Annotated in this window: 45 protein-coding genes and 1 tRNA gene (1 of these 46 running past the window's edge); 24 read left to right on the plus strand and 22 right to left on the minus strand. The window is 64.3% G+C overall.

Annotated features, from left to right (window positions below):
• Positions 1 to 463: 463 nt before the first annotated feature.
• From QZY44_RS07005 to QZY44_RS07020, 4 genes are all read right to left on the minus strand, one after another.
• Positions 464 to 539: transfer RNA gene (locus QZY44_RS07005), tRNA-Thr, on the minus strand.
• A 91-nt stretch (positions 540 to 630) separates the two neighbouring features.
• Positions 631 to 2,082, minus strand: coding sequence for a hypothetical protein (locus tag QZY44_RS07010; RefSeq protein ID WP_295444179.1), 1,452 nt, complete (start codon positions 2,080 to 2,082; stop codon positions 631 to 633).
• The gene (locus tag QZY44_RS07015; protein WP_295444182.1) at positions 2,072 to 2,242 is read right to left on the minus strand and encodes a symporter small accessory protein; all 171 of its coding nucleotides are present in this window, start codon (positions 2,240 to 2,242) and stop codon (positions 2,072 to 2,074) included. The genes QZY44_RS07010 and QZY44_RS07015 overlap by 11 nt, the downstream gene beginning before the upstream one ends.
• 81 nt (positions 2,243 to 2,323) lie before the next feature.
• Positions 2,324 to 4,162 carry a sodium:solute symporter family protein gene (locus tag QZY44_RS07020; protein WP_295444185.1) on the minus strand — a complete coding sequence of 613 codons (1,839 nt, stop codon included), beginning with the start codon at positions 4,160 to 4,162 and terminating at the stop codon, positions 2,324 to 2,326.
• A 157-nt stretch (positions 4,163 to 4,319) separates the two neighbouring features.
• On the opposite strand from QZY44_RS07020, the gene QZY44_RS07025 reads away from it, so the two are divergent.
• Positions 4,320 to 4,679 (plus strand): acyl-CoA thioesterase, encoded by a 360-nt coding sequence (locus QZY44_RS07025; RefSeq protein ID WP_295444187.1) that lies wholly within the window; start codon positions 4,320 to 4,322, stop codon positions 4,677 to 4,679.
• A gap of 168 nt (positions 4,680 to 4,847) precedes the next feature.
• Here the strand turns inward: QZY44_RS07025 and QZY44_RS07030 are convergent, their stop codons facing one another.
• Both QZY44_RS07030 and paaI read right to left on the minus strand, forming a co-directional pair.
• Complete coding sequence (locus QZY44_RS07030) at positions 4,848 to 6,686, minus strand: sodium:solute symporter family protein (protein WP_295444190.1); 1,839 nt, start codon at positions 6,684 to 6,686, stop codon at positions 4,848 to 4,850.
• 212 nt (positions 6,687 to 6,898) lie between these two features.
• Positions 6,899 to 7,261: a hydroxyphenylacetyl-CoA thioesterase PaaI gene (gene paaI / locus QZY44_RS07035; RefSeq protein ID WP_295444193.1), complete on the minus strand. Its 363-nt coding sequence runs from the start codon at positions 7,259 to 7,261 to the stop codon at positions 6,899 to 6,901.
• A 152-nt stretch (positions 7,262 to 7,413) separates the two neighbouring features.
• Here paaI and QZY44_RS07040 point away from each other — a divergent pair, with 152 nt between their 5' ends.
• The 3 genes from QZY44_RS07040 to QZY44_RS07050 all read left to right on the plus strand — a co-directional run bounded on the left by QZY44_RS07040 (position 7,414) and on the right by QZY44_RS07050 (position 9,504).
• A complete protein-coding gene (locus tag QZY44_RS07040) occupies positions 7,414 to 7,683 on the plus strand; it encodes a JAB domain-containing protein (RefSeq protein WP_295444196.1) in 270 nt (89 codons plus the stop codon).
• A gap of 302 nt (positions 7,684 to 7,985) precedes the next feature.
• Positions 7,986 to 8,822, plus strand: a complete 837-nt coding sequence (locus tag QZY44_RS07045) for a serine hydrolase (protein WP_295444198.1) — start codon at positions 7,986 to 7,988, stop codon at positions 8,820 to 8,822.
• Positions 8,823 to 8,889: 67 nt separating this feature from the next.
• Complete coding sequence (locus QZY44_RS07050) at positions 8,890 to 9,504, plus strand: hemolysin III family protein (protein ID WP_295444201.1); 615 nt, start codon at positions 8,890 to 8,892, stop codon at positions 9,502 to 9,504.
• A 112-nt stretch (positions 9,505 to 9,616) separates the two neighbouring features.
• Here the strand turns inward: QZY44_RS07050 and QZY44_RS07055 are convergent, their stop codons facing one another.
• Both QZY44_RS07055 and QZY44_RS07060 read right to left on the minus strand, forming a co-directional pair.
• Positions 9,617 to 10,189, minus strand: a complete 573-nt coding sequence (locus QZY44_RS07055) for an N-acetylmuramidase family protein (RefSeq protein ID WP_295444204.1) — start codon at positions 10,187 to 10,189, stop codon at positions 9,617 to 9,619.
• A 330-nt stretch (positions 10,190 to 10,519) separates the two neighbouring features.
• Positions 10,520 to 12,262: a BamA/TamA family outer membrane protein gene (locus QZY44_RS07060; protein ID WP_295444207.1), complete on the minus strand. Its 1,743-nt coding sequence runs from the start codon at positions 12,260 to 12,262 to the stop codon at positions 10,520 to 10,522.
• Between the two features lie 312 nt (positions 12,263 to 12,574).
• Here QZY44_RS07060 and QZY44_RS07065 point away from each other — a divergent pair, with 312 nt between their 5' ends.
• Positions 12,575 to 15,727 (plus strand): hypothetical protein, encoded by a 3,153-nt coding sequence (locus QZY44_RS07065; RefSeq protein ID WP_295444210.1) that lies wholly within the window; start codon positions 12,575 to 12,577, stop codon positions 15,725 to 15,727.
• Positions 15,724 to 16,569 carry a hypothetical protein gene (locus QZY44_RS07070; protein WP_295444213.1) on the plus strand — a complete coding sequence of 282 codons (846 nt, stop codon included), beginning with the start codon at positions 15,724 to 15,726 and terminating at the stop codon, positions 16,567 to 16,569. The genes QZY44_RS07065 and QZY44_RS07070 overlap by 4 nt, the downstream gene beginning before the upstream one ends.
• A gap of 4 nt (positions 16,570 to 16,573) precedes the next feature.
• Here the strand turns inward: QZY44_RS07070 and QZY44_RS07075 are convergent, their stop codons facing one another.
• The gene (locus tag QZY44_RS07075) at positions 16,574 to 17,860 is read right to left on the minus strand and encodes a DUF4147 domain-containing protein (RefSeq protein ID WP_295444216.1); all 1,287 of its coding nucleotides are present in this window, start codon (positions 17,858 to 17,860) and stop codon (positions 16,574 to 16,576) included.
• 202 nt (positions 17,861 to 18,062) lie between these two features.
• On the opposite strand from QZY44_RS07075, the gene QZY44_RS07080 reads away from it, so the two are divergent.
• Positions 18,063 to 18,329 carry a hypothetical protein gene (locus tag QZY44_RS07080; RefSeq protein WP_295444218.1) on the plus strand — a complete coding sequence of 89 codons (267 nt, stop codon included), beginning with the start codon at positions 18,063 to 18,065 and terminating at the stop codon, positions 18,327 to 18,329.
• A gap of 33 nt (positions 18,330 to 18,362) precedes the next feature.
• On the opposite strand, the gene tsaB is transcribed toward QZY44_RS07080, so the two are convergent.
• Together tsaB and QZY44_RS07090 are read right to left on the minus strand one after the other, a co-directional pair.
• A complete protein-coding gene (tsaB, locus tag QZY44_RS07085) occupies positions 18,363 to 19,046 on the minus strand; it encodes a tRNA (adenosine(37)-N6)-threonylcarbamoyltransferase complex dimerization subunit type 1 TsaB (protein WP_295444221.1) in 684 nt (227 codons plus the stop codon).
• Positions 19,047 to 19,228: 182 nt separating this feature from the next.
• A complete protein-coding gene (locus QZY44_RS07090; protein ID WP_295444224.1) occupies positions 19,229 to 21,286 on the minus strand; it encodes an EAL domain-containing protein in 2,058 nt (685 codons plus the stop codon).
• A 202-nt stretch (positions 21,287 to 21,488) separates the two neighbouring features.
• Here QZY44_RS07090 and QZY44_RS07095 point away from each other — a divergent pair, with 202 nt between their 5' ends.
• A complete protein-coding gene (locus QZY44_RS07095) occupies positions 21,489 to 22,097 on the plus strand; it encodes a hypothetical protein (protein WP_295444226.1) in 609 nt (202 codons plus the stop codon).
• Here QZY44_RS07095 and epmA read toward each other — a convergent pair.
• A complete protein-coding gene (gene epmA / locus QZY44_RS07100; protein WP_295444227.1) occupies positions 22,094 to 23,092 on the minus strand; it encodes an EF-P lysine aminoacylase EpmA in 999 nt (332 codons plus the stop codon). The genes QZY44_RS07095 and epmA overlap by 4 nt on opposite strands.
• Positions 23,089 to 23,658, minus strand: coding sequence for an elongation factor P (efp, locus tag QZY44_RS07105; RefSeq protein ID WP_295444230.1), 570 nt, complete (start codon positions 23,656 to 23,658; stop codon positions 23,089 to 23,091). Before efp ends, epmA begins: the two co-directional genes overlap by 4 nt.
• 34 nt (positions 23,659 to 23,692) lie before the next feature.
• Between efp and epmB the strand changes: the two genes are divergently transcribed.
• Both epmB and QZY44_RS07115 read left to right on the plus strand, forming a co-directional pair.
• The gene (epmB, locus tag QZY44_RS07110; RefSeq protein WP_295444233.1) at positions 23,693 to 24,715 is read left to right on the plus strand and encodes an EF-P beta-lysylation protein EpmB; all 1,023 of its coding nucleotides are present in this window, start codon (positions 23,693 to 23,695) and stop codon (positions 24,713 to 24,715) included.
• Between the two features lie 132 nt (positions 24,716 to 24,847).
• Positions 24,848 to 26,950, plus strand: a complete 2,103-nt coding sequence (locus tag QZY44_RS07115; RefSeq protein ID WP_295444236.1) for an EAL domain-containing protein — start codon at positions 24,848 to 24,850, stop codon at positions 26,948 to 26,950.
• A gap of 33 nt (positions 26,951 to 26,983) precedes the next feature.
• Here the strand turns inward: QZY44_RS07115 and QZY44_RS07120 are convergent, their stop codons facing one another.
• The 6 genes from QZY44_RS07120 to QZY44_RS07145 all read right to left on the minus strand — a co-directional run bounded on the left by QZY44_RS07120 (position 26,984) and on the right by QZY44_RS07145 (position 34,964).
• Positions 26,984 to 27,460, minus strand: a complete 477-nt coding sequence (locus QZY44_RS07120; protein WP_295444239.1) for a type IV pilin protein — start codon at positions 27,458 to 27,460, stop codon at positions 26,984 to 26,986.
• Positions 27,461 to 27,491: 31 nt separating this feature from the next.
• A complete protein-coding gene (locus QZY44_RS07125; RefSeq protein WP_295444242.1) occupies positions 27,492 to 32,315 on the minus strand; it encodes a PilC/PilY family type IV pilus protein in 4,824 nt (1,607 codons plus the stop codon).
• 135 nt (positions 32,316 to 32,450) lie between these two features.
• Positions 32,451 to 32,987, minus strand: coding sequence for a PilX N-terminal domain-containing pilus assembly protein (locus tag QZY44_RS07130; protein WP_295444245.1), 537 nt, complete (start codon positions 32,985 to 32,987; stop codon positions 32,451 to 32,453).
• 11 nt (positions 32,988 to 32,998) lie between these two features.
• Positions 32,999 to 33,910, minus strand: coding sequence for a PilW family protein (locus tag QZY44_RS07135; protein WP_295444248.1), 912 nt, complete (start codon positions 33,908 to 33,910; stop codon positions 32,999 to 33,001).
• A complete protein-coding gene (pilV, locus tag QZY44_RS07140; protein ID WP_295444251.1) occupies positions 33,907 to 34,452 on the minus strand; it encodes a type IV pilus modification protein PilV in 546 nt (181 codons plus the stop codon). The genes QZY44_RS07135 and pilV overlap by 4 nt, the downstream gene beginning before the upstream one ends.
• On the minus strand, positions 34,443 to 34,964 hold the full coding sequence (locus tag QZY44_RS07145; protein WP_295444254.1) for a GspH/FimT family pseudopilin: 522 nt from the start codon (positions 34,962 to 34,964) through the stop codon (positions 34,443 to 34,445). Before QZY44_RS07145 ends, pilV begins: the two co-directional genes overlap by 10 nt.
• 1,298 nt (positions 34,965 to 36,262) lie before the next feature.
• On the opposite strand from QZY44_RS07145, the gene QZY44_RS07150 reads away from it, so the two are divergent.
• The 10 genes from QZY44_RS07150 to QZY44_RS07195 all read left to right on the plus strand — a co-directional run bounded on the left by QZY44_RS07150 (position 36,263) and on the right by QZY44_RS07195 (position 49,750).
• Complete coding sequence (locus QZY44_RS07150) at positions 36,263 to 36,667, plus strand: type IV pilin protein (protein ID WP_295444258.1); 405 nt, start codon at positions 36,263 to 36,265, stop codon at positions 36,665 to 36,667.
• Positions 36,668 to 36,708: 41 nt separating this feature from the next.
• On the plus strand, positions 36,709 to 37,278 hold the full coding sequence (locus QZY44_RS07155; protein ID WP_295444261.1) for a prepilin-type N-terminal cleavage/methylation domain-containing protein: 570 nt from the start codon (positions 36,709 to 36,711) through the stop codon (positions 37,276 to 37,278).
• A gap of 9 nt (positions 37,279 to 37,287) precedes the next feature.
• Entirely contained in the window at positions 37,288 to 38,622 is a 1,335-nt protein-coding gene (locus QZY44_RS07160; protein WP_295444264.1) for a PilW family protein, read from the plus strand.
• Positions 38,619 to 39,110, plus strand: coding sequence for a PilX N-terminal domain-containing pilus assembly protein (locus QZY44_RS07165; protein ID WP_295444267.1), 492 nt, complete (start codon positions 38,619 to 38,621; stop codon positions 39,108 to 39,110). Before QZY44_RS07160 ends, QZY44_RS07165 begins: the two co-directional genes overlap by 4 nt.
• A gap of 24 nt (positions 39,111 to 39,134) precedes the next feature.
• Positions 39,135 to 42,329 carry a PilC/PilY family type IV pilus protein gene (locus tag QZY44_RS07170; RefSeq protein ID WP_295444270.1) on the plus strand — a complete coding sequence of 1,065 codons (3,195 nt, stop codon included), beginning with the start codon at positions 39,135 to 39,137 and terminating at the stop codon, positions 42,327 to 42,329.
• An 11-nt stretch (positions 42,330 to 42,340) separates the two neighbouring features.
• Complete coding sequence (locus QZY44_RS07175; RefSeq protein WP_295444273.1) at positions 42,341 to 42,913, plus strand: GspH/FimT family protein; 573 nt, start codon at positions 42,341 to 42,343, stop codon at positions 42,911 to 42,913.
• 719 nt (positions 42,914 to 43,632) lie between these two features.
• The gene (locus QZY44_RS07180; RefSeq protein WP_295444276.1) at positions 43,633 to 46,215 is read left to right on the plus strand and encodes a circularly permuted type 2 ATP-grasp protein; all 2,583 of its coding nucleotides are present in this window, start codon (positions 43,633 to 43,635) and stop codon (positions 46,213 to 46,215) included.
• Entirely contained in the window at positions 46,215 to 47,093 is an 879-nt protein-coding gene (locus tag QZY44_RS07185; RefSeq protein WP_295444317.1) for a transglutaminase family protein, read from the plus strand. The genes QZY44_RS07180 and QZY44_RS07185 overlap by 1 nt, the downstream gene beginning before the upstream one ends.
• A gap of 222 nt (positions 47,094 to 47,315) precedes the next feature.
• Entirely contained in the window at positions 47,316 to 48,605 is a 1,290-nt protein-coding gene (locus tag QZY44_RS07190) for a hypothetical protein (RefSeq protein ID WP_295444279.1), read from the plus strand.
• A gap of 176 nt (positions 48,606 to 48,781) precedes the next feature.
• Complete coding sequence (locus QZY44_RS07195; protein WP_295444282.1) at positions 48,782 to 49,750, plus strand: hypothetical protein; 969 nt, start codon at positions 48,782 to 48,784, stop codon at positions 49,748 to 49,750.
• A 97-nt stretch (positions 49,751 to 49,847) separates the two neighbouring features.
• On the opposite strand, the gene QZY44_RS07200 is transcribed toward QZY44_RS07195, so the two are convergent.
• Genes QZY44_RS07200 through QZY44_RS07210 form a run of 3 tightly spaced genes read right to left on the minus strand, consistent with a single transcriptional unit; the run spans position 49,848 to position 53,651 of the window.
• Positions 49,848 to 51,968 (minus strand): ATP-binding protein, encoded by a 2,121-nt coding sequence (locus tag QZY44_RS07200; protein WP_295444284.1) that lies wholly within the window; start codon positions 51,966 to 51,968, stop codon positions 49,848 to 49,850.
• Complete coding sequence (locus QZY44_RS07205; RefSeq protein ID WP_295444287.1) at positions 51,965 to 52,681, minus strand: response regulator transcription factor; 717 nt, start codon at positions 52,679 to 52,681, stop codon at positions 51,965 to 51,967. Before QZY44_RS07205 ends, QZY44_RS07200 begins: the two co-directional genes overlap by 4 nt.
• A 40-nt stretch (positions 52,682 to 52,721) precedes the next feature.
• Positions 52,722 to 53,651: an Rpn family recombination-promoting nuclease/putative transposase gene (locus QZY44_RS07210; RefSeq protein ID WP_295444290.1), complete on the minus strand. Its 930-nt coding sequence runs from the start codon at positions 53,649 to 53,651 to the stop codon at positions 52,722 to 52,724.
• Between the two features lie 715 nt (positions 53,652 to 54,366).
• Here QZY44_RS07210 and QZY44_RS07215 point away from each other — a divergent pair.
• From QZY44_RS07215 to QZY44_RS07230, 4 genes are all read left to right on the plus strand, one after another.
• Positions 54,367 to 54,915, plus strand: a complete 549-nt coding sequence (locus QZY44_RS07215; protein WP_295444293.1) for a PspA/IM30 family protein — start codon at positions 54,367 to 54,369, stop codon at positions 54,913 to 54,915.
• A gap of 2 nt (positions 54,916 to 54,917) precedes the next feature.
• Positions 54,918 to 55,487: a hypothetical protein gene (locus QZY44_RS07220; protein ID WP_295444296.1), complete on the plus strand. Its 570-nt coding sequence runs from the start codon at positions 54,918 to 54,920 to the stop codon at positions 55,485 to 55,487.
• 23 nt (positions 55,488 to 55,510) lie between these two features.
• Entirely contained in the window at positions 55,511 to 56,734 is a 1,224-nt protein-coding gene (locus tag QZY44_RS07225; protein WP_295444299.1) for a vWA domain-containing protein, read from the plus strand.
• Between the two features lie 229 nt (positions 56,735 to 56,963).
• Positions 56,964 to 57,671: the 5' portion of a diguanylate cyclase gene (locus QZY44_RS07230; protein WP_295444302.1), read on the plus strand. It continues 558 nt past the right edge of the window; only the first 708 of its 1,266 coding nucleotides appear in the window; it begins with the start codon at positions 56,964 to 56,966; its stop codon lies off the right edge, out of view.

The following is a 57,671-nucleotide window of genomic DNA, read 5'->3' on the forward strand; positions in this document are numbered from 1 at the left end:
CCAGTCAAGCCCGGCCGGTGCCGATCCTGCAACCGTGACCACCTGGTGAAGGTCCCAGGGCACCGGGCACCTTGCCCAGTCGAGGCCCTGCCGGCGCCGATCCTGCAACCGTGACCACCTGGTGAAGGTCCCAGGGCACCGGGCACCTTGCCCAGTCGAGGCCCTGCCGGCGCCGATCCCGCAACCGTGGCCACCTGGTGAAGGTCCCAGGGCACCGGGCACCCTGCCCAGTCGAGGCCCCGCGGGTGCCGATCCTGCAACCGTGGCCACCTGGTGAAGATCCCAGGGCACCGGGCACCTTGCCCAGTCGAGGCCCGGCCGGTGCCGTTCTGCGGGTTACTGACTCCCGACTTAGAAGCGACCCGAGGAACGGCAAACGGTGCCGACTTTGCGTCGCGTGGTTGCTCATTGGTTGCTCAAAAGAAAACGGCCTAGACCATGAGAGTCTAAGCCGTTGTTTTCTTGGAGCCGGCGAGAGGAGTCGAACCCCCGACCCGCTGATTACAAATCAGCCGCTCTACCAACTGAGCTACACCGGCGAAAGGGACCAGCGCCTGCGGTGGCGCTGATCGGGAACAGAGTGTACAGGGATCGACCCGCCTTGCGAAAGGGGGGGCGGGTCGATTCTCGTCAGAACGCCAGCACCACCTCCGCCCGCATGAAGTAGGAACCATCCCGGCGATTGACGGCATAGAAGTCGCCCGGGGCCAGGTATTCGGCGACCAAGTGCCCGGAGACGTACTTGTTGAACTTGGTCTTGACCCAGCCGGTGAAGAGGTGGCCGCGGAAGTTCCCGTTGTGGCTGATGTTGAAGGCTTGGCTGGTGTTGCGCACGCTCTGCTGGTCGGCCCACATGGCATGGTAGTCGACCAGGACCTCGGTGGTCGGATGGACCTTGGCGATCCAACCCAGGTTGGCACGAATCAGATTGGTGGCCTGACCGACCCGGCTATCCAGCGGCCACTGGTAGATCATCAGTTCGCTCCACTGGGGCCAGCGCCCCCAGAGGGGATCGAAGGCCTCGTTGTTCTTGGTACTCGGGTTATCGCCGGAGAGGTACTCAAAGTCCAGGTGCAGGCGGTTGGTCAGCTTGTCGTTGAAGGCGTAGGTCAGACGGCCGTTGAAGCCAAAGGCGGAGATGTTCTGACTGGGGACGTTGAAATTGACCCGATTCGTACCCCATTCGCCCGCCGCCTCAGCCCGCAGATTCCAGTGGGGCGTAAACTTGGAATCGATGCGGGTACCCACGGCATAGACACGTCCATCGTCCGGGGTGGAGGCGAAGGGGTAGCCGTTGTTGACGCGTATATTTCCAGTGGTGTAATTCGGCCGGTTGCCCTTGTAGATGGCATAGAGGTCGAGATCCGTATCCTTCATCAGGGACTTGTTGCGGGCATAGAGGATGGCGCCCTGCTCGAACTGCTCGGTCTGATCCTCAATGGCGCCGTTCAATGGCTTGGGGAAGCGGTCCGTGTTGGGGGCATTGTTGATGTAGATCAGGTCGAAAGTGGTCTTGATGGCGTCGAACACATAGGTGGCGCGGGCGGCGTCCATGTAGATGGTGCGCGAGCCGTCGATCGGGGTGCCGTCCAGCACCAGCCAGCCGTTACCCAGAATGATGTCCTGGCGACCGGCCTTGAGCGACAGGTTGGTGTCGGCGATCTTCTTGAAGTCCAGACTCAGGCCATCGAACAGAACACCGCCGTCGTACCAGGTCTGAAAGCCGGGTATCAGCGGCCACGCGCTTTTTGGGGGCAGGGTGTAATGACGACCCTCCCACATCAGGCGGGTATTCAGGGCAAAGTGCTCGCTCGGCGCCCACTGAGCCCAGCCGCGCAGACGGTAGCGCTGAAAGACGCGGTTCGCGGTGGGGCTCTCCAGACCCGTGTTGGCACCCGTGGCCGTCAGGGTATTCTGGGAGAGTCCGATGTTGCCGATGTACTCCTCGCGCAGGCGCGTATCCGCACCGAGGGTGAATTTGCCGAACGTTTGATCGGCCGCGGCGGGCAGGGTCGTCAGGGCGCAGAGTGCGGCCCCAGCGAGTACACGGGCGACGGCGGCCCGCCTGATGTTAGAGTTCATCTTCCACCTTCTTCTCTTCAATGGCCCAGGCGCGATCCTCGCGGGTCACCTCGTCGACCGCGGCATTACGCCGCACCACGCCATAGATCACGCTGATCGCGGTGACCGCGATGCAGCCCAGAAAGGCGGCCAGGACCATGGGGTCTGGAATGCCGAGCATGATTCTCTCCAATGGATTCGGATGGATTGACTGCGCGCAACGCACCGCCGGCGCGGTGCGGGCGGCGTGTGCATTCAGGGTCTAGCGACCGCTGGTTTCGGGAAAGCACAGCTCCAGGTGCCGAGCGTCAACCGCTTTGGTAACGGCGCTGACCAGGATCAGCGTCAAGAACGCCAGCGGCAGGGCCACCACCACCGGGTCGACCATCGGCCAATTGGGAAAGCCGGCCAGGATACTGGTCTTGCCTCCGGTGACCTGCTGCACCAGACCGATGGCCGCGGCCTCCTTGGACTTGACCAGCAACAGCCAGAAGAGCGAAACGCCCAGGCCGACGAACATGGAGGCCAAGGCGCCGACCCGGGTCACCCGCCGCGAATAGAGCCCGCCGACAAAGGCAGGCAGGAAGGTCGCAGCACAGAGCCCGAAGAAGATCGCCGTAAAACGGGCGATCACATACTCCTCGCGCACGTTGTAGCTGATGGTGACGGACATCAGGAGCCCAAGCATGATGGCGATACGCATCACCAGCACGCTCGGCTCGGTGCCGTGCCGGCCGGTGATGCGCTCATAGAGGTCGCGCCCGGCGGCGGTCCCGATGGTATGGAACTGGCTCGACAGGGTACTCATGGCCGCCGCCAGCAGGCAGAGGAAGAAGACCAGCCCGAACCAGCGGGGCAAGGCGGTGGTGATGAAGGCCGGGATGATCTGGTCGACATCGCCCTTGGCATAGACCACCGAGGGCGCGCGGCCGCTGACCAGATTCAGGGGCTTGTCGGTAGAATCCAGCGCCGTCTCGTGGCCGGAGAGCACCATTGGCGCCAGCGTCGGCTGATTGGTCTTGGCGTTGATCACCGGCGCCCAGTGGCCGGGTCTGACCTCTTTCATCAAACCCACCAGGGCATAGCCCTTGGCGGCGTCGATCTCTTTGACCAGCTGCCCCTTGAGCAACGGCCCATGCTGGGCGAACCAGGCGTTGGACAGGCTGCCGACCACGAAGGGGGTGCCGGTCATCAGCATGATGAAGAGAGCCCCGATCGGCACCGCCCGATCCAACTCACGACGGCTGCGCACGGTCATGAAGCGCACCACCAACTGCGGCTGGGCCAGGACGCCGATACCGACACCCAGGATGATGGCGGTGATCACGGTCCACCACAGGTCGTAGGTCGGCGCGCCCCAACCGAACGTGGGCATGACCGTCCAGCCCTGATGGCCCATGGCCTGCAGCGGCGCCGGGACCAGGTCCGCCATGCCGGTCAGGTATTGATGCGCCTCGCTCACCCCGCCGAGACTGTCGTAGGTGAACCAGAGCAAGAAGATCATGGCGACGATCATCACGATCCCCTGGAAGGTATCGGTATACATCACCGCCTTGAGCCCGCCGGGGATCACATAGGCCGCGGTCAGCAGGGCGAAGACCAGGAGCGCCATCTCAAAATCCACGCCAAACTCGCTGGCGGCAAAGACCGCACCGCCGGTCATCACCGCCGCCGCGTAGAGCGGCATGAAGATGAAGATCAGGAGCCCGGCGAAGACCTGGATCCCCTTGCTCTGGTAGCGTGCCCCGAGCAGTTCCGGGAAGGTGTGGGCGCCCAAGTGGTGGCCCAGGCGCCGGGTCGGCTCCCCCAACACGGTGAAGGCGAGCAGGATACCCACGCCGATATTGAGAAAGGTGAGCCACAGCAGACTCATGCCGAAGAGCCCGGCGACCCCGCCGAAGCCGACGATGGCCGCGGTGGAGATGAAGGTGGCCCCGTAGGAGATGGCCATGATCACCGGGTGGGCGCTACGCCCGCCGACCAAAAAGTCCGCCGCCGTGCGCGTGCCCCGGTAACCCAGCCAGCCCAGATAGCCAGTGGTCAGCAGATAGCCGACAATGACGACGATATCGACCCACCCCACCGAGGGATTAGTGGTCATGCAAGCCCCCTGTTGCGTTTTTGTACCCAAATGTCGCGTTCGCCCGACAGGGGCGACGGGGCGGGAGAATACCCCAACGCCGGTTGCTTTTCCCGCGACAAAACGCAATTAAATGCATGTTGTTAAGCGTTTCAAGACACCGCAGGGGAAATATTTCGTGGAAAGCTACAAAGTGGTGCGACCCGAGCACTTGAATCACTTCGGGTATCTGTTCGGCGGCTTCACGCTCATGTGGGTCGACGAGATCTCCTGGATCGCCGCCAGCCGGGACTATCCCGGGTGCAGTTTCGTGACCGTGTCGATGGACAAGGTGGAGTTCCGCCGCGGCGTGCATCAGGGCACCGTGCTGCGTTTCGTCGCGCGGGAGAGTAGCCAGGGGAACACCTCGGTGGAGTATGAGGTTCAGGTCTTCGCCGACGACTTGGAGACCGGCGCCGAGGAGGCCATCTTCCAGACCCACATCCGTTTTGTGTGTCTGGATGCGGCGGGGAAGAAGACGCCGCTGCCGCGGGGGTAGAAAATCAGGCGCCGTTTTGCCACGGAAAGACAAGGAAACATTCTTCTTTTTCCTTGCTTTCTTTGCTTTCCGTGTGCTTCCGTGGCAAGAGATCCCCGCAACCTAACATCGACGGCCGGGAGTATGACCAAGGCCGGTCGCCCTTCAGGAGAGCCTATGCCGGAGGGCCTAGCGCCCGCTGGTCTCGGGAAAGCACAGCCCCAGGTGCCGCGCGTCCACCGGTTTGGTGAAGGCACTCACGAGCAGCAGGGTGAGGATCGCCAGCGGCAGGGCGACGATGATCGGGTCCACCATCGGCCAGTTGGGATAGCCCGCGAGCACGCTCGTCTTGCCGCCGGTGAGCCATTGCACCAGGCCGATGGCGCTGGCCTCCTTGCTCTTGATCAGCAACAGCCAGAAGAGCGAGACACCCAGGCCGACCGCCATTGAGGCAAGCGCTCCGGCACGGGTCGCCCGCCGCCAGAAGAGCCCGCCGATATACGCGGGCAGGAAGGTCGCCGCGCACAGCCCGAAGAAGATGGCGGTGAAGCGGGCGATGACATACTCCTCGCGCACGTTGTAACTGATGGTCACGGACATCAGCAGGCCGATCATGATCGCGACACGCATCACCAATACGCTCGGCTCCCGCCCCGACTTGCCGGTGAGGCGCTCGTAGAGGTCGCGTCCAACGGCGGTACCGATGGTGTGGAACTGGCTCGAGAGCGTACTCATGGCCGCCGCCAGCAGGCAGAGGAAGAAGACCAGTCCGAACCAGCGGGGCACGGCGGCATTGATGAAGGTCGGAATGATCTGGTCCGGGTCCCCCTTGGCATAGACCACGGAGGGCGAGCGGCCACTGACGAGCGCCAGTGGCTGACCGGCCGTATCCAGCCCCGCCTCGCGGCCGGTGAGGACCATCGGCGCTACCGTCGGCTGATTGGTCTTCGGGTTGATGACCGGTGCCCAGCGCCCGGGGCTGGCCTCTTTCATGAGGCCCACCAGTGCATGGCCTTTCGCGGTGTCGAGTTCCTTGACCACCTGGCCCTTGAGCAGCGGCCCATGCTGGGCGAACCAGGCGTTGGACAGACTACCCACCAGATAGGGCGTGCCAACCATCAGCAGGATGAAGACGGCACCGATGGGCACGGCACGGTCCAGTTCCCGGCGACTGCGCACGGTCATGAAGCGCACCACCAGCTGGGGCTGCGCCAGCACCCCGATGCCCACCCCCAGGATGATGGCCGTGACCACCGTCCACCACAGGTCATAGCCGGACGCCCCCCAGCCGAAGGCCGGCATGGCCGTCCAGCCCTGATGCCCGATAGCCTGCAGCGACGGCGGGACCAGGTCGGCCATGTCAGTCAGATAACGATGCGCCGGCTCGACCCCGCCCAGGCTCGAGTAGGTGAACCACAGCAGGTAGACCATGGCCACGATCATCACCAGGCCCTGGAAGGTGTCGGTGTACATCACCGCCTTGAGCCCCCCGGGGATCACATAGGCCGCGGTGATCAGGGCAAAAACCAGCAGCGCCACCTCGAAGTCCACCCCGAACTGGGTGACGACAAAGACGGTGCCGCCGGTCATCACCGCCGCCGAGTAGAGCGGCATGAAAAGTGCGATCAGCGCCCCGGCAAACACCTGGACCCCCTTGCTCTGGTAACGGGCACCGAGCAGTTCGGGGAAGGTGTGGGTCCCCAGGTGGTGCCCCAGACGCCGGGTCGGCTCGCCCAAGACCGTGAACGCCAGCAAGATGCCGAACAGGATGTTGACGAAGGTGAGCCACATCAGGCTCATGCCGAACATGCCGGCGACCCCGCCGAAACCGACGATGGCCGCGGTCGAGATAAAGGTCGCCCCGTACGAGACCGCCATGACGACCGGATGGGCACTGCGCCCCCCGACCAGAAAATCGGCCGCCGTGCGCGTGCCGCGGTAGCCGAGCCACCCGAGGTAGCCGGTGGTCAGCAGATAGCCGAGGATGACGACGATATCGACCCAACCCACCGTGGGATTGCTGGTCATGGGAACCCCCCTGTTGCGTTTGCACATACATTACCGCGTGCGCCCGACGTGGACGAACGGGCGCGAGAATACCCTAAGGTTCGTTGCTTTTCCTTGCAACAAACGCAATGAAATGTATGTCTAAATTCCTTGGGGGAGAAAACGCGGCTGCCGCGGGGGCTAGCTGTACGGGGGGCGTGCAAGCGCCGCCCCTTTCGGTGAAGAGCGGCGAATCAGGTCTTGCGGTAGACCGTGCCGGTGAAGAGTCCGACCAACTCGCCCTGGCAGGACACCTCTACCTGGTAGACCCCGGTGCGCCGGGTCAGACTGACCTCGCGCGCGACCGCCTCCACGGTATCGCCGACGCGGGTCGGCCTGAAATACTCCATGTGTGCGCTCAACGACACGGCCAGGGTCCCGTGTGAGTTGGAGGCCAGCGCAAAGGCCGAGTCGGCCAAGGTAAACAGGAATCCACCGTGGGCGGAACCCCAGTTGTTCAGGTGCTCGGGGCGCAGTTGCACCCGCATCCGCGCCTCCCCCGGAGCGGTGGTCTCACCCTCGAAACCGAGCGAGATCATGAAAGGGTCCAGGTGCATAGCGGGTCTCCGGGGGGCGGTCAGGGTTGGGGCAGAGCGGCGGCGGTCTCGGGAATGCCGGCTCAAGGTGACCCTATTGTCCGCGAACGGACACGCCGACGCACCTGGAGAAACTGCTCGCCCGGGGCGCGGCCGCCCTGAGCGATCAGGAGTTGCTGAGTGTGCGGGTCATCTCCATCGGGCTCATCGACCGCAGCCCGATCCCTCCGCGGGAGGTCTTTGCCGATGCGGTGGCGGAGCGCGCCTCCGGGCTCATCCTTGCCCACAACCACCCGGAGGGCGGCTTGCAGCCCTCAGCAGCGGATCTGGCGGCGACACGGCAATTGTGGACGGCGGGGGTGGTGCTCGGGATCGAACTCCTGGACCACATCATCTTCAACCGCAGCGGCTATTTCGACTTCCTGGAAGCGGGCATCGAGTAAGATGCCGGGCCTTGCCGGCCAGCTCGGTTTGGCCGGCAAGGCCAGCGCCACCAATCAATGCGCTTCGGGAATTCCCCCCTTAACGCCAGCCGCAACCCGGGCTACCATGTAAACTGGTCGCGGTGCTGCCCGTGCCAGACTCAACCCTGAGGTCCGCTCGGCGACCTTCCCTCTCATTCAAGGACCTCCCAGTGAGATCGACTCTTCGCACCCCACTGTTTTTTTTGGCAATTGCACTGGTTGTGCCGCGGGCGGCCCAGGTCGAGGCGCAATTCACCGCGCAAGCGCCAACGGCGCCTCCCGTGACGACCACTGTGGCCATGGCGACGCCGGTGCCGGAACCCCGCCCCCTGATACCCGAAATCGTGCTGCCGCGCCTAGGGCTGAGCTCCGCCTCGATCCTGGTGATCGACGAAGCCGGGCACCCGATCTATGCCAAGCGCACGCGCGACCAGCGGCCGATCGCCTCCATCACCAAGCTGATGACGGCCATGGTGGTGTTGGACGCCGCGGTGTCCCTGGATGAACCGGTGACGATCCTGGAGGAGGACCGCGATCAAATGCGCCATAGCCGTTCGCGGCTGCGCATCGACCGGGCCGCCACCCTACAACGCCGGCAGGTGCTGGCCGTCGCCCTGATGTCGTCGGATAACCGTGCCGCCTCGGCCCTGGGACGCACGACCTTCCCCGGCGGTAAACCCGCCTTCGTGGATGCCATGAACCGCAAGGCGGCGGCGTTGGGGATGACCGAATCCCGCTTCGCCGACCCCACGGGTCTGGACGGGAACAACATATCCACCGCCGAAGACCTGGTGAAAATGGCGCGGGCGGCCTCCAGTTATGCGCTGATCCGCGAGATCACCACCACGGGGGAGATGGAGGTCCAGCCCTATGGAGACGGGGGTACCCTACATTACCGCAACACCAACCCGCTGGTGAGAAACCCGGACTGGCACCTAGAACTGAGCAAGACCGGTTTCGTCAACGAGGCGGGGCACTGTCTGGTGATGCGGGCGGTGATCGGCGGGCGCCTGCTCTCGATCGTGCTGCTGGACTCACCGGGTAAGCGCAGCCCGGTGGGTGACTCGACCCGACTGCGCAAGTGGCTGGAATCACAGAGATCAGGGTTGTCTGGCTGAGACTCGCAGCCCGTTTGTGACCGGCCTATCCCATCCACCGACCCAGTGCTAGGGAGTCGAACCCAGGATGTACCCAGGCGAGCGCTTCAACAGTATCACCCACTTGGTCGGGGCCGTCCTGGCCCTGATCGGGGTCACCGTGATGGTGACCCTGGCCGGTGTCGCCGGCGAGACCACGCGGATCATCAGCTTCACTGTCTACGGGGTGACGCTATTCCTGCTGTACCTCTCATCCACCCTCTACCACAGCCTGCGCGGCCGGGCGAAGGCGATCTTCCAGGTCTTCGACCACCACGCGATCTATCTGCTGATCGCCGGCACCTACACCCCATTCACCCTTGTCGCCCTCAAGGGTGAAATCGGCTGGTGGCTGTTCGGTGCGGTCTGGGGCTTGGCCCTCTTGGGCATGGTGATTGACACCCTGCGCGGTAAGGGCGGGCGCGGGCTTTCGGTTGCCATCTATCTTTTAATGGGCTGGCTCATCGTCTTTGCCCTACGCGACATCATTGCCGCCCTACCAGCGGCCGGCTTCGGGTGGCTGCTGGCGGGCGGACTGTTCTACACCATCGGGGTGATTTTCTACGCGCTCGACGGCCGCTGGCCCTGGTGCCACGGCGTCTGGCACCTGTTCGTGCTGGCCGGCAGCGTCAGTCACTATCTTGCGATACTGCTTTACCTGTGACAGCAGATCGGCCGGGGCCCGTGCACAGCATGTACTGACGCTGCCAGCCGTCAGTGAAATGCCCAAGAGGCCACTTAACGCTTGAAGAACAGGCGTTTAGCCATGGTGATCGCTACTGTTGCTTTGCGTGCTTCTTGTAGGCATCTGCCATTTTTTTGTCGTAATTGTTTTTCCAATACTCAGGGCCGTTATAGCCTTTTGCGAAGTCGGCCCACTTATGAGTCCGCAGCGCTTTATCCAGCCCCACATGTTTCACATACTCGATAAACGCGGTCAGTTGCAAACCCTCATCGGTTTGCATTGCCGTAAAAAAACCATCCACTGACGTGTATCCACAGAGGGAAAAATTAAACCCCATTATCTGGAATTTGCCATAGCTTGCGGACATCCGCGCGGCAGTCTTGTTAAGGGCTTCTGCTTTCTCCAGACGGGAATATTCTTTTACCCCGCCAAGGTAAAACTTAGTGGTCCAGGAGCGATAGCAAATATCGGGATGAGAGGTCTGGTACTTGCCCTTCGTGTATTTGTAGAAAATATGCCCCTCAAAAAGAATCTTTGCTCTTCCGTCTTCCAAAAACCCGCTACCTGAACTTTCTACCTCCGCTACGGCTTTGATTGCAGCGACATCGCAGTTAATCAAGTGCGCCGCAGCTTCAAAATCGTGTTCTTCAAGCAGTTTACTCATGGCTTTCCTCGGCTTGGTTAACATTGATGCACGCTCGCGCCGCGACTTTAAAGGTAAGGCTGGCGATCAGGACGATCAAGGCCTCGGCCGCCCGCGCCCCTTGTGTCTGACTGAGGCTAGTACATGCCCCACAGCTAGTCAAGGTAGAGCGAAAAATCTGTTTCCGCTGGGGCCACTGTATTGGGACAACTTTAAGCATTAGGCGCTCGCCCCGTGCGGCCGCTGGATAATGCCCTGTTGCGAGCAGTCTAGCGCGGCCCGGCGGGATCAGCGCCTGGCCGGGCAACGCCCCACGGAGGTCAGTGTTATAGGGCTGCCATCAAAGCGACCTCACAAATCTGGCCCGATGATGAAGTGCAGCCGGGCCGGCGGCAGCCCCCAGGTGCTTGGACCTTGGCCCGTGGTCAGGGCAAAGGCCAGGTCCAGGCGGATCTGACCGATGGGGGAGCGCCAGCGCACGCCCAACCCCACACTCTGGTTGAAAACCTCTTGATAGGCCGGATCGAAGGCGTTGCCGAAATCGGTAAAGACGGCACCACTCCAGTTGCCCTTGATCTTGCGCTCCAATTCCAGGCTGCCCACGGCGAGGTAGCGCCCGCCGATGGTCTGGTCGTTGAGCGGACTGTTGGGGCCCAGTGCGTCGTAACCCCAACCGCGAATCGAGCTGTCGCCGCCGGCATAGAAGCGGCGGCTGGCCGGCAGGTCGTTCACGTTGGCGGCCCAAGTGGCGCCCAGGTCGGCGCGAGTAAGGAATCGATAGTTTGGTGATAGGCTCGTGATCCACTTGAAGTCGACGCGTCCCGTCAAATAGGATGTCGGTGAGATCACCCCCGCCAGGGACCCCAGCACGGCGACTTTGATCCGGTACCCCTTGGTGGTGTAAACCGGATCGTCGGACACTGTCTTGGCCCAGGAAACGTTAGGGACCAGCTCATTGACCGCGGGTTGTACCACGCCGTTGATCTCATAGTTCTCGTAGCGGTAGTCGATCCCCAGATCGCGCCGCCAGCCGCCCGGTGTCACGATGGATTGACCAAAATGGATCGACGCAATCGAGCCCTTTTGGGTGCTGTTATCGTAATGGGAGATGTCCGGATTGATCCGAAAATAGTCGCGGCGGGGATCGCCAATGGGTAGACGATAGTCAAAGTTGAACCGTGACAGCCCCGGGGACAGGCTCAGGAAGGTACGGAAATTATCCCCCATGGGGGTCAGATAGCGGCGTTGCCAGTCCAGGCTGAGGCGTGGGCCGATATCGGTCGCGAAGCCCCCGCCCACCCGAAATTTATTGGCCTTGTTGCGGCTCGCGAACACCTCAATGGGCACCACCTGGCTCTGGCCCGTGGGGTCCTTATGGGGCAGGATTTCCACCCGACTGTAATACTCGGTGCCGAGCAGGCGCGATTGCAGGCTCACCAGCCGGTCCGGATTGTAGACGTCACCCGGTTTGAAGCGCACGAAGCGCCGCAGCAGGCCCTCGTTCAGCAGGTTCTGGGTGAAACTGACCGGACCGAAGAAATAAAGCGGCCCGGTCTCGAGCACGAAGTTGACCACCGCGCTGGCGTGCACGGGATCGACCAGGACCTGATGTTCCACCAGTCGGTAGTCCAGGTAGCCATGGGAGGAGGCGGCGTAGCGCAGATCGGACTTGGCCTGCTCGTAGCGGCTGTCCAGCAGTACATCCCCCACCTTTAGGGGGAACTCCTTAGGAAAGGCCGGGTTTTCGGCCCCGGGGCCGCTCACCCGATAATTGACCGCGGTGATTTTCACCGGCTGACCGGGATCGACCCCATAGGTGGCGACCCAGGCCCCGCGCTGCTCGGTGGGCGCCGTCAGACTGTCCTTGACGGCGACACGATAGAGTCCGAAGGGGGTCAATGCCGTGCGGATCTGCTCGGGGGTGAGCCGATGCAGCACCTGCATCCGCGCCCCGGTCAGGGTGGGATCGTTGCGCTCCTGATAGATGGCCAGCAGGGCCAGTACGTTGGCCTTTTGCTCGCCTTCCAACCCCTTAACCTCAACCTCGAGCTTGAGGGCCGTCGCCGGCGGCGTCAATAGCAGACCGATCAGCAACAGCGGCCACCAGCGCCGGTGTTGATCAAGTCGGCACGCACCAGAGCGCAAGCGGGACGCCGCGGTCCCCGGCCCTGGGTCGCTTCCGATCCCACAGTGTTTCGCCATCGGTCTCATCAGCGCACGCTACTGTTTCGCGTCTAAACGTCCTATCGTAGCAGAAACAACCTCGAGTTCTGCGGGTAAGGCGGCCCGTCAGCCGTTGCGATGGTGGTGATCTGCCGTAACGGCAACTGGCCGGGACACCGCGCCCGCCAGCAGGCGCGGTGCTCGGGTAGAATCGGCGGACCTCCCCGATCCACCGGAGTATCCGTGATCCCACCCAGCTACTCAGTCTGCCGCGGCCAGGCCGATCAGGGCATCGGCGAGGCGGGGACGCCGATCAAACGCGGCGAACAGTACCTTGCGGCCGATGCGCCCTTGCAGAGCAACCCGGAGCTGTTGCGCGGCATCCGCCAGTGGCTGACCCTGGATGCCAGCCCCGGCGACCATGGCCGACTGCCGCAGCGGCTGATCGGCTGGTCCTGCTTCCCCGCCGGCCCCTATTATTTCGTGGTACGCCTCACCGCCGCCGGAAAGTATGACCGCCGGGACGCCTATTTCGCCCATGCCCGCGCCTGGCTACTCTCCGCCTGCACCGGGGGCTTCGATCCCGGTCTCTACCTGGGCCAGGACGCCGCCTTTCTGACCCAGGCACCGACGCCAGGTGCTACACCGGTGAGCGCTGACCTGCCGCCCCCAACTGTCGCCCCGCTGGATCCCATCCTGGCGGGCAAGGCCCTCGCGATCAGCCTCATCGCCCACCTGTTCCACGGCATGATGACCGGCTGGCCGGTCATCCTGGGCGTGCCGCTCACGCAGTTCACCGCCGAGTCACCGCTGGCGCGGATCGTTGCCTTCGCCCGCGGGGCGCTCCCGCAGCGGCTGCGGCAGCGCTGCCGGGTGCGGGTCTTCAGCCGCATCCCCGAGTCCTTTCTGGGGATCGGGTCCGACCCCAACCGGACCGCGGTCGGAGCAGCCGACCTCCTGGTCATCCCCGAGGAACTGGCCGGACCGGCCCTGAGTACGGTGAGGCGCCGCGCCCTGCTGCTCGACGCCCGCGGCGAGCGGCACGACGGTCCCGCACCGGCGGATGGCTTGTTCGATTATGCCCAGGCCGTCATCGAGAGCGCGCAGCGCTTCCCGGCCCACCTAACCGGGTTCAGCGAACGCTTCGATCGACTCTGGACCGACACCGGCGCCCCCCCGGGACCGGACCTGACCGGCTGGGTCACACTGACCTATAACCTGGCCGTCGCCCTGGCCGGCACTGCGGCCCACTGCGGTAGCCTGTTCGCCAATTTTCTGCTCGTGCAGGCGCGGACCAACCCGCTGGTCCCCTGGCCGACCCTGATCCGGGCGCAGGACTGGGCACGCTTCCCGCCGGACCACCTGATCCGCTTCATCCTGCGCGCCGACGACGGCCTTACGGTGGGCGAGCGGCGCCTCCAGGACACCCTGGTCGACGCCTTCCAGCAACGTAGCGCGACGCTCGACGCGGGGCTCACCGCCTGGTGGAACCCTGCCGAAGGGGCCAAACGCCGCCGCCTGCTGGAACTGTGTGACCTGGCGCCGCCGCTGATCACCGCCCGACGCTCGGCCGCCCTGACCGGCCCCCTGAGCATCGCGGACCTGGCGGCCAGCGGCGGGCCACTGGCCGGCGCACTGAGGGCCGAGTATCAGGCCGGAATGCTCGGGGCACGCCAAGCGGAGTCAGCCGGCTTGCTCGCCTGGCTGGACCAGTCGGGCCTGTTCGAGCTGATGTTGGAGGCGGGCAAGGCCGGTGTGCTGGCGCCGCCCTGGGAGTCCGGCGACCTGGCCACCCTGCCCTTACCCCAGGCCACGGCTCTGGCGCGGCAGTTGCTGAGCCACCCGCAGTCCCTGACCGCGCTTGGGGACCTCGCCTCCCGGCTGTTCCTGCGACTACGGGCCCAACCAGGGGGGGTGGAGGCCATCGCCGCGGATCTGCAAGGGGCGATCGGGCGGCTCGATCCCGCGACCGACCCGCTGGCCTATCTCGACCTCGCGACACCCCTGGCGCAGACGCGGCCGGCCCAAACGCAGATGTTGCGGCAGCGTTTCTGGACGGCGACCGCAGGACTCGCGAAGGTCCTTGACCCCGCAGGAATCTTGGCGCAATTGGTCGCCGGGCGCTGGGACTTCCTGAGTAGCGACACGCTCTTCGACGGCGACGGGTACCTGCACCTCAGGCCAACGCCGCAGGTCGCCACCCTGTTGCTGGGACAGGAATCGCTCTGCCAGCGGCTGCGCTGCCGGGATCTGATCCCACTCGCCGCTCTGCTACCCGCTAGCGCGGAGTCGGCCATCGCCGCCTACCAGCGGCGTCTCCAGTCCCTGATGGTGCAGGAACCGGAACCCACCACGGCGCGGCTGATTGAGGCCGGCGCCTGGCTGGCCTGGCGCCGGCACGCCGATCGGACCCTGGACGCCCCGATCCGGCGCCGCCTCGCCATCCTCTGGATGACCAGCCCGGCACTCGCGGCCCTGCGCGACGACGCCGCCCGCGTGCGCCCGCCGCAGTGGCGGATGGATCGGCCAGCCAATCGGAGCGAGGCCCCGCATGAGCCCTTGGTGGATGTTACCCGGGAGACCTGGGCCCAGGTCCTGGAAGACCTGGGCACCCTCACGCCGCAGGACCTGCGCCGACTCACCCAACCGGGCACCCACTGGCCCTGGGTCCATCCATTCCAAACCGAGCAGACGCAGGAACTGGCCGGGCGGGGCGGCGATCCGGACGGCATGGCGGGGCTCTGCGCCGCCCCTGCCCACCGGGGGGCGCCGCCCGCTGCGGTGGCGCCGGACTGGGCCGCCGCGGTCATCGCCGCCCTAGCCGACGGCTCGGCGCTGAGCCCGGTGCTGGCACGGCTGTGCCAGCAGGTCCAGGACGGTGAGCGCCGCGCCGACTCACACCCACTGATCGCGCTCTTGCGGGCGATCCGCGACCTGCCCGCCTGCCAGCGCAGTCGCACCAGCCCGCTCATCAAATACGGCTGGAACACGCTCTCGCAGATGCTCACCATGGATCGCGCCTGCTATGACTGGGCGGGGCTCGACGATGCCCGGGCCATCCTGCCATTGCTGCATGTCGCCGCCATCCTCCAGCCCGACCGCCAGGCCGGGACCCTCGCACAGTGGCTGATGTATCACCCGGCCTGCGCGACGCTGCGACGCGACCCGCGTTGGTGGGAGGCGCTGCTCGACAGCGTCCTGGAGGAAACGGCGGCGCCGGGTGCGCGCGGCGGCGGCGCCCGACTCGCCGAGGCGACCCGTCAGGCGGCCCTCGCCCTGATCGACGCCGAGGCAGATGCCCTGCCCGCGGCCGAGTCACTGGCCCTCACGGTGGCCTGGCGCGCCCGGGCGATCGACCGAATCTGGACCGACCCTTGCGGAGGCTGTGCCCAATGAACGAACGGCTCGCTTTTTTCTGCAACCGCGATACCGCGCCTTGCCATCTCTACACCTGGGCGCGCCCGCACGCCGACGGCGACACCCTTTACCAGGTCTATTGCCGGGGCGCACTGACCGATCCCTGGCCACCGGCGGACGGGCCCGCCATTGATCTGGAGACCATTCGCGCCCGCGTCACCGCGGCCGCGGGGGGGCTCATCGCCGCGACCCGCCTGGCCGGTGCCGGCACGCAACTGCGCCTGGCGACGATTCCCGCCACGGGTTACGACCCGGCCTCGCAACTGCTCCTCTTGCGCCCCGGCCTGGAGCCCGAGTGGCAGCCAATCGGCCCCGACGCCATCGATTTGGGCCCCGGCGCCTTCGTCCTGCTCCCCGCCATCCGCGCCGACCAGTCCAATCTCCAGGCCTTACTGGAGCATCTAGAGCGACTGCCGAGCGACTACCGCGCGCTTCTGCTCAACGTCCTGCGCCGCCCCGGCATCGAAGGCGCCCTGTGGCGGCTGGAGCGTCGGCTCGCTCATCTCACCGGCCAGCAGGATCAGGCGCCGCCGGTCGGCGGCAACCTGGGCTGGCCCTGGGTGTTGGCGCCGCTATTGGTGCTGAACCTGCTCGCCACCCTCGGCTCCGTCTGCTGGACCAAACCGTCACCGGGCATCGCGACAGCCCCGCCCACCTATTCCTTCGAGCGGGTGCGCTACCCGCTGCCGGTGCCGAACTGGGCTGGATGCGGACCACCGTGGTTCTGCCAAGCACCGCTGGCCCCGGGACGGCTCAAACCCGGGGGCGGTGCACTCCCGGCGGCGCTTGAGATCGGTGCAGAGAAGCCAAAGTTGAACTAAATGATCAAGACCGCGGTGTTTTCAGCCCCACCACCAGGTCCATAACGTTAGTCCCAGTCGGCCCGGTATAGATCAGGTCGGCGCTGGCGGCCAGCAGGCGGCCGCTGTCGGCGCGCGCCAGGCAGTCCTCGGGAGTGAGGCCCGCAATGGCGGCACGCTCCAGGGTCCAGCCGTCGACCAAGGCTCCGGCGTCCTCGCCGGGGCCATCGCTGCCGTCGGTGCCGGCGGCGAGTAGCCAGCAATCGCGATGACCGGCCAGTTCGAGTGCGGCGGCCAGGGCCAGGTGTTGATTGCGCCCGCCACGTCCGGGCACTGGGGGAAGCCGCACTGTAGTCTCGCCGCCCCAGACCTGGACTCCGGGGGCCCCGTCCCGGACCTGGCGGGCCAGTTCACGCCCCCGCTGGGCGGCCTCGCCGTCGAGGAACGCCGGATGGACAAGCACCGGGAGTCCGGCCGCCCGCGCGGCGGCGGCGGCGGCTGACTTGGCCAGCTCCAACGTCGCGACCAACTCGATGGGCGGCCCCGGACGTGACGCCGCCCCGCGTTGGGTGAGCCCCCGATCGACCCAGGTACGCAGCCAGGGCGGCAACTGGAGCCCGGCCAGTGCCACGGCCAGCCCCACCGCGGGTACCAGAAGACCCGAACCGATCACGCCCGGGTCATCCCCGGGTACGTCCGAGATCGCCAGGACCCGCGGGGGTCCCGACGGCAGGGCGGCCAGGAGTCCGCCGCCCTTGATGCGTGAGACCGCCGTGCGGACACGGTTCATGGGGCCGATCGGCAGCCCGCTGGCCAGTAGCCAGCGGTTGAGCCGCTCCAGTTCCGCCAATCCCAGCCCGGCCACCGGGACCTCGACCAGGCTTGAGGCGCCGCCGGACATCAGGACCAGGAGCCTCGCCCCCGGGGGTGTGTGCGCCAGGGCGATCAACAGTTGCTCGCCGGCAACGAGACTGGACTGCGTGGGCAGTGGATGACCGCCGGTCAGGCAGGCGATGCCGTGGGCCGTGAAGCGACGCAAATCCGGCGGCAGGGTTTTCTCGATCACCAGACCGCCCAGACACTCCGACCCCAAGCAGTCCAGTGCGCCCAAGGTCATGGCAGCGGCGGCCTTACCGATGGCGATCAGCCACCAGGGGCCGGCCGCGCCGGCTGCGCCGAGCGCCCGGCTTACCGCCGCCCGACCGTCCGCCGCCTGGAGGGCCGCAGCAAAGATCCGCCCCAACGCCCGGCGCGGCTCCTGCGGGACATCGGCGAACGGACTTGGCGGGTCGGACTGAGGACGTGTGGTCATGGATTGATGATCAGCAATGCACTATTTCCCATTTCCGCTATGCTCGCGCTGGGCCAATAATTGATCAGCAACCTGTAGCCTGAATGCGACATTGCGGTTTTTCTGCACTGAGCTCACAAAGAAACTATAATGACAATGGTCAGCATTGTCTTGCGCCCTAGGCCGAGGGCTGGGCCAACCATCCGCAACGACCGAGTCGACCATGAAACTGTGTTCCAAGTGCGATAACTCCCCACTGCCCTTCATCATGATTTTCGTGATCGCGACGATCAGCGCGTTCATGACCTGGCTCACCCTGGAACTCTCGATTCCGGAGGTTGGCCCACGGGCGGGGGCCAGCGCCGTGGTCTTCGCGGTGGTTGGCGGCCTGCTACTGGCGTATGTCCTGAACTGCCTCAAGCACCATTGTCGCCATCAGGACGAGCATGCCCATGACGGCGCGGACCACCGGGCGCCCGTTCGACCCTGAGCGGGCGAGGGGCTCCGAGCCTTGAGTTCAAGGTTACACGCGGGGGCGGGCTGCCGGGTGGGTCACCTGTTCGCGTAGATAGACCGGCCGCGCCAGCTCCGCCGCCACCAGGCGCCCCGCCCTTGCCGCGATCAGGGCGACGTCACGGGCCTCGCAAAGGGGCTGTGGGGACACCGCCAGCAGCCCCGCACCGATGCGTTGCGCCAGCGTCTCCCGATGGGCCGCCCAGCCGGGCCCCACCCCGCACCAGCCATCGCCCGCCGGGACCGGGACTGCGCCGGGAGCGGCGACCAACTCCTCGCCGTCGCGCCACATGATGGCGTGCGCACCGATCTCATAAGCGCCCCAGTAGACTTCCCCCATCCGCGCATCCAGGGCGACGAGCGCCCGGCGGCAGCCGGTCCGGCGGAACTCACCCTGGGCCAGGGCGGCCAGGGTGGAGACCGGAGCCGTCGGGCGCCCCGCCCCGAAGGCGGCCCCTTGGGCCACCGCCACCGCGATCCGCACGCCGGTAAAGGACCCGGGCCCGCAGCCAAAGGCAATCGCATCCAGTGCCCCGAGCGCGATCCCAGCGGACGTGAGGAGTGACTGCATCATTGGCAGGATCAACTCCGCATGTCGACGCGGGGCAAGTTCCAGGCGTTGCTCGATGACGCCATCAAGGTACAGGGCGGCCGAGCAGGCATCACCGGAGGTGTCGATGGCAAGTACTTTCATAGGCTAGCGAGCCGTGCTCCGTACTGTTGATTGGTCGCATACGGCGTCGACCATGGTGAGGGCCAGGGAAGCGGTCCCGCGGGTGTGGGGCGGCGGTGAAGGCCTACGACCTCGCGGATCGCCCGGTTCACGGGCGGAGTCGAGGCCGGCCGGGCCGGGATACCCGGCGGCTGGCGCCCCATCTAGCCGACCGCCACCGCCTCTTGATGAAATTGGAAGTTCAGGCTTTCCTCGGGGAACTGGATGAAGTTGCCCTGGATGAAGTCGACGCCACTGGACCAGACGCGGCCGATGGCTTCCGGATCTTCGATCCCCGCCGCAATTACCTGCGGCCCGTACTTATGCACGCGCCCGACCAGACCATTGAGGCGCGCCCCCGACTCCCGGTCGACCAGTTCCCGCGCCAGTTTGGCAAAGGCGATGCGCAGGCGGGTGAGCAGGTCGAGGTCGGCCTTGCTGTCCGTGACGCCGGCCAGACAAATGTCGATGCCCAGCCGGGCCAGTTCCGGAAACAGGAGTCGGGCGTGACCCTCGTCGGCCAAGATGTCCCGGGCGTTGAATTCCAGCACTGGGCGCTGACGGATCAGGTTGAGCCGCAGAATCTCGTCGCGTAACCACTTGAGCCAGCCAGGTTCAGCCAAGCTGACGACCGTCTGGTGGATCATCAGTCGGGTCCGGCGGCCGGTGGCGCGCTCTGCGTGCAGGGTCGCCAGTGCGCCCGCGAGCACCCAGCGATCCAGGGCGGGGAGCAGGCCATGGTCTGCGGCGACCGGCAGGAAGGTCGAGGGCGGCATAATCTCGCCGTGGGGCGTGCGCAACCGCAGCAGCACTTCATAGCGTTCGTGAATGCTGGTGCGCAGCGAGACGATGGGCTGATAGACCAACTGAAACCCTGATCCATTCAGTGCCTGCTGCAAAAGCCCCAGGACGCGGGCGTTGGCGACCACCCCCGGCCGCCGCGGTTCACGATGTCGGTAGACCCGATTGCCCCCGGCATTATGCGCCTGTTCGGCGGCAGCCTCGGCACGTGAAATCAGGGTCAACGCGTTATCCAGCGGGGGCGCGAAGAACCCGACCCCAATGCTGAAGGAGAGCCGGCCCAGCCTCGCGGGCAGCGCCAGTGACGCGGCGCCCATCCGGATGGCATCCGCCAATTCAATGATTTCTGCATCGCTGCCACAGTGGACCCACGCATAGCACCCATCCTCGCACAGGGCGGCCGCGTGCAAGCGGGTGGCCGCCTGGCGACAGACCAGTTCGAAGACTAACCGCAGCAGCTGATCCAGCCCCACGGCATCCAGTGTCGCGACGAGCACCGAGTCGTCGGGCCGGATGAACAAGACGGCCTGACCGATCGCAGGCGCCGGATCATTAATGACGGCGTGGTCGAGGCGCTTGACCAGTTGGGTTTGGCTCAGCAGCGGGGACGCCGCAGCACTGGCGGCAGCCGGGGGGCCAGCGGTCGGGGCAACCGCCCCACTCTCAGCGAACCGCCCGCGGACCGCGGCTAGCAGTTGCTCTGCTGACACCGGTCGCGCCAGATACTTGTCACCGCCCAGGTCCAAGACCTCGCCTTGGTGTTCCGGGGAGGTTTCTGCGGAGAGAAAAAGAATCGGCAGGTTGTAGAGTATCGCGTGACGGCGGATCGCGTCCGTGACTCTGCGGCTGGCACCCCCGGGAAGGTTGAGATCCAACAGTACCAGGTCTGTCGCGGATTGCTCCAAGACCCGTATGACCCGCTGCGGGTCCGCCATTTGGTCTGCCGACAGGCCGGCACCCCGCAGGATTGCCTGGAATTCATCCCCTTCCTGGGGCAGGCCATCCACGATCAGGACGCGCCGCAGCCGCACGGTCCGGGCGGCCACCGAATCGAGGACCCGCGCGACGATACGCGACGCATCGAATGGCGCCTGGAAGGTCGCGACCGCCTCGGGGCAGGTCTCACCGCGGTGTTCAATCGCCTGACCCACCAGGCAGACCAACTCTGGACGGCTACCGGTGTCGCGTTCCAGCCGATCCAGGATGCTCGCCGCCGTGCTTCCGGGCGGTAGGCTGTCGAGTTCCATGATCAGGACGGTCGCCCCCCGGGCGCCCACCGCGGCCATCAGACCTGACATACTGTCGGTGTTTCGCAGCTTGATCAGATGCTCGGCCAAGCGGTCGTGTAGCCGGTCCCAGAGCCTGAGGTCGGACCCGAAAAAACAGACCAGCGGATCGCTGGGGCGACTGGCGTCAGGCATTTTGATCCATCTCCTGTTTTCGACCTTGGCTGGTACCCGATGGTGCTGGACCCCTGGCCGCGCAGCATTGAAAATTATATGGGAGGGCGGGGCGCTACGCCAGCAATGCGCGCGGCAGACCGTCGTCGAGGATTCGGGCAGGCGCGCCGGGGCCGCGCCATAATAGCCCAGGCCCGCTCTTGAACCCAACCGGAAGCCCCCGATGAGATACCGCACGCCGCTCAACACGGCCCTCGCCGCCGTCCTGACCCTCGCCACCGCGGCACGGGCCGACGAGGTGACTGACCAACTGGACGCCGCCCGCAAGGCGTATGACGCGGGTGATCTGCGCACCGCCGCGGACACACTGAACTTCGCAATCGCCGCGATCAAGGAGCGGCAGACGGCGGGGCTGTTGAAATTGCTACCGGAGCCGTTCGCCGGTTGGCAGGCCGATCCCGGGCAATCGCAGTCCGGCGGACTCGCCGGCATGATCACCGGCATCAATCTGACACGGCGCTATTTTCGCGCGGACGGCGCCGAGCTGACCCTCAGCGTGACGGCCGACTCCCCGCTGCTCCCGCTGCTGACCATGTTCCTCTCCTCGCCCTTCATGATGCAGGCAGACCCGGGCTCCAAGCCTTACTCATTCAAAGGACAGCGCGGCCTCACCAAGCACGCGCCGGACTCCGACGAGTATGAGGTCTCCCTGATGATCGGCACCCGCATCCTGATCCAGGCCAAGGGCCGCGGTCTGAAGGACAGTACCGCGGTGCAACAGTACGTTGAGGCGATGGATGTGGGGGCGATCCAGAAGGGGTTCGGGGACTAGGCCCGCTCCACCGGGAAGGCCAGCACGGCGTCGATGTGACACTCGTGCAGGTGCGCCATCAGCAGCCGGTCCAGCCCCAGGGCGACGCCGGCGGACTCTGGCATCCCGGCGGCCAAGGCGGCGAGGAAGCACTCGTCCAGCGGCAGCGTGACGCGACCCTGGCGGCGGCGGGTATCCTGGTCGGCGTGGAAACGCGCCGCCTGGGCGGTGGCATCGGTCAATTCCTGGAAGCCGTTCGCCAGTTCCACCCCGTCGAGATAGAGCTCGAAACGCTCCGCCACCGGCACCTCATCGACCCGCAGCCGGGCCAGGGCCGCCTGGCTCGGCGGGTAATCCGTGAGGAAGGTCAGGCGCCCCACCCCCAAGCCGGGTTCCAGGCAGTGAGTCAGCAACAGGTCGAGCCAGCCGTCGCGATCCATCTCGGTGGACTCGATCCCCGTGATCCCGGCGGCCAGCGCCCGCTCGCGCAACGCCGACACCCCGGCCGCCCAAGGATCGAGCCCCAACCGCTCGCGAAAGAGCCCGCGATAGGTGATGCATTCGCTGCGCAGGTCGGGACGCTCAAGCACGCAGCGCACCAGCGCGGCCACCTCGTCCATCAGTGCCTGGTAACCGAAGCCCGGCCGGTACCACTCCAGCAGGCTGAACTCAGGGTGGTGGAGTCGACCCCGCTCGCCGTCACGAAAGACTTTGCAAATCTGATAGATAGGGCCGAGTCCGGCGGCCAGCAAACGCTTCATGGGGAATTCGGGCGAGGTCTGCAGATACAGCGGCAGTCCCCGCGGGTAGCCCGGTCCATGCCAGCACGTCACCAGGCTATCCAGCGCCGGGTCGGACCCGGCGGAGCGGGCGGTGATGGGGGTCTCGACCTCCAGGACTCCGGCGACCGCAAAGAAGCCGCGCAGGCGCGAGAGCATCGCGGCCCGCGCCCGGATCGCCTCCAGGGCGGCACTGGGAGACCAGTCGGTCACCTCAAGACCGGGAGACGGACTCACTCCTTGGCGCGGGAGACGTATTCGCCGGTGCGGGTGTCGACCCGGACCAACTCACCACTCTGTACGAACAAGGGCACGCGCACGACGGCGCCGGTCTCCAGGGTCGCCGGCTTGCCGCCACCACCGGAGGTATCGCCCTTGAGGCCAGGATCGGTCTGCGTAATCAGCAACACGACAAAATTCGGCGCCTCCACGGCCAGGGGTAGACCGTTCCACAGGGTCACCTTGCACATATCCTGATCTTTGATCCACTTGGCCGTGTCCCCGACCACCGTGGCGTCGGCCGTCATCTGCTCGAACGTGGCTGGGTCCATGAAGTGCCAGTGCTCGCCGTCGTTGTAGAGATACTGCATGTCGGTATCATGCACGTCGGCCGCCTCGACCGTATCTCCGGACTTGAAGGTCTTCTCCACGGTCCGGCCGTTCTTGAGGTTGCGCACGCGCACCCGGTTGAAAGCCTGGCCCTTGCCCGGCTTGACGAATTCGTTCTCGACGATGTTGTACGGGTCCCCGTCCAGCATAATCTTGAGCCCGCTTTTGAACTCACTGGTGTTGTAGCTTGCCATGTCGTCCTCGTTACGTGTGGAAAATAGGCCGGTCATGTTAGCGCGAAGCACGACCCAATGTCAGACCGACGCCCCGGCGGGCGACCTTTGGCGCAGTGAGCTGACGACAGCCTTCACCCAGGTCGAACCGCTGCTCGCGTTTCTGGGGCTAGCGCGGGAGCACGTTGCCGACCTGGACCCGACACCCGGGCCCTTCCCACTGCTGGTGCCGCGGGGGTTCGCCGCCCTGATGCGGCCGGGCGACGCCCATGACCCACTGCTGCGCCAGGTCTTGCCGCTCGCGACCGAGCGGATCGCCCGGGACGGGTGCCGCGACGACCCGGTGGGTGACACCGCGGCCACCTGTGCCCCAGGGTTGCTGCGCAAGTATGCGGGGCGCGCCCTGCTGATGGTCCACGGTGGCTGCGCCGTCCATTGCCGCTACTGCTTCCGGCGCCATTTCTCCTATTCCGGGCTGGGTCACTACGGCGCACGGATCGCCACTGCCGTCGCTGCGATCCGCGCCGATACCACGCTCACCGAGGTCATTTTGAGTGGTGGGGACCCCTTGTTGCTCAGTGACGACTCCCTGCGCGCGCTGCTCGCCCAACTCGCCGCGATCCCCCATGTGCGGCGCCTGCGTCTGCACAGCCGGCTACCCGTGGTGCTGGCGTCGCGGATCACGCCGCGGCTGGGCGATCTGCTGGGCGCGCTGCACCCCCGGCCGGTCCTGGTCATCCACGCCAACCATGCCCGGGAGCTCGGTGTCGCGGTGCAGGCCGGGTTGCGGGCGCTGGGAGGGCACGGTGTTACCCTGCTCAACCAGAGCGTCCTGTTGCGCGGGGTCAACGACAGCGCGGACGCGCTCGCGCAATTGAGCGAGCGGCTGATCGACTGTGGCGTGCTACCCTACTATCTACATCAGTTGGATCTGGTGCAAGGAGCGGCCCACTTTGCCGTGCCGGACCGCACGGCGCGGGACCTGCTGGCGGCGCTGCGTGCAAGGCTTCCGGGGTATCTGGTGCCGCGTCTGGTGCGTGAGGTGCAGGGTGAATCCTGCAAGCGGCCGCTGGCTTGACGGACGTCGTTGCGGGCACCGCGCTGCGGTGCGCGAGAAAGGCAAAAATCAACGTTTCCTTCTCCGCCCCGCTGCGCCGATAATGGCGCTGGACTGAAACCGACAGATCACTCCTACGACAGCGTCCCACGTATGCCCGCTCAAGCACAAACCGTCGTCATGCTCCTTATGATCGCTCAGGAGAGCGAGGCAGAGCGCCTGATCACGACCGTGCGCGACGGCGGTTTGCCGGTGCGCGGCACCCACACTGTACACGCAGAGGAGATTGCGGAACTGGTGGAGCAGCGCGCCTGCGACCTGATCATCTGCTGCGCCTACGACCCGGCGGTGCACCTGAATGCAGTACTGGCGCGCCATCGGGAATTGGCGGCTGATGTCCCATTGATCGTGATTGCCGACCACGCCGGGGAGCCACAGTCGGTGATTCGCGCCATGAGCAACGGGGCACGCGACGTCACCGCTCGCAACGATGCCGAGCACCTCCAACTGGTGGTGAGCCGGGAGTTGGCCGATCTGCGGGCACGCCGCCAGCTCCAGCAACTGACGGCGCGACTGCGCCAATGTGAACAGCGCGCCCGGGAGTTGGTCGAGAGCAGCGAGGAGGCGGTGGCCTTCATCCAGGAGGGGATGCATGTCCATGCCAATCCCGCCTACCTCAACCTGTTTCGCTTTCCCACGGTGGACGACGTGCAGTCCGCCGCCCTGCTGGACCTGATCGAGGCAAAAGACCATGCCGTGGTTCGCAACTTCCTGCGCAACCGGCAGTCGGTGCCGCCCCAGGGGGCCGCTGAACTGACGATACAGGGCGTACGGGCCGATGCCAGCCGCTTTCCCGCGACCCTGACGGCCGCCCTCGCTGAGGTCGATGGCGAACACTGCCTGCGGCTCATTGTACGCGCCGCGCCCCCCTCCGCACTGGTGGCTGAGCCGGGCGCCGCCGTCCGCAGCGCCCTGCCCGGCTACCCCGTGTTGGTCGCCGCCGTCGACACGCTGGTGGGTCCCGAGCGCCGTGCACCCCAGCCCTTTACACTGTTCTATATTGCGATCCGCGGGGCACCTGACTTGTTCCGGGAGGCGGGCCTGACCCGCGGTCTGGAGTTGATCGGCACCCTCGCCGCCGCACTGACCCGGCTGTGTGCGGCCCTGGGTGTCCTGGTGAACATCAGCGGTGACAGTTACGGACTCCTCGCCCCGGGACTCGACGAGATTGGCGCCGAGGGTCTGGCGGAACGCATCCGCGCACAGGTTCGTCTACCCCCGAGCGCGAGCGGCAAATCGGACATTGAGGCCAACTGCGACGTCGGCTATGTGGTCGTGGCGGGGTTGAGTCCCGCCGCCGCCAACCTGCTCGACGACGCCTTTCGTGCCAGTCGTGGTGGCGCTCCGGCGCCGGGTGCCCCGGCGCCGGTGAGGCCCGTGGGGCCCGCCACGCCGACGCAGAAGAGTACGTCCCTCGCGGCGCGCACCAAGCAAAGCACCGCGGACAGCGACGCCGCGATGATCGACATGGTCAAATGGGCGCTCGCCAATGACCGTTTTCTGCTCGTCTACCAGCCGATCATCAGCCTGATGGGGGACAATCAGGAGAATTACAGCGTCCTGATGCGCTTGAACGATGCGTCCGAGAACCTGATCGAGGCCCGGGAATTTATCGGTGCGGCCATCCTCAGCGGCCTGATCGAGCGCCTGGACAAATGGGCGATTCGCCACGCCATCAAGGCTTTGGGCGAGCACCGCCGCGCCGGACACCAGCTCAACTTTTTCATCAACCTGGCGGAGGATAGTTTCCGCGATCCCGGTATCCTGATCTGGATCTGCGACTGTCTACGCGAATTCGATGTTCGCGGGAATTGGCTTACCTTCGTGTTCCAGGAGGAACTGGTGGACGGCAACCTGGGCAACCTGACCCGAATCGTCGAAAGTCTGAAGACGATCAAGTGCCGGATCGCGATCAATCGCTTTGGCTCCACCGACCACCCACAAATGCTGTTACAGGGACTCTCACTGGACTTCGTCCTCCTGCTCCCGGAGTTCGCCAAAGGGCTGGCCGACGACCACAACAAGCAACAGCGCCTGGTGGTATTGGCGAATCTGGCCCGCGAATTCAACGTCAAGACCGTGGTGACCGGGGTCGAGGACGCCCGCTCCCTCACCATCCTGTGGACCGCGGGGGTGGACTACGTGCAGGGCAATTTCCTGCAGCGGCCCTCACCGACCCTGGATATCTCAACCTGACGAGAAAGCGGATTGCGGCGCAAGTCAGCGCACTCATCGCTGCCAGCAGACCACGTCGTTCGCCCCTTGAACACCCGCCTGATCGAGCGTCAGGGTCCCACAGGAGTCCCCGCCCATGGACCCGGTCGGCACCGCAGATAAGGTGAAGCACTGCCCCAAGGTACAGGGCGCGATGGCCGAGTACATGACCGCGATGGTGTAATTGGCAGTGCCAGTCGCCGGCAACCGCGCGACCGGCAAGATCAGGTTGGCGGTCGCGCTCGTACAGACGCCGTCAGTGCGGTGGTAGCAATTGTTCAGCGTATAGTTGCGTTCCAAAAATTGCGCATCTTCAAGCAGTGCCCCCTTAACTGCTGCGCGGTGGCCGCGCCGGACCTGTTCGCGATAGGACGGATAGGCCGCCGCCGCCAGGATGGCGATAATGACAACGGCGACCATCAACTCAATGAGGGTGAAACCCGCCGCCACCCCCATGCGGCGCAGTTGTACCCGCGTGTGTTTCGTGTCCATCCCAGTGGATACCCCGCAACGATTTGGCTGTTTAGTTGACGATTTCACGCCAGTTGAGGCGCCCGGCCGCCCCGCCACCCAGGTTGAGTTTCGTCGTCACCACTTCTCCGCTGGTCAGCGATGATACCCCGACCCCGGCCCCCCCTGTCGCGTTTCCCAGGATCACGGTCGTGCCGCCCAACGCGGCACCCACCGGCGCCCCCACGACCACGATATCGCCACCATCAATCGCTCCGTCGCCATTGCTATCGAATATCTTCGAGCCTAGTGGCGCGCCGGTCAGATAGTTTACCGCCATCAAGTACCCCGTACCGCCAAACTCGCAAGGCATCGCGGATGGGATCAGGGTATTGAAAAAGAGCATGCCGCGGATTAGAGTCGCAGCGCCGATCGGCCGCTCACCCGCCGCCGGTAAGTCCAGATACCAACCCTTCGCGGACGCCGCACAAGCAGTCTCCGGAGGGTCTCCACAGCCGGCCGCCGTGCCGCGGAAGACCTGCGTCCCAACTCTTGTCGTGGTGACCACCATCGGAGTCAACTCGGCCTTGGACACAAGCGACCCAACATCTTGTATGCCATAGTAAGTCTGCCCCGCGATGTCGGTGCTGTTATCGCTCTTTTCCAGGTATTTTCCAGTTCCCACCAACACCATCACCCCCGCGGCTGGATGCAGGCTCAGCGTCGGCGCCACGGTGATCGGTTGTGAGGTCCCCGCCGCGAACAACAGGGACTTTCCCCAGGTCCTGGGAGTGCGGGCGCTGAGGTCGAATCGCCAGACGTTGCCCCTTAAGTCGCCGGCATAGGCCTTATCTACCAGGCCATCACCGTTGGAATCGATGGGGACCGGCGTTGATAATCCGTTATCCGGCCCGGCATCGGCCTCGATTTTCACATAGTCCGCCGCCAGCCAGGCATGGCTGAACCCCGTCGGTCCGGAGAGAAACAACACGTAGAGCACGGCCTTACCGTTGGCGCTATTGTAACCATTGCCAACAATCACACCCCAGCGACCATTCTGAAACTTGGCAATCTGCTTGGCCTGGCCAATAATCGGGTCAGTGGGTGCCGAGTTATACGTTAGACCCAGATCCTCATCATCGCTACTAGTGAATTCCCACAACACGACTTCATCTGCTTTTGGCACCGTAAAATTGCTGGGATTCGTGACGTCTAACGCATAAAATCCTTTACCGCCGGCACCGAGCCCGCCAATCAAGACCGTCTTCCACTGTGCGGCAGCCGCCGAGGTACAGTCAGTGATGCAGGCGTCAGCCATCATACCCGAGCCATCAACAAAATACCTATGTCCGGATAAATATCTGCTGTCAGTCAGTCGACTGAGGTTGGCGTAAACCGCCGACGGAACATAGGCGAGGAGTTCTTTCCCGGCCGTGGTGGTCGGCGTATTGGTATTCACATCCACGGACGCGTCGAACCCATGCAGCATGCCGTCATTGGAACCAACATACACCACCGGCGCCCGCCCGGCATAGCGACTGGCAAACGCCGCGTAACCGGGGTGGTCGACATCCGCAAACCCCGCCGCCGGCTTGCCGACCAAAACGGGTTTTGCATTAATGATGTCACCGAGGATACCTGTCGCCCGATTGCGAAATTTGGCAATCGTATTCGCCGGCGGGTTCGCGCAGGTGAAGGTTCCAGCGCCCTCGTTCGCCGACTGACCGCGCAGGTACCCAACGCGTTCTATACCGCACATATCGACTATCGCTTGGCTATTCGTGTCGAGCGCCGCCTTCTGACTCTCGCTCAAATTGGCATATGCGAAGCCCACCCCAACCCCGTCCTCCGTCCGCGTCAGGATCGCCCGCGTATCACTGCTGACATCCGCTTGCTCCCTGACCTCTTGCCCCGCATCCCACTCTGGATACGGACTCTCGGCCGGGTCCCAGCCAGGCGGCGGTAAATTGGCACTCAAGACGCCTCCCGTGCCGCGGTCAAGCCGATAGGAAAGCAACTGCCCACTCCAGAAATAGCTATTGAAACGTCCCTGATAGATACGGCTTTTGGTATTGAGTGCAGAGGAGTTTGCTACGATGGAAGATGCCGCTCCGTTAGTGAGAATCTTAAGGAAGACCGAATTCAGCGCGGTCTCCAGACCAAGCGGGTTATTGACGAAGAAATAGTTATCGGGAATCCCGTCGGAACCCGGGCTACCATCTGCGGTAAGCACGTCCCACTCCTGCGTCGAAGTCGGCCTCCCATCGCCATCAAGGTCATTGAAACCACCCCACTTTGCCGCATAATACAAGGGGTCCTGCAGGACGTTGGCGGTAAGGTTTCCGCTCAGGCTATAAATCACCGTGGTCGCGCTATCCTCGGCTTGGCAAGGCGCACACCCCAACACGCCACTACTATCAATGAACCCGAAACCCTCAATGCCAGAGTGAAAATGGGCACCATCCTTCGTCGTACCGCTGATCGTGTAACCAAACCCCGCGGCATAGCTAGTCGATTCGGCGACCACATCGGTGGTGATTTTCACCGTATTAGCCGCCTGTCCCGAACAGCCACCGGCTACCGTCGTCAGACAATATTTGACGACACCCCATAGATCTTGATCATAATCGCCGCCCTGTTCACTGTCCTCCCAGTTGACGTAAAGGGTGCCGGACGCCATGGTCGGGGTCGACACGCCCGCCAAGACCTTCATCTCGACCAAAGTTCCGCCACCGAAACTGCTGCCATTAACCAGCCGAAAAGCGGGCTGCAGGATGACGCGCGGCGCCGTCTCGCCAGCCAAGGCGATTGGGATCCGTGGTACATTGGTCGCCAATTGGATACCATAGGTCGTTACCTTGAGCGAGTGGGTATCCGCGCCGGGCACCGTCAGATCGGTGCGGATCCGGTTGGTGTGGGCGTGGTAGGCCATGCCTGGCATCAGGTACGAACCCAACTGTGAGGGCCCCTCGGGACAGATTCCCCAAATACTCCCGAGATTGGCGACCGTCTTGGCATCGCAGAGTTCGTCGTTGCTGGTGCCGTTGGCACCGACGAAGTAGCTCTGACCGGCAATGCCCTCGCCGGCACCCACCTGATTCGCCAAGGCGGCGACGGTACTGCTGCTGTTAATACCCGTCATGACTGTGTCTTTCAGGTCGATATCGGTGGTGGAGACGCTGGCGTTGAACACCAGGGTGTTGAGGGACGCACAGTAGTTAGTCTGAGTCACGGCAGCGGTCCAGCTTGGCAGCGCCAGACCCAACTGATTATCATGGCTACTGGTGTTATTCGTGTAAGCATACAGAGGCATGCGGGCGGCATTGTCCGTGGTAGCCGTAAGATATCGCAACGATTCGAGATAGAGCTCCGACATCGGGTTTCCCCAGCTGGTGCAACTGCCCTCGGAGAGGCTGGTCAGTCCGTAGGTACAGTTGTCGCCATTACCCCCTAGGTAGCTGCCATCGCCATAATAGTAACCGTAGATACGCAGTCGATCCAAGGTCGCCACGATACCATTAGCTGAAGTAAAGGTGCCGTCGCTCGTGACGTTGACCTCATCACCAAAAGGCCCCATCAGCTTGCGGACCACCCCGCCGGAAATACTCTTGTCATAACTCCCCGTGAGCAGGCCGAACCGGATCTCATCAGCGTCGCCATAGACCTGGAGCAGACCGATCGGCTTCAAATTACTTGCATCAGCGCTATTGTATTGCTTGCATCTTTCCGTGCCAATCAGCCCAGGCACGCAGGCCAGAATGCGAACGTAATAATCGCCTAGGCCAGTGCCAGAGCCCTGCGTTGCTAATGCAGGACTGCTCGCAGCAGCCGCTACACCCGAGGCAGAAAAGTCGTTTCCGTTGCCGGTTTGGCTGGGATTGGTCGCTTCAGCGCTCCACCGGCACTGCCACCGCTCGTTCGCGTTCCACAGCGAAAAATTGCCTCTTGCTATCCGTAACAGCGGCAGATTAGTATTGGTTTGAGACTTGTCTTGCGGCGAACTTCCCCCCGCCGTCGTGTTGCACAGGGTGATGCCTCGCGTCGAGAGATTTTCCAGCGTCCAAGTACTATAGGTTCCGCTCCCCAGGTAATTGGCATTGGCGACACGAACGGTGACCTTCTTCGACTTCGTATTGATATCGATAATCTGGCCTTTCACGTAGGCACTGCTTGCCGAGACCAATACGTAATCGTTCACGGAAAACCCACTGACGGATTCCACCCTAAAGTCATAGTCGACGCTATTTGCGCCGCTATTGGTGATCGTGGTTGACGTCGAACTGTTGGTCCTGGCCGTCTCAGGCGTATAGGGGGTCAACCGACTGAGGTCGGAACCGTCGTAATACTTGGCCCAGGCGTGTGCGTCGTTGGGGAGAAAGGTTCTCTCTAGCACGGTGGAGGTGGCGGTGTCCCCGTCGGCGATGCCTCTGCCGTCGCCGTTGGTCCGCGGCTGCGAGCGCATGCCGCCGTAGAGCAGCTTACGCACCGCATCTATTCGCGCCATCGCCGCCCAGTTGAGGAAGTTTCCACTCCATTGAGTTGATTGGGTCCCGGTCGCCGAGCAGTACTTGTCTGCGCTCACCACCGTCGGCTCAAAGCGCTTATTGGCGACGCTGTAGGTATAGCACTTCCTTGGGTCGAAATAGCCATAATAGTCGATCCCATTCTCATAGCCGGTCTCCAGCTGTCCATCATTATTGAGGTCGGAGTAATCGTTATAGGCCTTCTTATGGAGCTGCTGATCCTTGGAAATGTCGAGAATGACCAAGGGTTGGACTTGGCCGACCAAGAACAGCGGGGTGTCTGAGATGGATAACGCCAGCACCGGAACGGCTCCAAAAGCAGCGACCACCACCGCCGCCGCGCGACCGAAATATGTCAGCCAAGAGTGTTTCATAGCGGACCTCGTGGTCAGATAATCAACTCACTGAAAGTAGGACTCTGAGCGCCGGCCAAGCCCTTCGCCGGCGGACCATCGCACCACCGGGCACAGCGTCGCAGCGACGACGGCACTGCCCGACGGACAGCGGCTTCAATAGTGAGGCGTAAACACTTCCTGCAACCGTACCACAGTATTGGGATTGCGCCCCACGGCACGCACCGTTACTTGATAATAATAGGTTAGCCCCCCCCCGCCCGGCACCTGTTTCCCTATACACTCGATCAGGTAGCGGGGCTGGGCGAAGACCCCGGCGATGCGTGTCGCGTTGGTGTACTGGCCATATCCCACACTGGGGGAGACGGTCATATCAATGGCTGTCCAGACGGGAACGGTATACCCGGCCCAGCCGTTGTAGCACAGGCCATTCGCACAACCGGGCACGAACCCGGTGCAACCGGCAATGCCCCGAGCCGTCATGACGTCCCACTCAGCGTCGCGCAGGCCCATTTCGGCTGCTCGCAGTGCGATATCCCGGTCGCGCATATTACCGGCCATTCGCTCCTCCAACGCGGCAATGCGCGCGGCGACCACCGCGAGGACCGTCATTATCGCCAACAAGATCAGCGTCGTGATCAGTGCGATGCCGCGCCGACGGGGGTGCGGAGCGATTGGTGAAGGACTCAACATAGACGTTGGGGTCAGGGTATCCGGGTGATACGGTTACGCAGGGCAAAGGTGGCAACAAAGGCCCGTCGCAGGCGCGTGTCAGTCGCTGGCGTAAAGCGTGTCTCATCGTTGGCGGCGGTACCTAAGGCACCGGAACAATTAAAATAGGTTTGCCCGGCCGGCGCCCCCCCTGGAATTTCCGAGCGGACCAGTACGCACACGCGGACGGTGACTACTGTGGTCCAGTTGACAGGCGTGGCCGTATAGCTGTCGGCGGACTGGTCGTCATTGCTATCGATACCGTAGAGGACCTGCAAATCCTCGACATTGTCGAGTAATGGTGCCCCCGCATCCGTAGCGGGACAGGTGGTCGGTGGTTTAGGGGGATACCGCGTCTCGGTCGGACTCGTTTGAACGGCATCACAACGAAGGGTTGCATCCCGGATGAAAATAGTATGCTGAACAATCTTAGGTCGCCCCAGATGATCTCCCGCGACATCGTTTTCCGCCGCGATCCCGTTCGCTTGGCAATCCTGCATGTCGTCATCGGGATGACCATCGTCATCCTGATCGCCTGGCCCGTCGTATTGAATCGTCACAATATCACCGGCGGCACACACCTGATCGGCACCAAGTACTGCCGTCCCGGTGAATCCGGTCATCATGACGGCCTGGTTGAACGCGATGTTGGTATAGCCGGCCAGCCGCAGGCTGCGGCCGATCACGTCCAAGACATAACGCCCGGCCTCTTGGATGCGGGCGCCGTCTTGCTCCGCACGATAGGTTTGGTTGCTCCCGAGGTAGACCGCGCCGACCGCGGCGATCAGCAACAGGCTAAGGGCCAGCGCGATCATGAGTTCGACGAGCGTCAGTCCGCGCGGTGGTCCCAGCGCTGACCGGGCGCAGCGGATGGTGCCGATCGCGGGTACGTCCAGCGCATTCATGGTGCAAAGCGGGTGACGAAGTCCTGGGTGACCGGGGCTCCTGCCGCGCGCTCAGACCAGGAAACGGTGACATCGAAGACACGATTGGCGCCAGGGGTATTGATGACGCAGGTGGGCGCTGGCCCACTGACGCAACGCACCGTCCCCGTGCCCCCTGGAAGCACGACAGAATTCGCCGTGAGCCATTGATATTGGTCGGTCAGGGCCATATTCGCTGGCGTACAGCTGGAACTGATGCAGTTAGGGTTGCTCGGAATCGTCGCAGTCAGATTGTCATAGTAACCCGCAGTGACCCCAGCCAGATTTGCGGCGATCCGGTCGGCGATGTCATAGGCCTGTTGGGAGGCGATGGTGCGGTAGACGCTGGCGTGACTGTCGCTCAGACTGCGAACCTGCAGGCCGGCAAGCCCCAGGAGACCGATGGCGAACAGCACGAGCGTGAGCAGGACTTCAATCAGGTCGAAGCCGAGCAGTCTTGCCGTGCGCGGCCAGCGGCGCGCCACCAGGCGATGCCACAGGGCGTTAGAGATGGTCACGGACATGAGTTAGTCCCGAAGGCAGTGCGCACACGACCCTGGTTGGAAAGAATGATGCTCCTTGCCACCACCGGACCACGCCGATCGCACAGCCGAAAGGTATCGTTGAACCCCGCGCTGAAGCCGGTGCCCTGAAACGTGACGCGTTTTCTGGCGCTGGACCTTAGGGTAGTCCCGGTGGGCAGCGCGGGATAGACCAGCAAGATCTGCTCGGCGAGGTCCAAGGTGCCGACGCTGCCGGCACGGCCGGTGAGATTGTCGACAAATACCAACCATCCGCCATCCCAAGCGGTGCTGTCGGCACAGGTAGCATTCGTCGCCCGGCTGCACAGGGTGATCGGCACGGCGCGCTTAACGGCCTCACTCCTGGCATAGGTCAGGGCCAGCACAAATGCGTTTGCTACCGCGCCCCGACGGCCATTGAGAAGCAGCGCCTGATAAGACGGCCCGGCCACCGCCAGCAGGATGACGGCAATGCTCAGCGTTATCAGCAATTCGACCAGAGTAACGCCGCTCACCCTGTGCATACTCATCTTCCGGCCCAGTCCATCGCTGCGCCCCGCCCGGTTGAGACGCAGTGCGACCGCACCGGACGGCACCCTGCGTGTTCACCATGACCCGCCGGCGAACGGGAACCGGATTACCCCACCGGGCCACGTCCCCGGTGGTAATGGGCCAACTGCAAAAAGTCTAGCACGCGATCACGGGGACGGGATCTGGTTTGCGTCAGTGCGCGGGGCAAGTGCGGGGACGGGCGGCGCCTTGGTTGGGCACAGTCGCGACGATGCCGCCCCTTGTGAGCCCGATGGATACAGGTGGGACGAGCCCGGGGAAGCGTCGATCCTGCGAACATTTGAGAACCAGCATGAGTAAAGGAAATGAAAAGGATTGACAGGATTTCATGGGGTTTGCAGCGGACGTTGTCGATCCACCTCGCGGGAAATCATCCTGTCAACGCGGTGTAATCCTGTTGATCCTGAGCCGCTTCCTGCCAGCCGTTGGCTCAACGGGGGCTGCGCGGTGCTAGGGTTCGCACTGCGGGGACCAAGCGCGGCGCAGGGACTGTAAGCCACGCCGCGACCGCGGACCAGGGCGCGCAGGACATTCTCCGCCCCCGAGGCGCCGCAGCCGGATTCCTCCCCTGCCGCCTCCAGCAGTCACTCAGCACCGCTGTCGTGGCTCCAACGGCAGACTAAGCGATTCGTCATTTCGCAACGCGCTATGAAATATGGTAAATTTCTTGTAAACAGTATCTCGACTGGATTACCGATCCTGCTACCTCCATATCCATCAATAAGGCCACCAAGCAGCGGCCAACCCAGGCGCCAACCGTAAAGCCGGAACTCGCTAGGAAGTGGGGACACCAGGACTAAACCTGGCCCATGCCGGGATCGGCGCGCCGCTGCCGACACACTGCCCGTCCTATACCTGGTTGTGCTCGGTAGATCTGGACCGGGGCGCTCCGCTGGTGCCGGTGCTGTCACGGTGTGTGATCGGTCACACTCATGATGGCCGATTATCTCTATGATGAAGTCAACGTAGTCTCCTGCCTCTCATCGACGACCACCATATCTTAGGTGGTTGGGGCAGGGCCACCGTCACCCGTCTGCTTGCCCGCTTCACTGGCTGGCCGATGATCCTTTGCTGCTGCCGATACAGCCAACATCAGTTCTACTGGACGCAGCGGCTGCGTCAGCTCCCAGACCAATAGATTGGCCGGAGGCAACTCCTGACCACCGCCACTGGTGCGCGTGACACATGAGTCCCTGATGGTGGCGAACTTAACCTGAAGTCGCATGCGCACGAGAGACCCACAATGCTTATTTTAACCAATAGGCCGAAGCCCGCCGGTTTCACCGTCATTGAACTAATGATTAGCGTCGCCATCATTGGCGTATTGGCCGCGATCACGATACCGGGCTATCGCCAGCATGTCGTTCGCGCCAACCGAGCTGCAGCCCAGGCGGAGATAATGGAGATCGACAATCGCCAGCAGCAGTTCCTGCTGTCCAACCGCAGCTATGCCAGCACGACCACCCTGGTGTCCAGCGGCTACGCCTTGCCGACCGCGGTCGCGACAAACTATAGTTATGACATTGCCGTGGGAACCGGGACCGTTCCTTATTATCAAGTGACCTTCACCGCCATCGGGTCCCAAACCGGCGATGGCAATCTGACCTTAGATAGCAATGGTGCCAAGACGCCATTAGCCAAGTGGTGATATGACCTGAGCGCGTCCAACCGCGCAGGGGAGCCCCGAACATGAGAACCATGCCGGCTGTGTTGACTCTTCGCCGCAACCGCGGTACGACCTTGATCGAGGTGCTGGTCACTGTCGCCATTCTCAGCATCGGCCTGATGCCATTGCTTGCACTCCAGGCCCGGCTGGAGATCGCCGGGCTCGAAGCCTATCAACGCGCCCAGGCCTTAGTCCTGCTCGAAGACATGGCCAGCCGCATCGCCAACAATCGCGCTGCGGCAGCCGGCTATGTGACGACGACCCCCGTCGGGGCGGGCGTCACGTGTCCCAGCACCAGTACCACCCGTCAACAGATCGATCTGAAGGAATGGTGCGATGCCCTTCAGGGTGCGAGCGAAACGAGCGCGAGCAGTCGACTCGGGGCCATGCTCGGTGGGCGGGGTTGCATCGCCAGCCTGGGCAATGGGGACTATCTTCTGACCGTGGCCTGGCAGGGTATGGGGCCCATCGCTGCCCCCCCGGCCGGAGTCGCCTGCGGCAAGGACTCCTATAACGGTGATACGGGCACCCCCTGTGCGAATGACCAGTGCCGACGAACGGTCACGACCCTGATTCGCTTTGCTGCACTGTGATGTGAGCCCATGAACAAGAGGCCGTCTCCCCTCAGCCCTCGGCCGACGCTATGCGGCTGGCTGTCCGGTTTTACCCTGATCGAGCTGATGATCGCGCTCACCATCGGCCTGCTGATGCTGGTGGCACTCGTCGGCCTCTTCGCCAGCAGCAGCCGCAGCAACAACGAACTGGCCAAGATGAACAGCCTGATCGAGAATGGGCGCTTCGCCATGCAGTTGCTGCAAGATGACCTCATTCTGGCCGGGTTCTGGGGAACGTTCTTACCTGATTTCAATGACCTGTACCTTACTACGCCACCCATCGACCTACCCCTCGCCGTCCCCGACCCCTGTCTGGCTTATGCCAGTTGGGACGCCGCCTACCGGACCAACCTCATCGGCACACCGGTCCAGGTTTACGACGCCATACCCACGAGTTGCAGCAGTGTCATAACCAACCGGCTCGCCAATACGGATATACTCGTCGTCCGCTATGCCGAGTCCTGTGCGTTATTGTGGAATACCGGCACCTCGACCTGGTCGGCCGATCCCACCAGCCCCAACTGTGAGGCCAACGTCGACGGCAAGCTCTATTTCCAGTCGTCGTTGCAGCCGGTTCCTACTCCGACTGGATGCACAGCAGAAAGTCGTTATGTGCTTGGCACCACCGGCTTCACATTGCACAAAGGCAACTGCGGCGCCTATGCCAATAAGCGGAAATTCAACTCTCACGTCTATTATATCCGCAATTACGCAGCAACCTCCGGAGATGGCATTCCCACCCTGGTACGCGCCGATTTCGATCTTGCCGGTGGGACGCTCGCTCATCAAACCGCGACCGCACTGATCGAGGGTATCGAGGGCTTCCGGGTGGAGCTTGGCTTCGACACCCTCAGTAAGACCACCCAGCAAGTTGATTATTATTCTGTGCCAACCCAATGGGATTCGACGAGCGCCAATACCCCGAAAAACCGGGGTGACGGAATTCCTGATGGCCCCTTTGCCCGCTGCACCAATGCCACCACCGGGACACCGTGCATCGCGAGCTGCAGCCCGTCCGGACAGCCAACAACCTGTAATGTCGCGACCTACAACTGCAACCCAACAACCGATACCGCGTGCATCGCGAAGCGGCAACTGGTGAATGTGACCGCGGCCAGGGTCTATGTATTGGTGCGCGCCAGGGAGCGCACACTGGGATATACCGACGCCAAGACCTACCATCTCGGCAGCGGCACCACCACTGACGTGTGCTCCAAGCTGATGCCGATATCTCCCTGCACTCTTGACTCAGGCTACAAGCGCCATACCTTTTCCACGACGGTGCGCCTGACCAATGTCTCAGCCCGACGGGATATGCCATGATCCGCCCCACCACTGGCAAGCAGCGCGGCGCCGTCCTGGTGATCAGTCTCGTGCTGTTGGTGATGCTTACCCTGCTGACGGTCACCGCACAGAATCTGAGCACGACCAATCTCAAGACCGTTGGCAATATGCAATTTCGGGATGAGGCCATCGCCGCCGCCAACCGGACCATTGCGCAGGTGCTCAGCTCGCCTTTCACCACCAACCCGGTGGCCCAGTCGATCACTGTCGATATCGATAACGACGGTGACACCGATTATGTCGTGGCCATGGCACAGCCGCAGTGCCTGAGTGCCGCGCAAGCCGGCAACGCGGCACCCAGCAGCCTATCGCTGGGCACGGCGATGACATCGCAGACGACGTGGACCACCCTCTGGGACCTGGACGCGAGCGTGGGTGGCACCAATGCCGGCGGCGCGGTGGTGCGGGTGCATTGCGGTGTGCGCGTGCTGTTGTCCGAATCCGAAAAGACCGCGGCCTGTCCATAATCACATCCACGCAAAGGACTCACCATGAACGCCCACTTCCTGCGTCACTGGCTGACAGCTGTGTTGTTGGCAGTTGCGCTGCCGAATGCGGCCGATGATATCGATCTGTTCCTTCAGCCGACCCCCCTGGCGACTGAAAACATCCCGAATGTACTCATCTTACTGGATAACACGGGCAATTGGAGCCAAGCATTCACTAACGAAATAAAAGCCTTGGTATCCACATTCGACGGCCTCCCCATCGACCCGCCGGTCTGCGACGGCAATCCGTCGGTCTGCACACCTGAGGCCCCGAGATTTCGCGTGGGGTTGATGCTGTTTAGCGAGACCGGCCGTGGCAATTCCAATACCGACGGTGCCTATGTTCGGGCCGCCATAAGACCGTTGACCACTGACAACAAGAGCAAGTATAAGGCGCTGATCAATAGCCTTGATGTGGGGTCTGACAAATCAAACAGCGGCAAACTGGGCAAGACCATGGCGGAGGCCTTCCGTTATTACTCAGGTGCGGCCCCCTACGCCGGCAACTATAAGGTCAAGACCGATTATACCGGCAACATCTACGGCGCGGCCGCGTCCAATGCCATCTATGCCCTGTCGGGTAACGCCCTGACGGCCATGAATGGGACCCAGTATCTGAGCCCGGTGCTCACCGGTAGCTGCGGGCGCAATTTTATCATCTATATCAGCAACGGCGCGGCACAGGACAGCGCCGCGGATATCGACGCGGCGACGACCGAACTGACCAGCGCGGCAGCGACCGCGAGCATCAGCGGCGCCACGACCGTGATACCGATCTCGCCCACCGGTTCCCAAAGCAACGTCGCGGATGAATGGGCCAGATTCATGTACCAGAGCAACCGCAATATCATCACTTATACGCTGGATGTAAATAGGGTCACGAGTGGCCAGGGTCCGGGTTGGACCGCGCTGTTGCGCAGCATGGCCGGCGTGAGTAACGGCAAGTATTTCGATGTCAGCTCCAGTGCCGGCGTGAATGGCTCAGAAATCAGTAACGCGCTTGGTAAGATCTTCTCCGAGATCCAGGCGGTAAACGCCGTGTTTGCATCGGTGAGCCTGCCCGTGAGTGTCAGCACCCAGGGCACTTATCTGAACCAGGTTTATGTCGGTATGTTTCGCCCGGATGGGAATGCCTACCCACGCTGGAACGGCAACCTGAAGCAATACAAACTGGGACTGGTTGGCAACACACTGAAGTTGCAGGATGCCGATAGCGCCGCTGCCATCAACGCCAACACCGGATTCATCACTGAATGCGCTCGCAGCTTCTGGACCCCGGCGAGCGTGGACAGCTATTGGACATTTAGCCCTCAGGGCGGCTGTCTGGCCGTCGCCACCTCGAAGAATTCCAATTATCCGGACGGCAACATCGTTGAAAAGGGCGCCCAGGCCTATATGCTGCGTTCGTGGAGCAACACGTATTGGCGCAACGTCCAGACGTGCTCGGCCACGTTCGCCTCCTGTACTACCCTGCTGACTTTCAACAGCAGCTATGCCACCCAAAGCCTGCTCGGCGCCGCGAGCACCACGGAGCGTGACCAACTGATCAATTGGGAAAAGGGGCAGGATGTCGATGATGAGCGAGTTCAGTCCTGGTTCGAGACCATGCGTCCATCGGTCCATGGTGACGTGCTGCACTCACGCCCGGTGGCGTTGAACTATAGCAGCGAGTCATCGCCGCAGATCGTGGTGTTTTACGGCGGCAACGACGGTCTACTGCGGGCAGTCAACGGCAACCGCACAGACAGCAGCTTCAACACGGCCGCCGGCGACGAGCTGTGGAGCTTCGTGGCACCGGAGTTCTATTCCTCGATCAAGCGGCTGCGCACGAACAGCCCGCAAATCAGTACCGTCGGCAATACCTCGGGGGGGCGCTTGCCTAAACCCTATGGCGTCGACGGTTCGGTGACGGCCTACCAGGACTCCAGTCACACCTGGATCTACGCCGGCATGCGGCGCGGCGGTCGGGTGGTCTATGCCCTGAATGTCACCGCACCAGCCAGCCCGACCCTCAAATGGAAAAAGGGCTGCCCCAATCAGGGCGACGACACGGACTGCACCAACGGCTTCAACGGTATCGGTCAAAGCTGGTCGACACCCCACGCATTCAAAGCTGCGGGCTATACGAATCTGGCAATTCCTGCACCGCTGCTTATCATGGGTGGAGGCTATGACACCTGTGAGGATGCCGCTCCGCACACCTGCACCTCAGCGACCAAGGGCAACCATATCTACATATTGGATGCGGATACCGGCGCACTGCTCAAGACGTTTGACATCGACCGTGCGATGGCCGGCGACATCCTCCACGTCCCGGACAGCAGCACGGGTCTGGCCAAATGGGCCTATGCGGCTGACCTGGGGGGCAACCTCTACCGGCTTTCCGGTGCCACGGCCAATACCCCGTTCGGCACCACCGACCCGGCGAACTGGACCATCACCAAGATCGCCGCCTTGGGTTGCGACACCCCCGCGAGCTGCACCGCCAACCGCAAGTTTATGTTTGCGCCGGATGTGGTCCAGCAAAATGACGCCTATATCCTGATGATCGGCTCCGGCGACCGGGAAAAGCCGCTGAGCGGTTTCACCTCGGCCTATGGCGTCAGCAACTATTTCTTCAGGGTCAGCGACAAACCGACCGTCACTGACTGGTTGTCTTCGGAGAACACAGAGAACGGCAATTGCGGCGCCAACCTCATCTGCCTGAACTCACTACTGCCGATACTCACGACGGCGACCCCGACCCAGGCCAGCCTGGATACGAAACCAAAGGGTTGGTATCTGGGCCTGAACGCCCACGAACAGGTAGTCACCTCCGCCGTGACCGTGTTCGGTACCACGACCTTCAGCAGCCATACCCCGGCGCTGCCGGTGGCGGGCTCCTGTTCGTCGAACCTGGGGACAACGCGGGTCTATAACATCGACTTTACCACCGCTGCCAGTGCTAATGGCACCGCGACGACCCAAACCAATCCCGATGGAACCACGACTACGACGACCGGAAGTCGATCGGAAACGGTCGCCGGGGGTGGCCTGCCGCCCTCGCCAGTGGCGGGAATGGTACGGCTGGAGTCCGGCGCGATTGTCCCCTTTGTGATCGGGGGAAGCCCAACCTCTCCGCTGGAGGCCAAGCTGGCCAAGGCGGCCGTCGCGACCACCCGGCCGAAGGGCCAAATTTACTGGTACATCCAGAAGTAGTGGACGCTCCGATGAAAATCCGCCAGCTGACCCGAATCGGGTGTGGTGTCCGCAAGTTCGCGCTGCGCGGCTTTACCCTGATCGAGCTGATGGTGACGGTTGCGGTGATGGTGGTCCTGGTGATCGTCGCCACCCCGGCCCTTAACGATGCCACGCTGGGCAACCGACTGACGTCCTATGCCAGCCGGCTGATGGCGGGTGCCTATTTGGCCCGCGGCGAGGCCATCAAACGCAATGCCCTGATCACGCTTTGTGCGTCGTCCAATGGCACTGGTTGCGCCACCTCGGGCGGATGGGAACAGGGTTGGATCGTCACCTGCGCCTCCAACAACAGCGTGACCTGCACCAGCGGCGGGACCGGGTCGCCGATTGTTTTTCAGCGCCAGGGAGCGTTGCCGATCGGCTTCAAGGTCATCTCCACCGACCCGCTGAGCCTACTCTTCCAGCCCACCGGTGTGGGTACGACCCAGGCGACGCTTAAGTTCTGTCGGACCTCGCCGCTCGGCAAGCAGGAACGCCAAGTCACCATCGGCGCGACCGGCGGTGTGTCGGCAAAAAGAACAAGCACGGGTTCCTGCTCTTAGCCGGTCGGGGGTGGCGAAGCTGGTGGCGGGACAGTTCGGCCCCCGGTAGCCTGTCCCTGGGCTCAGGGATGGGCTCACATTCCTTGTGGACCCGGACGCCACCGTTTCGGGCAACAATGCCGGGGGCACGGTGGTACGGGTCCGCCAGGGGTGCGCGTGCAGGTGACCGAATGCAAACAACTTCGCCATTTTTTGTGATTCTCACTGTCTGCGGGAGTCCCTCATGAAAGTCCTATTGTTGCGCCGCTGGCTGGCAACCAGCCGATTGCTCTTTCCGCTGTCGACCTCGGCCGAAGATATCGACCTGTTCTTGCAACCGTCCCCCCAGGCGGCGAACGACATCCCGAATGTACTCATGCCGATGGAACCGCGACGACCGGCAGTCGATTCGAGACGGTTGCCGAGGGTGGCCTGTCGCCCTCGCCCGTGGCCGCAATGCTCAGGCTGGACTCCGGCGCGATTGTCCCCTTTTGTGGTTGGGGAAGCCCCGCCTCGCCGCTCGAGGCTACGCTGGCCACGGCCGCCACTGTGGACAACCGACCCAAGGGCCAGATTTACTGGTATATTCAGAAATGATGCGATCACCAACCCGACCACCGGCCGGCGCGGCCGACGGCCGCGCCGGGGGGCGAGGTGGCCGCAACGGGGATACTCTGTCTTGCCACCCCCGCCCCTGCCGTGTCTAATCCGACCTTGAGACACTCCGAGAGCCCCCGCCCATGTCCGTCCCTAACCTCGCCGCCGCCCTGGCTCGCCCCGGGCTGATAGACGATTACCTGCCGATCGCCGGCTGCTTCGACGAGATGCGACCGGCCGAGGGCCAGGTGCGCCCCCAGTGGCGCTATGTGCTGGAGTCCTTGCGTACCCTTGGCCCCGCCGGCATCAAAGAGCGCGAGCGCGAGGCGGCGCGGATGATTCGCGACAACGGCGTCACCTACAACCTCAACGGCGACCCCCAGGGCATGTCCCGGCCGTGGGAACTGGACCTGCTGCCGCTCTTGATCGGCAGCGAGGAATGGGCGGTGCTGGAGCGGGGCCTGATGCAGCGGGCGGAACTGTTCAACGAGATCCTGCTGGACCTCTACGGCCCCCGCGAACTGATCAACCGGGGACTGCTGCCGGCTGAACTGATCGACGGCTATCGTGAGTACCTGTTCCCCTGTCACGGCCTGGAGGTCGCGCGCCGGCGTCCGCTGATCCACTATGCGGCGGACTTGACGCGCATGCCGGACGGGCAGTGGCGGGTGATCGGCGACCGCACCCAGAGTCCGCTGGGGGCCGGTTATGCACTGGAGAACCGGGTGGTACTCTCGCGCGTCATGCCAAGCCTGTTCCGCGACTCCCACGTCCATCGCCAGGCTGGCTTCTTCCGCGCCATGCGCCGCACCATGACCCGGCTCGCCCCGGACCGCGGCGGGCACGCCCGCGTGGTGGTCCTCACGCCCGGCCCGCAGAGCGAGGGCTACTTCGAGCACGCCTATCTGGCCAACTATCTGGGCTACACCCTGGTCCAGGGCGGTGACCTGTCGGTGCGTGATGGCGCGCTGTGGCTGCGGACCCTGGGCCGCCTGGAGCGCATCGACGCGATGTTGCGCCGGATCGACGGCAGCGCCTGCGATCCACTGGAACTGAGCGAGGACTCCAACCTTGGGGTGCCCGGGCTCGTGGAGGCGGTGCGCGCCGGCAATCTGGTGGTGGCCAATGCGCTGGGCAGTGGGGTCTTGGAACACCCGGGGTTGATGGCGTTTTTGCCCGAGCTCTGCCACCACCTGCTGGGCGAGGAGCTGCTGCTGCGCGACATCGCGACCTGGTGGTGCGGGGAACCCAAGGCCCGTGCCTTTGTACTTGCCCATCTCGACATTCTGGTCATCAAGCAGGTCGGCAAGCCACCGGGTCAGCGCGGCGTCTTCCCCGACACACTGGAGGCGGCGGCACGCGAGGCGCTGATTGCGGCCATCCAGGCGACACCGCACCGGTTCGTCGCCCAAGAGCGGATCAAGCCATCCACTGCCCCGGTGCTGATCGGCCAACGTCTGGAGCCTCGCCCCATCACCCTGCGCACCTTCTTGTGTGCGGAGGACGACGGCTACACGGTGTTGCCCGGCGGCCTGGGCCGGGTGGCGCTGACCAATGACGCGGCCCTGGTCGGCAGTCAGTTGGGTGGGCTCGGTAAAGATGCCTGGGTGCTCGCCTCCGAGCCGGAGCGCCAGGAGAGCCTACTCGTGAGCGGGGAGAGCCAGAGCCCGACCGTGATCCAGGAGAGCGAGGTGTCCAGTCGGGTGGCGGACAACCTGTTCTGGATGGGGCGTTACGCGGAACGGGCCGAGGGTCTGGTGCGGCTGCTGCGGATGATCATCTTCAAGCTGTCGGAGCGGATCGACCCGGATACGGCCCCCCCCCACAACCTGTTTCTACGCTCCTTGCTCGAGGCCCTGACGCAACAGACCCAGTCCTTTCCCGGCTTCCTGGGCGACGGGGCCGAGGCGCGCCTGCGCAACCCGCTACCAGAACTGCTGTCACTGATCGCCGACCCGCGCCGGTTGGGCGGGTTGCCCCAGACCCTGCAGGCCCTGGGTAACGCGGCCTATTCGGTGCGTGAGCGCCTCTCGGTGGATACCTGGCGCATCGTCAGCGACATCGAGGGTCGGCTCGGCACCCTGACCCGCAACCCGCCCACCCAGCCCTCCCAGGCCTTGGACGAACTCGACCCACTCGTCACCTCGCTGGTCGCCTTCTCCGGCCTGACTCAGGAGAATATGACCCGCAATGAGGGGTGGCACTTCCTGGAGACCGGCCGCCGACTGGAGCGCGGCGCCGCCCTGACCGCCCTGCTGCGCTCCACCCTGACGCCGCTAACCCCGGAGCAGGATGAGACCACCCTGATCGAGGCGGTACTCGGCGTCACCGACAGCACCATCACCTATCGACGGCGCTATCACGTCGGCACCCGGGTCGGCGCCCTGCTGGACCTGGTGTTGCAGGATGAGGGCAACCCGCGGGCGCTGGCCTACCAGTTGGTCGCGCTGGAACGGTTGGTGGCGGAGATGCCCAAGGGCGAACTCGCGATGGGCCGGAGCCCGACGCAAAAGCTGGTGTTGAAAACACTCACCCGCGTGCGTCTGGCCGAGCTCGATACGCTGGTCCAGCCGGACCCGCAGTCGCACCGCCGCTTAGTCCTTGAGCAAGTACTGGAGGAACTGGAGTCCGACCTGGCGGCCATCTCCAACGCCTTGACCGCCCAATACTTCCGTCACGAGGAGCAGCCCCACAGCCTGTTGCGGCGTATCGGGGTGGTCAAATGATGAAGCTGCGCGTCAGCCACATGACCCGCTATGACTACACGGACTCCGTCTCGCTGTGTCACAGCATCGTGCACCTGAAGCCGCGTCACTGCCCGCACCAACGCTGCCTGTCCAGTGCGCTGCGGATCAGCCCCGGGCCCGCCGTCAACCGCGAGCATGAGGACTTTTTCGGCAATCGGGTCAATTACTTCTCCATCCAGCAGTCCCACGAGACCTTGGAGGTCACCGCCGTCAGCGAGGTCGAGGTCAGTACCCCAAACTTGCCCGAACCGGCGCAGACCCCCGCCTGGGAGGTCGCCCGCGACAGCCTGCACCAACGGCGCAAACCCGCCATGAACGCCGCCCTGGTCTTCACCCTCGCCTCCCCGTTGGTTCCGCTCAATGCCGCCGCCCGTGACTACGCGACCGTCTCATTTACCCGCGGCCGACCGATCCTGGAGGCGACCGGCGACTTCATGGCACGGATTTTCGCCGAGTTCGCGTACGACCCCCATTTCAGTACCATCAGTACACCGGTCGGGGAGGTCATGGCCCATCGCCGCGGGGTCTGCCAGGACTTCGCCCACCTCGCCATCGCCGGTCTGAGGGGGTTGGGGCTCGCCGCCCGCTATGTCAGTGGCTACCTGGAGACCCTGCCGCCCCCCGGCCAGGTCAAGCTCCAGGGGTCAGACGCCTCCCACGCGTGGTTCTCGATCATGATCCCGGACTTGGGCTGGGTCGATTTCGACCCCACCAACAACCTCATCCCCGGGGAGCAGCACATCACCACCGCGGTGGGCCGGGACTTCCAGGACGTCACCCCCATGCGCGGCATCTTCTATGGCGGCGGCGCCCATGACCTGACGGTGGCGGTGGATGTGAATCGGATCGTCGAGTGATGGCAAATTAAGAAGGCGCGTGACTCGAATAAATGGACAGAATTTTTTAGGATTTACAGGATGTTTTGTTGATGTATATCGTCATCCGAGAATCCTGTTAATCCTGCGCAACCCTGTTAATCCTGTCCAATGTCCCATCACCCGTTCGACCGCTGATGTGGTACCGGGAGTTACGCTTCGCGGTACTCGCGTTATTGACCCATCTGCCCACTCAAGGCCCTTATGTCTCACTTTCGACCCTATACTGCCTGGACCTTGTTGCTTGCCCTGTTGACCGGCGCGGCCGGTCCGCAGGCCGCAGAGACCACACCGCTCGTGCTGGAGTCGCCGCCGTCGGCCCCCGGCACCAACCCTGACCTCTGGCAACGCACCCGCGCGAGTGCCGGCGCCTGGTGGCAACGCTCGCGCGACCTGGCGGGGCAGGCGGTGCAAGACGCCGGCGGGATGTTCGGACCCCAGCCCCAGGGATTCCCCCAAGTCTGGGAAGGCGTCGTCCCGAAACTGGAACAGACACTGGTGCTGGAGGAACGCCACCCGGCGCTCCCGGACAGCGCCTGGATGGGCACCGACAAGGTCTCCAACCAGGCGCAGATCGACGCACTGCTCGACGACGCCGTCACCATCCTCTCCACCTCCCCAGTACAGCGCTTCCGTGAACGCATCCGCTCCATCCAACGCGAGATCGAGTCAGCACGCGCCAGCATCGCCGACTACCGCGAGCGGCGGGTCTCCGCCCCCACTGAGTCGACCATCAAACGCACCGTCGCCGACTATGATCGCCTGATCGCCGAGCAGGAGGCACAGATCAAACGACTCACCGACCAACTCGGCCAGGTCAAGCGTGAATTTGCCGCGGCCGTGCGCCAATTGGGGGTGGAGCTCTCAGACGAACAGGTCGAGTTTCTGCTCTCCACCGTGGTCGGCGACAATATGGTCGATCTCGGTATACTCTTCGACAACGTCAAGGCGGTGACCGCCCAGTTGGAACACTTGGTCGCGCAGAGCGGCGAGGACCTCCAGAGTGCGCGGCGCTATTACGGCATGTATGTGGTCCTGCTGCGGGCGCTGGCGCGTATGCACCAGCAGATCGAAGGGGCAATCGGGGAACAGTATATCCCCCAGATCAATTCCATCATCACCCGCGCCGAGCAACTCACCGGGGAGACGCGGGAACTCCAACGCACTTCACCCGCTAAGCGCGACCTGTTGGCCGCCAACCTGGAGGCCCAGCGACTCACCATTGAGGCGGCGCAGGTCTATCGCCAATATCTCAACGACCAGAAGGCCCAGGTCGGACGTGCCCGCGCTGACCTGGAGAAGGACATCGCGACCGCCTGGAACACCTATGAGACGGTGCGCGTGTCCGGCGAATTGATCGGGCTGGTCAGGTCCAGCCAGCGGCTGCTCGAAGGACTGATGAACCGCCAGGTACCCGCGCTGCGGCCATTCGAGAACCTGGAGCTGCGCCGCGAATTCGAGAAACTCACCGAGCAATTGCGCCGCGGCCGCTGATTCTATACCAAGGTCCATGACCGCCGCAGCGTAAACCGCCGCTCCTCTGCGCGCCGCAGTGAATCCGCGCAGCCCCAGCGGCAGCGCCAATTCACCCTATGTGCGCTGGCGTACCGATTTGCCGCGGCGCCGCACACGATACTGTGTCTCCCTCGACCTTCCGGAGACTCCTTCCCATGCCCGCCTCTCAAGTCGCGACTGTCGACCGGTTTGACATTGAACACAACTCCCCGGCGCTTGAGGTGCAACTCCTGCAAGCGCCACCCCAGGCGGTACAGACCAGCGCCGTATCCTGGGCCGCGATCCTCGCCGGAGCGGCGGCGGCGGCCTTGTCGCTGATCCTGTTGATCTTGGGAACCGGACTCGGTCTATCCTCCGTGTCACCCTGGCTACGCGAAGGGGTGAGTGCGACGACCTTCGGTGTCTCCACCATTCTGTGGGTGACCTTCACTCAAATCGCGGCGGCCGCCATGGGGGGCTACCTCGCCGGGCGGCTGAGAATACGCTGGATTGCCGTCCAGGCGGACGAGGTCTATTTCCGCGACACCGCGCACGGCTTCCTGGCCTGGGCCATCGCGTCGCTGGCGACCGCCGCGCTACTGACATCCGTGATTGCGTCGATCATCGGCGGTGGTCCCCCTGCGGTCCGGGACCGCGCCATGGCCGGTACGGCGGCGGTGACTGGGGCCGCGCTGGCGCGCGCCGACCGTGACGGTGGACCGATCGGCTACTTCGTCGATGCACTGTTCAGAAGCGACGGGAATGGGGTGACACCCACCGCCTTCCCCGCTGGACGCGATGCCTTATCCGCCGCCGGCGCCGAGCAAACCACGACCGAAGTGACCCGGATCTTCTTCAATGTCATGCCGACTGGCACTTTGCCCGAGGAAGACCTTCGCTACGTTGGACAGGTCGTTGCGCAACGTACCGGCCTGACGCAAGCCGACGCCGAGCAGCGGGTAACGCAGACGCTCTTACGCTTGCAGGCGCGGCAGGATACCGCGGCAACGGCGGCCAAAGAAGCGGCCAACGCGGCACGCAAGGCGGCCGCTTCGGCGTCGCTGTGGCTCTTCATCTCGCTGCTCAGCGGTGCCTTCGTTGCCAGCTTCGCGGCGATTTACGGCGGTCGGCAGCGCGACTGCTGACCAATCCGCCTACCTCCCCCAACTCACAGAGATGACTATGCGCTCAATACTCCTGTATTTTCTCGGCGTCCCGATTCCATTCATCATTCTGATCGCGCTATTCGCCAGGTAGTTCAACCCGAAACTCCGCCCCCGGCTCCCGGTTCACCACCTCCACCCGACCGCCCATGGCCAGCGTGAGGCGCTCGACCAACGCAAGCCCGATGCCGGTCCCGGGGATGGCACGCGCCCCGGCGTCCGCGCCGCGGTAGAAGAGTTCAAAGACCCGCTGCCGCAACTCACGCGGCACCCCGGGGCCGAAGTCGCGCACGGCGATGCGCACCCAACCCTCGCGCGGCTGCTCGCAGCGGATCTCGACCGTCTTCTCGGCCCCCGCAGCGGCGAACTTAAGCGCGTTGTCCACCAGGTTGATCAGAACCTGGACGAAGGCGTCCGGGTCCGCCCGCACGGTCCCGCCCGCTGCACACACAACGACCAGCCCGAAGCCGGCCCGCTCGACCTGAGAGGCCACCCGCTCCTGCACCAGGGCCATCAGCTCGCCGAGGTCCAATTCCTGAGGCGAGACGGTCAGGGTGTCCCGGCCGATCCGAGAGAGGGCCAGGACGTTGGCGATCAGGCGCGAGAGGCGCTCGCTCTCCTCCTGGATGTAACGGTAATAGAGCTGGCGGCGATCCTCCCCGGCAAAGCCGGCACGCAACATCTCGGCATAGAGACGAATGGAGGTCAGCGGGGTCTTGAGTTCGTGGCTGACGGCGGAGACGAACGCCTGCTGCTGGCGCACCAGGGCGATCTGCTTGAGACCCAGCCGGTACATGAGCCAGGTCCCGACCACCAGCACCAGGGCGAGGAGTCCGCCCACCCAGCCGATCACCAGTGCACCGGCCGGGACCGGGAGCCGGCCCACACTGAAGATCAGTTCCAGACCGCCGAAGGGTTCCCGCATCCTGGTGCGATAGAGCAGGGCGCCGGTCAGTTCGCGGGCGCTGGAGACATATTCCCGCCCTTGCGCGGCGCGGAAGGCGGTCAGGACCGCGTCCCGGAAGGCAACGATCAGGTCGGTGGTGCGCGCGAGCGGGGTCGCCCGGAACGGCTCGGCGAGGACGGCGGCGAGGAAGGGACCCTGCTCGATCAGGAGTCCCTGAATGATCTGCCCCCCGCCCTGCCGCACGGCGCGGAACAGCACGAAGTGACCGCTGCCGAGCAGACCCAATTCGCACGGCTGAACCGCGTTGGCGAACAAGCCCAGCGGGGCGCGGGCGCGCTCGTCCTTGGACTCGACCGCCGCTGCGGACGGCGCGGGCGCGGTCTCGGTCAGTGCGCGTCGGGACGGTGGCGGCGCGATGGCGACCTTCCCACCGGGAGCCGACATGGGCGCCGGGGGCAGCGCCTGGACCGGCGCGGCGCGCATGGCCAGCGCTGAGTCCAGGGTCAGTTCATCGACCCGCCCCAGCCCCTTGACCGGGGCGTTTGGGACCTCCAGTGTATATCCGGAGTCTGACTCAGCGTCGGCAGGGGAGGCCTGGCGCTGGGTGCCGAGCCGCTCGAAGGCCTGCTGGGACAGGCGCTCCCGGGGTGCCTGCACCTTGGCGGGAGCGACGGCCTTCGCCTTGGCAGCGGCCCCAGTAGCACCCCGGTCGAACGCGCCCTCGGCCTTGTCGGTCACCTGATTGGCGGCCTGAGCGAGCACGGACTCGGCCGCTTCCGCGGTTGGCCGAGCGGTCGGTTCATCGCCACCCCGACCTCGCTCCACCAACCGGTTACCGATCAGCACCCCTTCGATTCGCGCTGCCAGCGCCTGGCGCTCGGCCAGCTCCGCGGGTGTCAACCCGGCGGCGGCGGTCCCCTCCGGAACCAGCGGGGTAGTGAAGTGCCCGTCCTGCGCCACCTGGAACCAGCCCACCAGTCCGGGGGGGCCGGCAGTCACCGGGAGGTCCGCGAGCGGCGAGCGGCGTCCTTGCGCCGACGCCGGGTCGCTCACCAGGAAGGCGTAATCCGCTATCGGCCGGGCATCCTCGAGGCGCGCGATCTCACTCAGGCGTTGGTCGACCCGCGCGGCCAGGTCCTGCGCCGCAACCTGCTGCACCCGGAACGACTCCCACTTGAGTTGGTCGTAGGCGCGGTCCACCAGGGCCGCGCTGGGCAGGGCCAGGGCCACGAAAAAGCCCCCGAGCCAAACCCGCAAGCGGGTGCGTGCCCGATCGGTGTCTTCGCGTCTCATCCCAAGACCGCGTTGGCCCCAACCAACAGGCGATAGCCAACCCCCCGCACCGTGATGAGCACCCGGGGGAGCGCCGGGTCCGACTCGATCTTGCGGCGCAGCTTGGCGATATGGATGTCGACGGTGCGGGTCTCGATGCCGCAGCCGCGGGAATAGCCCCAGACCTTGATCAGTAGCTCGTCCCGGGGGACCGCGCGCCCAGGGTTCGCCGCAAGATAATTGAGGATCTCGACCTCCCGACGGGTAAATGGGACCTCCTGGGTGCCGCGTCGTCCGACCAGATTGGCGGTGTCGAGGGCCAGTTCACCGAGTTGCAGTGTCTCGGCCTGTACCGCCGCGCCCTGGCTGCGGCGCAGCACCGCCTGGACGCGTAGCACCAGCTCCGTCACCGAGAACGGCTTGGCCACATAGTCGTCGGCGCCGAGCTTAAGCCCGTGAATGATGTCCTCGTCCGCCCCCCGCGCGGTCAGCAGGATGATGGGCTGGGCGCGGTCAACCGCCCGCACCCGGTCGCAGATGGTAAAGCCGTCCAGGCCCGGGAGCATCACATCCAGCAGGATGATATCGAAGGTCCCGGAGAGTGCGAGCTTGAGCCCGGTCGGCCCGTCCGCCGCACCCTGCACCTCGAACCCATGAAAGACGAAGAGGTCCGTGAGCCCGACCCGGATCGGCTCCTCGTCCTCAATCAGCAGCAGGCGTGGGCGTTTGGTCATGGTTCAGCGCTGATATCGGGATCGACCGTGATCGCCTGGCTTACTCGGCGCCCGGCCGGTCCGCCAAGAGTCGTTGGAGCCGCTCGATCTCGGCCAAGGCTGCCGCTTCGCGTTGCAGCGCGGCGTCCTTTTCGGCGCGCTCGAGCTCCTCCCGCGCACGGGCCTGTTGCTCCGCCGCACGGGCCTGTTGCTCCGCCGCACGCGCCTGTTCTGCCGCCGCGCGCGCCTGTTCTTCCGCCACCTGTAACTCATCCAGATGACGTTGGATGCTGCGCTGCTGGCGCAGGTAATTCTGGCGCGACTGGTAGGCGTGATACTCGCGTTCTTTCTCGGAAAAGCCCTTCAGCGTACTCATGGCTTGTCGCATCTCCTCGGTTTGCATCCAGGTCGGCAGCTCGCTCTCATCGAGTCGCTCGCCCTCGGTGAAAAATCGCAGCCAGCGTTTGAGTTCGGTATCGACATCCTCGCCTACTCCTTGTTTGGCCGCGAACTTGCCCAGCTCCAAGAGCCAGATGCCCCCATGATCGATGAGACTGCGGCCCTGCTCATCGCGCATCCGCAAGTGATGGGCATACTCCGGCACCGCGGGTCTCAAGTCCTCACCGAGCAACCAGATCGAATAGGTGGGCTTGAGCGCTCCATAGTCCTTGCCACTCTGGAGCTGTGCGCTATAGAGGTCCGCCCAACCGTAGAGGATACGCGCCGGCAGGTCGGGCAGGACCAGCAACTGGATCTCGACCTGGTAGATCCGGCCCTGCCCGTCGCGCGCCTTCACATCGACGATGGACAGCTTGTCGTCGATAAACTCCCGCTCATTAAAGGGGTTCAGGATCTCCACCTCGACCACCGGCGCGGGCAGATCGGTGCCCAGCACGGCGTTCAGAAAGTGGATCAGCAGCCCACGGTTATCCTCGGTCCCGAGCAGGGCCTTGAAGACGCAGTCGATTTTTGGGTCGATGGGGTGGCGCATGATAGTGGCTGTAGGTTGGGGTGAGCTTGGCGAACCCCAACAGGGTTTAGCTGTGGCCCACAATTCAAAGACGTTGGGGTTCGTTCCTCACCCCAACCTACGGGCCTCCCCTATTTCTTTACGCAACTGAGTAAGGGAGCTACGGTGTTGTCGGCAAGGTAACAGATTACTCCAGAGTCTTTGTCTTCGAGCCGATCAAATGAATAACCACCTGGGGTAGTAAGGTGCCCGGTAGACACAAAACCGCTTTGAGATGCGGCGTTAGCAGTAGGATATTTAATTAATGGCGCCATTGCGATGCCTGCGATTAAGCCAATGACGGCAGTGACGGATAGCGTTATCGATCGATGCACGGCCTTCATTTTGGTGACCTCAAGTTGAGATTGAATAACAATAAGCACTCGTAGCTTGCAAGTGGCACCTTAAAGATGAGTAGACGGAACCCTCTTTCTTCTCTGCGTCTCCGCGCCTCTGCGTGAGATTCTTCAACAGGTCTCACGCAGAGACGCAGAGGCGCAGAGGCGCAGAGGGGGACAGGGCCTACTAGCGGGAGTCACGCTTTGCGGTACTAGTCTAACCGCAAGGCCGCGGGGCGGACGTAAATTGCACGTAAAACCGCGCCCATCTGTTTTACCAACGCCTGCCTAGGCCCATCGCTGCCCCCTCACTAGACTCCTATCACAGATTCTAACAGCCTCACGAGGAGCACACGACCATGGCACTGATGACCCGTCTGGCGCGACTGGTACGCGCCGATCTCAACGCAGTACTCGACCGACTGGAGGCACCCGAGTTGGTGCTGGCCCAGTCGGTGCGGGAGATGGAACAGGCGCTGGACCAGGGCCGCCAGGCCCTGACCCGGCTGGACCGTGAACTGGCGCGGCTGGCGCTGCGCGATGCCGCGCTGGCCGAAGAGGAAGCACGCACCGCAGAGGCCCTGGCGGAGGGGCTCACCGAGGGGCGCGAAGCACTGGCCCGACCGCTGGTGCGCCGCCGCCTGGAGACCGCCCGCAACCGTGCCCGGCTGGCGACCCGACGCGCCGAGCTGACGCAAGAGCGCAGCCGCCTGGCGGCACGCAGCGAATCGCAAGCCGCGCGACTCGATGACCTGCGGGCCCGCGCCGCGCTCTGCACACCGGACCCGCAGTGCTCGACCGACGACGACCGCGGCCCTTTGGACCCGGCCTGGTCCGCGCCGGATACCGGCGTCTCGGACGCTGAGGTGGAACTGGAACTGCTGCGGCTGCGCCGCCGGGGGACCTGATCATGAACCGCCCGACCTTCCTGGAGGGTGCCCTGGTCGCGCTGGCCGCCGCCCTCGGAGCATCCGTACTCCACACCGGCTTGCGCCTGGCGCTCTGGCCTGGTCAGGCGCTGACACTGACCACTGCCACACTAGGGCTTGGCTACCTGCTCTATCTGGTGAGCCGCAGCGGTGAGCGCGCCGGGCGGGTGCTACTGGTGCTCGCCTGGGTGCCAGCGACCGGCACCGCGCTCGCCCTGGTCCCCGGCGTCTGGCCCCAAGTGCTGATGCAACTCGGTCTGGTCTGGGTGGCACGCGTCTGGTGCTTCCATGCCACCCCCGGCGCCGCCCTGTTGGACTTGGGCCTGATCCTGAGCGGAGCCGCCGCCGGGCTGTGGGCCGGCGTCCATAGCGGCAGTCTGTTCCTGGCGCTCTGGTGCCTGTTCCTGATCCAGGCCCTGTTCGCCGCCATCCCGGCCCGGCCCGGGCACCGCGCCGACCGCACCACGACCCCGGGCGCCCCGCCGGACCCGTTCGATCTGGCCTGCCGGGCAGCCGAAGGGGCCTTGCGTCGCATCGAAGACCATCCGTGAATTCAAGCAAAGAGACACACTCCATGAACACCAAACTCATCGGCCTCGGCCTGTTCGGACTCACCGCCGCGGCGGTGGCCTATTTCCCGCTTCTGAACGCCTCGGCACCGGCCCCACTGCCGGTCCAGACCGCGGGGCAGCCGATGGCGATCACCGTCCCCCAACCCCCGGCCGGTCAACGCCCGGTGGTGGAGGCAGTCTTCGTGCTGGATACCACCGGGAGCATGGGCGGTCTGATCCAGACGGCCAAGGACAAGATCTGGTCGATCGCCTCAACACTGGCCGCCGCCCAGCCGGCGCCCATCATCCGCATGGGCCTGGTCGCCTACCGCGACCGCGGGGACGACTATGTCACCCGGGTCGTCGACCTCTCCGGCGACCTGGACAAGGTCCAGGCCGAGCTCTTCCAACTCCAGGCGCAGGGCGGCGGTGACGGACCCGAGAGCGTCAACCAGGCGCTCCATGAGGCGATCACCCGCATCGGCTGGAGTCAGGACCCGGCGGCCTATCGCGTCGTCTTTCTGGTCGGCGACGCCCCGCCCCACATGGACTATGCCAACGACGTCCCCTACAGCCAGTCGCTGGCCGAGGCGGGCCGTCGTGGTATCCGCGTCAACGCCATCCAATGCGGCGGTCAAACCGACACCCGCAGCGAGTGGCAGCGCATCGCCCAACTCGGCAACGGCGCCTTCCTCCAGGTGGAGCAGGCGGGCGGCGCGGTCGCCATCAGCACCCCTTATGATGCCAAGCTGGCCAAGCTCTCCGCCGAACTGGACGACACGCGCCTCTTCTATGGGAGCGTGGATGAACGCGGCAAGCGTGAGGGCGAGGTCGCCAAGGCCAAGGTCGCCAAGGCCGCGGCGGCCCCCGCCGCGCTCGCCCGCCGCGCGGAGTTTGTCGCCTCACCGAGCGGCGCGGCCAGCCTCACGGCGGACCAGGAACTGGTGGACGCGGTACAGAATGGCCGGGTGGACTTGTCTAAGCTCCCGGCCGAGTCCTTGCCGGCCCCGCTGGCCAAGCTCACTGAACCCGAGCGGGCGCGGGTCGTCGCCGAGACCGCCGCCCGGCGCGAAACCCTGCGCAAGGAGGTCCAAGAGGTCTCCGCCCAGCGCGCGGGCTATCTCAAGGACAAGGTCGAGGCCACCGGCGGGGCCAAGGACTCGCTCGACCATCAGCTCTGGAGCACGGTGCGCAAGCAGGGGACGGACGCGGGCCTGAGCTATGGTGAGGCGGGGCCGAGCTACTGAGGCGAGCGGTTCGCACCACGGACCCTGCGCGATTTGGCTGCGTGCCCACAGGGTCCGATGGTGTAAAAATAGTGTAAATTAGCCCCCTGCCCGGGCAGTGCAGGTAGCGGACCGCAGCGCTGCCACCGGGAGCCCAAGACCCATGCACCAGCCGGGCCTGAGGCGGTCGCCCCAGGTCATCCGGCCGGGCGGCCACAGCGCCGGCCGTTAACCCATCGGAGCCACCCGATTGCCGTCCATTACCCGCTATCTTGGTCGCTATCTGGTGCTCCTCTCGTTACTGGTGGTCGCCGGCGTCGGGCTTTCCTACTGGCGCAGCCTGAGCGCCGTCACCGCCCACAATGAGCAACTCGCCCGCGAGATGGGCCGGTCCTTTTTCAAGGAATTGCTGATTACCCGACGCTGGAACGCCAAACAGGGCGGGGTCTATGTCCCGATCACCGACGAATTACAGCCCAATCCCTATCTGAAGGATCCGCAGCGCGATGTGACGACCACCGCCGGGGTGCGTCTGACCAAGGTCAATCCGGCGTTCATGACCCGCCTGCTGTCGGCGATGACCGAGCAAAGCGACGGGGTCCGCTTCCACATGACCAGTCTGAAACCGATCAATCCGACCAACGCCGCCGCCGACGACTGGGAACGCGAGGCACTCATGCGATTCGAGGCCGGCGCCACCGAGCAGGTCGGTTTGTTCACGGAGACGACCGGATCGGTCTTTCGCTTCATGGGCCGCCTGAACGTCGAGCAGGCCTGTCTTAAATGCCATGAGCAACAAGGCTATAAGGAGGGCGACGTGCGCGGTGGCATCCGCGTGTCCCTGCCCTGGGCACCCTTCCAAAAGACCCTGGACGCCACCTGGCGCGAATTGACCCTGTTGTATGGGGCGGCCTTAGCCGGGCTGTTGACCCTGCTGTGGGGCGGCGGTCTGGTGGTG

Origin of the sequence: uncultured Thiodictyon sp. (assembly GCA_903837595.1) — a bacterium.
In the GTDB taxonomy this organism is placed as follows: Bacteria; Pseudomonadota; Gammaproteobacteria; order Chromatiales; family Chromatiaceae; genus Thiodictyon.

What these genes read in the sequence shown, in the direction of transcription:
- QZY44_RS07010 (WP_295444179.1), bottom strand. Translation starts at nt 2,082, where the DNA reads ATGAACTCTAACATCAGGCGGGCCGCCGTCGCCCGTGTACTCGCTGGG.
- QZY44_RS07015 (WP_295444182.1), bottom strand. Translation starts at nt 2,242, where the DNA reads ATGCTCGGCATTCCAGACCCCATGGTCCTGGCCGCCTTTCTGGGCTGC.
- QZY44_RS07020 (WP_295444185.1), bottom strand. Translation starts at nt 4,162, where the DNA reads ATGACCACTAATCCCTCGGTGGGGTGGGTCGATATCGTCGTCATTGTC.
- QZY44_RS07030 (WP_295444190.1), bottom strand. Translation starts at nt 6,686, where the DNA reads ATGACCAGCAATCCCACGGTGGGTTGGGTCGATATCGTCGTCATCCTC.
- paaI (WP_295444193.1), bottom strand. Translation starts at nt 7,261, where the DNA reads ATGCACCTGGACCCTTTCATGATCTCGCTCGGTTTCGAGGGTGAGACC.
- QZY44_RS07050 (WP_295444201.1), top strand. Translation starts at nt 8,890, where the DNA reads ATGTACCCAGGCGAGCGCTTCAACAGTATCACCCACTTGGTCGGGGCC.
- QZY44_RS07055 (WP_295444204.1), bottom strand. Translation starts at nt 10,189, where the DNA reads ATGAGTAAACTGCTTGAAGAACACGATTTTGAAGCTGCGGCGCACTTG.
- QZY44_RS07070 (WP_295444213.1), top strand. Translation starts at nt 15,724, where the DNA reads ATGAACGAACGGCTCGCTTTTTTCTGCAACCGCGATACCGCGCCTTGC.
- QZY44_RS07075 (WP_295444216.1), bottom strand. Translation starts at nt 17,860, where the DNA reads ATGACCACACGTCCTCAGTCCGACCCGCCAAGTCCGTTCGCCGATGTC.
- QZY44_RS07080 (WP_295444218.1), top strand. Translation starts at nt 18,063, where the DNA reads ATGAAACTGTGTTCCAAGTGCGATAACTCCCCACTGCCCTTCATCATG.
- tsaB (WP_295444221.1), bottom strand. Translation starts at nt 19,046, where the DNA reads ATGAAAGTACTTGCCATCGACACCTCCGGTGATGCCTGCTCGGCCGCC.
- QZY44_RS07090 (WP_295444224.1), bottom strand. Translation starts at nt 21,286, where the DNA reads ATGCCTGACGCCAGTCGCCCCAGCGATCCGCTGGTCTGTTTTTTCGGG.
- QZY44_RS07095 (WP_295444226.1), top strand. Translation starts at nt 21,489, where the DNA reads ATGAGATACCGCACGCCGCTCAACACGGCCCTCGCCGCCGTCCTGACC.
- efp (WP_295444230.1), bottom strand. Translation starts at nt 23,658, where the DNA reads ATGGCAAGCTACAACACCAGTGAGTTCAAAAGCGGGCTCAAGATTATG.
- epmB (WP_295444233.1), top strand. Translation starts at nt 23,693, where the DNA reads ATGTTAGCGCGAAGCACGACCCAATGTCAGACCGACGCCCCGGCGGGC.
- QZY44_RS07115 (WP_295444236.1), top strand. Translation starts at nt 24,848, where the DNA reads ATGCCCGCTCAAGCACAAACCGTCGTCATGCTCCTTATGATCGCTCAG.
- QZY44_RS07120 (WP_295444239.1), bottom strand. Translation starts at nt 27,460, where the DNA reads ATGGACACGAAACACACGCGGGTACAACTGCGCCGCATGGGGGTGGCG.
- QZY44_RS07125 (WP_295444242.1), bottom strand. Translation starts at nt 32,315, where the DNA reads ATGAAACACTCTTGGCTGACATATTTCGGTCGCGCGGCGGCGGTGGTG.
- QZY44_RS07130 (WP_295444245.1), bottom strand. Translation starts at nt 32,987, where the DNA reads ATGTTGAGTCCTTCACCAATCGCTCCGCACCCCCGTCGGCGCGGCATC.
- QZY44_RS07135 (WP_295444248.1), bottom strand. Translation starts at nt 33,910, where the DNA reads ATGAATGCGCTGGACGTACCCGCGATCGGCACCATCCGCTGCGCCCGG.
- pilV (WP_295444251.1), bottom strand. Translation starts at nt 34,452, where the DNA reads ATGTCCGTGACCATCTCTAACGCCCTGTGGCATCGCCTGGTGGCGCGC.
- QZY44_RS07150 (WP_295444258.1), top strand. Translation starts at nt 36,263, where the DNA reads ATGCTTATTTTAACCAATAGGCCGAAGCCCGCCGGTTTCACCGTCATT.
- QZY44_RS07155 (WP_295444261.1), top strand. Translation starts at nt 36,709, where the DNA reads ATGAGAACCATGCCGGCTGTGTTGACTCTTCGCCGCAACCGCGGTACG.
- QZY44_RS07160 (WP_295444264.1), top strand. Translation starts at nt 37,288, where the DNA reads ATGAACAAGAGGCCGTCTCCCCTCAGCCCTCGGCCGACGCTATGCGGC.
- QZY44_RS07165 (WP_295444267.1), top strand. Translation starts at nt 38,619, where the DNA reads ATGATCCGCCCCACCACTGGCAAGCAGCGCGGCGCCGTCCTGGTGATC.
- QZY44_RS07170 (WP_295444270.1), top strand. Translation starts at nt 39,135, where the DNA reads ATGAACGCCCACTTCCTGCGTCACTGGCTGACAGCTGTGTTGTTGGCA.
- QZY44_RS07175 (WP_295444273.1), top strand. Translation starts at nt 42,341, where the DNA reads ATGAAAATCCGCCAGCTGACCCGAATCGGGTGTGGTGTCCGCAAGTTC.
- QZY44_RS07180 (WP_295444276.1), top strand. Translation starts at nt 43,633, where the DNA reads ATGTCCGTCCCTAACCTCGCCGCCGCCCTGGCTCGCCCCGGGCTGATA.
- QZY44_RS07185 (WP_295444317.1), top strand. Translation starts at nt 46,215, where the DNA reads ATGAAGCTGCGCGTCAGCCACATGACCCGCTATGACTACACGGACTCC.
- QZY44_RS07190 (WP_295444279.1), top strand. Translation starts at nt 47,316, where the DNA reads ATGTCTCACTTTCGACCCTATACTGCCTGGACCTTGTTGCTTGCCCTG.
- QZY44_RS07195 (WP_295444282.1), top strand. Translation starts at nt 48,782, where the DNA reads ATGCCCGCCTCTCAAGTCGCGACTGTCGACCGGTTTGACATTGAACAC.
- QZY44_RS07200 (WP_295444284.1), bottom strand. Translation starts at nt 51,968, where the DNA reads ATGAGACGCGAAGACACCGATCGGGCACGCACCCGCTTGCGGGTTTGG.
- QZY44_RS07205 (WP_295444287.1), bottom strand. Translation starts at nt 52,681, where the DNA reads ATGACCAAACGCCCACGCCTGCTGCTGATTGAGGACGAGGAGCCGATC.
- QZY44_RS07210 (WP_295444290.1), bottom strand. Translation starts at nt 53,651, where the DNA reads ATGCGCCACCCCATCGACCCAAAAATCGACTGCGTCTTCAAGGCCCTG.
- QZY44_RS07215 (WP_295444293.1), top strand. Translation starts at nt 54,367, where the DNA reads ATGGCACTGATGACCCGTCTGGCGCGACTGGTACGCGCCGATCTCAAC.
- QZY44_RS07220 (WP_295444296.1), top strand. Translation starts at nt 54,918, where the DNA reads ATGAACCGCCCGACCTTCCTGGAGGGTGCCCTGGTCGCGCTGGCCGCC.
- QZY44_RS07225 (WP_295444299.1), top strand. Translation starts at nt 55,511, where the DNA reads ATGAACACCAAACTCATCGGCCTCGGCCTGTTCGGACTCACCGCCGCG.